This is a genomic window from Vibrio satsumensis (assembly GCF_050337435.1).
GTDB lineage: Bacteria > Pseudomonadota > Gammaproteobacteria > Enterobacterales > Vibrionaceae > Vibrio > Vibrio satsumensis.
The window spans coordinates 1-41,463 of sequence record NZ_JAKJSX010000023.1 but is presented as its reverse complement, the minus strand read 5'-3'; the positions used below and the strand labels follow the sequence as shown (position 1 = coordinate 41,463).

Annotated in this window: 35 protein-coding genes, 2 tRNA genes, 2 rRNA genes and 1 riboswitch; of the genes, 15 read left to right on the top strand and 24 right to left on the bottom strand. The window is 45.6% G+C overall.

Going from position 1 to position 41,463, the window contains the following annotated elements; translation table 11 throughout:
- The 7 genes from L4C44_RS22345 to trxA all read right to left on the bottom strand — a co-directional run.
- A 16S ribosomal RNA gene (locus L4C44_RS22345) occupies positions 1-401 on the bottom strand; the annotation flags it as partial.
- A 581-nt stretch (positions 402-982) separates the two neighbouring features.
- Entirely contained in the window at positions 983-1,696 is a 714-nt protein-coding gene (gene fre, locus L4C44_RS22340) for an NAD(P)H-flavin reductase (RefSeq protein WP_146491413.1), read from the bottom strand.
- Positions 1,697-1,716: 20 nt separating this feature from the next.
- The gene (locus tag L4C44_RS22335) at positions 1,717-1,986 is read right to left on the bottom strand and encodes a 2Fe-2S iron-sulfur cluster-binding protein (RefSeq protein WP_008224727.1); all 270 of its coding nucleotides are present in this window, start codon (positions 1,984-1,986) and stop codon (positions 1,717-1,719) included.
- Complete coding sequence (gene ubiD / locus L4C44_RS22330; protein ID WP_428805729.1) at positions 1,983-3,824, bottom strand: 4-hydroxy-3-polyprenylbenzoate decarboxylase; 1,842 nt, start codon at positions 3,822-3,824, stop codon at positions 1,983-1,985. Before ubiD ends, L4C44_RS22335 begins: the two co-directional genes overlap by 4 nt.
- A gap of 98 nt (positions 3,825-3,922) precedes the next feature.
- Complete coding sequence (locus tag L4C44_RS22325) at positions 3,923-4,918, bottom strand: hypothetical protein (protein WP_146491415.1); 996 nt, start codon at positions 4,916-4,918, stop codon at positions 3,923-3,925.
- A 111-nt stretch (positions 4,919-5,029) separates the two neighbouring features.
- Positions 5,030-6,289, bottom strand: coding sequence for a transcription termination factor Rho (gene rho, locus L4C44_RS22320; protein ID WP_017062978.1), 1,260 nt, complete (start codon positions 6,287-6,289; stop codon positions 5,030-5,032).
- A 200-nt stretch (positions 6,290-6,489) separates the two neighbouring features.
- Positions 6,490-6,816: a thioredoxin TrxA gene (trxA, locus tag L4C44_RS22315; RefSeq protein WP_010440700.1), complete on the bottom strand. Its 327-nt coding sequence runs from the start codon at positions 6,814-6,816 to the stop codon at positions 6,490-6,492.
- A gap of 111 nt (positions 6,817-6,927) precedes the next feature.
- Here trxA and rhlB point away from each other — a divergent pair, with 111 nt between their 5' ends.
- Positions 6,928-8,238 carry an ATP-dependent RNA helicase RhlB gene (gene rhlB, locus L4C44_RS22310; RefSeq protein ID WP_428805728.1) on the top strand — a complete coding sequence of 437 codons (1,311 nt, stop codon included), beginning with the start codon at positions 6,928-6,930 and terminating at the stop codon, positions 8,236-8,238.
- A 6-nt stretch (positions 8,239-8,244) separates the two neighbouring features.
- Positions 8,245-9,738 (top strand): guanosine-5'-triphosphate,3'-diphosphate diphosphatase, encoded by a 1,494-nt coding sequence (gppA, locus tag L4C44_RS22305; RefSeq protein ID WP_428805727.1) that lies wholly within the window; start codon positions 8,245-8,247, stop codon positions 9,736-9,738.
- Positions 9,739-9,834: 96 nt separating this feature from the next.
- Here gppA and L4C44_RS22300 read toward each other — a convergent pair whose 3' ends face one another.
- The 3 genes from L4C44_RS22300 to recQ form a co-directional block, all read right to left on the bottom strand.
- Positions 9,835-10,506, bottom strand: a complete 672-nt coding sequence (locus tag L4C44_RS22300; RefSeq protein ID WP_048613244.1) for a 7-cyano-7-deazaguanine/7-aminomethyl-7-deazaguanine transporter — start codon at positions 10,504-10,506, stop codon at positions 9,835-9,837.
- Between the two features lie 212 nt (positions 10,507-10,718).
- Positions 10,719-11,030, bottom strand: a complete 312-nt coding sequence (locus L4C44_RS22295) for a DUF3630 family protein (RefSeq protein ID WP_428805726.1) — start codon at positions 11,028-11,030, stop codon at positions 10,719-10,721.
- Positions 11,031-11,095: 65 nt separating this feature from the next.
- Positions 11,096-12,934 (bottom strand): ATP-dependent DNA helicase RecQ, encoded by a 1,839-nt coding sequence (gene recQ / locus L4C44_RS22290; protein ID WP_428805725.1) that lies wholly within the window; start codon positions 12,932-12,934, stop codon positions 11,096-11,098.
- 179 nt (positions 12,935-13,113) lie between these two features.
- On the opposite strand from recQ, the gene rarD reads away from it, so the two are divergent.
- The 7 genes from rarD to tpx all read left to right on the top strand — a co-directional run bounded on the left by rarD (position 13,114) and on the right by tpx (position 22,517).
- The gene (gene rarD, locus L4C44_RS22285) at positions 13,114-14,019 is read left to right on the top strand and encodes an EamA family transporter RarD (protein WP_146491417.1); all 906 of its coding nucleotides are present in this window, start codon (positions 13,114-13,116) and stop codon (positions 14,017-14,019) included.
- 366 nt (positions 14,020-14,385) lie between these two features.
- Complete coding sequence (locus tag L4C44_RS22280; protein ID WP_146491418.1) at positions 14,386-15,888, top strand: DUF1800 family protein; 1,503 nt, start codon at positions 14,386-14,388, stop codon at positions 15,886-15,888.
- A gap of 3 nt (positions 15,889-15,891) precedes the next feature.
- Positions 15,892-17,655 (top strand): DUF1501 domain-containing protein, encoded by a 1,764-nt coding sequence (locus L4C44_RS22275; protein WP_428805724.1) that lies wholly within the window; start codon positions 15,892-15,894, stop codon positions 17,653-17,655.
- 175 nt (positions 17,656-17,830) lie between these two features.
- Positions 17,831-18,625: a helix-turn-helix transcriptional regulator gene (locus tag L4C44_RS22270; RefSeq protein ID WP_428805723.1), complete on the top strand. Its 795-nt coding sequence runs from the start codon at positions 17,831-17,833 to the stop codon at positions 18,623-18,625.
- Between the two features lie 98 nt (positions 18,626-18,723).
- Positions 18,724-19,386, top strand: coding sequence for a LysE family translocator (locus L4C44_RS22265; RefSeq protein ID WP_146491421.1), 663 nt, complete (start codon positions 18,724-18,726; stop codon positions 19,384-19,386).
- Positions 19,387-19,477: 91 nt separating this feature from the next.
- On the top strand, positions 19,478-21,235 hold the full coding sequence (gene ggt, locus L4C44_RS22260) for a gamma-glutamyltransferase (protein WP_428805722.1): 1,758 nt from the start codon (positions 19,478-19,480) through the stop codon (positions 21,233-21,235).
- Between the two features lie 784 nt (positions 21,236-22,019).
- On the top strand, positions 22,020-22,517 hold the full coding sequence (tpx, locus tag L4C44_RS22255) for a thiol peroxidase (RefSeq protein WP_050635162.1): 498 nt from the start codon (positions 22,020-22,022) through the stop codon (positions 22,515-22,517).
- A gap of 187 nt (positions 22,518-22,704) precedes the next feature.
- Here the strand turns inward: tpx and uvrD are convergent, their stop codons facing one another.
- The gene (uvrD, locus tag L4C44_RS22250) at positions 22,705-24,879 is read right to left on the bottom strand and encodes a DNA helicase II (RefSeq protein WP_146491423.1); all 2,175 of its coding nucleotides are present in this window, start codon (positions 24,877-24,879) and stop codon (positions 22,705-22,707) included.
- A gap of 264 nt (positions 24,880-25,143) precedes the next feature.
- Here uvrD and L4C44_RS22245 point away from each other — a divergent pair, with 264 nt between their 5' ends.
- The 4 genes from L4C44_RS22245 (at position 25,144) to L4C44_RS22230 (ending at position 27,553) form a co-directional block, all read left to right on the top strand.
- Positions 25,144-25,404 carry a BufA1 family periplasmic bufferin-type metallophore gene (locus L4C44_RS22245; protein ID WP_060983713.1) on the top strand — a complete coding sequence of 87 codons (261 nt, stop codon included), beginning with the start codon at positions 25,144-25,146 and terminating at the stop codon, positions 25,402-25,404.
- 64 nt (positions 25,405-25,468) lie between these two features.
- Positions 25,469-26,329 carry an MNIO family bufferin maturase gene (gene bufB, locus L4C44_RS22240; protein WP_285955200.1) on the top strand — a complete coding sequence of 287 codons (861 nt, stop codon included), beginning with the start codon at positions 25,469-25,471 and terminating at the stop codon, positions 26,327-26,329.
- Positions 26,326-27,093, top strand: a complete 768-nt coding sequence (locus L4C44_RS22235; protein WP_428805721.1) for an HvfC/BufC N-terminal domain-containing protein — start codon at positions 26,326-26,328, stop codon at positions 27,091-27,093. Before bufB ends, L4C44_RS22235 begins: the two co-directional genes overlap by 4 nt.
- Position 27,094: 1 nt before the next feature.
- Positions 27,095-27,553 carry a DoxX family protein gene (locus tag L4C44_RS22230; RefSeq protein ID WP_146491426.1) on the top strand — a complete coding sequence of 153 codons (459 nt, stop codon included), beginning with the start codon at positions 27,095-27,097 and terminating at the stop codon, positions 27,551-27,553.
- A 67-nt stretch (positions 27,554-27,620) separates the two neighbouring features.
- On the opposite strand, the gene tsrA is transcribed toward L4C44_RS22230, so the two are convergent.
- Both tsrA and L4C44_RS22220 read right to left on the bottom strand, forming a co-directional pair.
- Positions 27,621-27,902 (bottom strand): H-NS-like global regulator TsrA, encoded by a 282-nt coding sequence (gene tsrA, locus L4C44_RS22225; protein WP_009848181.1) that lies wholly within the window; start codon positions 27,900-27,902, stop codon positions 27,621-27,623.
- A 102-nt stretch (positions 27,903-28,004) separates the two neighbouring features.
- Positions 28,005-29,204 carry a multidrug effflux MFS transporter gene (locus L4C44_RS22220; RefSeq protein WP_210447893.1) on the bottom strand — a complete coding sequence of 400 codons (1,200 nt, stop codon included), beginning with the start codon at positions 29,202-29,204 and terminating at the stop codon, positions 28,005-28,007.
- A 101-nt stretch (positions 29,205-29,305) separates the two neighbouring features.
- Here L4C44_RS22220 and L4C44_RS22215 point away from each other — a divergent pair, with 101 nt between their 5' ends.
- Both L4C44_RS22215 and L4C44_RS22210 read left to right on the top strand, forming a co-directional pair.
- Positions 29,306-30,247 (top strand): LysR family transcriptional regulator, encoded by a 942-nt coding sequence (locus L4C44_RS22215; protein WP_146491428.1) that lies wholly within the window; start codon positions 29,306-29,308, stop codon positions 30,245-30,247.
- Positions 30,248-30,369: 122 nt separating this feature from the next.
- Positions 30,370-32,160 (top strand): aminopeptidase P family protein, encoded by a 1,791-nt coding sequence (locus L4C44_RS22210; protein WP_210447894.1) that lies wholly within the window; start codon positions 30,370-30,372, stop codon positions 32,158-32,160.
- A gap of 136 nt (positions 32,161-32,296) precedes the next feature.
- On the opposite strand, the gene thiH is transcribed toward L4C44_RS22210, so the two are convergent.
- From thiH to rrf, 11 genes are all read right to left on the bottom strand, one after another.
- A complete protein-coding gene (gene thiH / locus L4C44_RS22205; protein WP_146491430.1) occupies positions 32,297-33,424 on the bottom strand; it encodes a 2-iminoacetate synthase ThiH in 1,128 nt (375 codons plus the stop codon).
- A 7-nt stretch (positions 33,425-33,431) separates the two neighbouring features.
- Positions 33,432-34,196 (bottom strand): thiazole synthase, encoded by a 765-nt coding sequence (locus tag L4C44_RS22200; protein ID WP_428805720.1) that lies wholly within the window; start codon positions 34,194-34,196, stop codon positions 33,432-33,434.
- Positions 34,197-34,198: 2 nt separating this feature from the next.
- On the bottom strand, positions 34,199-34,408 hold the full coding sequence (gene thiS / locus L4C44_RS22195) for a sulfur carrier protein ThiS (protein ID WP_017103333.1): 210 nt from the start codon (positions 34,406-34,408) through the stop codon (positions 34,199-34,201).
- Positions 34,405-35,187: a HesA/MoeB/ThiF family protein gene (locus tag L4C44_RS22190; RefSeq protein WP_428805719.1), complete on the bottom strand. Its 783-nt coding sequence runs from the start codon at positions 35,185-35,187 to the stop codon at positions 34,405-34,407. The genes thiS and L4C44_RS22190 overlap by 4 nt, the downstream gene beginning before the upstream one ends.
- Positions 35,177-36,469, bottom strand: a complete 1,293-nt coding sequence (locus L4C44_RS22185) for a thiamine phosphate synthase (protein ID WP_428805718.1) — start codon at positions 36,467-36,469, stop codon at positions 35,177-35,179. The genes L4C44_RS22190 and L4C44_RS22185 overlap by 11 nt, the downstream gene beginning before the upstream one ends.
- Complete coding sequence (thiC, locus tag L4C44_RS22180) at positions 36,469-38,418, bottom strand: phosphomethylpyrimidine synthase ThiC (protein WP_428805717.1); 1,950 nt, start codon at positions 38,416-38,418, stop codon at positions 36,469-36,471. Before thiC ends, L4C44_RS22185 begins: the two co-directional genes overlap by 1 nt.
- Before the next feature lie 129 nt (positions 38,419-38,547).
- Positions 38,548-38,646, bottom strand: a riboswitch (TPP riboswitch).
- Between the two features lie 62 nt (positions 38,647-38,708).
- Positions 38,709-39,092 (bottom strand): fluoride efflux transporter CrcB, encoded by a 384-nt coding sequence (gene crcB, locus L4C44_RS22175; protein WP_017069597.1) that lies wholly within the window; start codon positions 39,090-39,092, stop codon positions 38,709-38,711.
- Positions 39,093-39,192: 100 nt separating this feature from the next.
- Entirely contained in the window at positions 39,193-40,575 is a 1,383-nt protein-coding gene (locus L4C44_RS22170; RefSeq protein WP_428805716.1) for a multicopper oxidase family protein, read from the bottom strand.
- A 313-nt stretch (positions 40,576-40,888) separates the two neighbouring features.
- A tRNA-Trp gene (locus L4C44_RS22165) sits at positions 40,889-40,965 on the bottom strand.
- A 59-nt stretch (positions 40,966-41,024) separates the two neighbouring features.
- A tRNA-Asp gene (locus L4C44_RS22160) sits at positions 41,025-41,101 on the bottom strand.
- Between the two features lie 67 nt (positions 41,102-41,168).
- A 5S ribosomal RNA gene (gene rrf, locus L4C44_RS22155) occupies positions 41,169-41,284 on the bottom strand.
- Positions 41,285-41,463 lie beyond the last annotated feature (179 nt).

Genomic DNA, 41,463 nt, shown 5'->3' with positions numbered 1-41,463 from the left:
CATCAGGCTTTCGCCCATTGTGCAATATTCCCCACTGCTGCCTCCCGTAGGAGTCTGGACCGTGTCTCAGTTCCAGTGTGGCTGATCATCCTCTCAGACCAGCTAGGGATCGTCGCCTTGGTGAGCCATTACCTCACCAACTAGCTAATCCCACCTAGGCATATCTTGACGCGAGAGGCCCGAAGGTCCCCCTCTTTGGCCCGTAGGCATTATGCGGTATTAGCCATCGTTTCCAATGGTTATCCCCCACATCAAGGCAATTTCCTAGGCATTACTCACCCGTCCGCCGCTCGACGCCCTTAACGTCACCCGAAGGGTCAGTTAAGTCGTTTCCGCTCGACTTGCATGTGTTAGGCCTGCCGCCAGCGTTCAATCTGAGCCATGATCAAACTCTTCAATTTAAGATTTTGTGACTCAACGAATACTGACTTCAAAACTAATATTTACCGCTCTTTCGAAAAAGAACAGAAACATGTAATTCTAAAGCTATTACCATTCCAACAGAATGGTAATGAATTGACTGTGCCAAAATTAAGTAAACTTAACTTTGTATTGGTCACTCAGTTCATTGAAATCAATTTTGATTCCGAAGAATCTGTTTTATCTAATGATAAAACGTTTTGATATTCATCAACGAGTGCCCACACAGATTGATAGGTTTAAATTGTTAAAGAGCTTAACTTCTTGAGCGTTCCTTTTAAATAAGGGACCTCTCGAAGTGGACGGTCATTCTAGCGAATTAACATTCAGTGTCAAACACTTTTTGAAAATTAATTTTTTGTCGCTTTCCGTCTTACTGATTCTTGCTGAAGCCTTGTGGCGTCTGCCGTCTCAGTGGTGTCGCATTATAGGGAACCCTCTCAGCTTAGCAACTACTTTTTCATAAAAAATGAATAAATAGGGGTTAACTGCCTAATAGTTCACCTAAACGTAAAAAAGAGAGCATTTCTGCTCTCTTTTTGCTCAAAACCTAAGGGTATTGTTAGATAAATGCGTAAGCATCTGCGTACATATGGTCACGCTTTGCTTCTTTATTCTGAGTAAATAGGTCTCTTGCAGCGCCCGCCATTTCAAAACGACCTGCAATATAGATATCGAAATCAGCTAATGATTCGAAACTTTCCGTAATAGCCTCAAGCACATTACCAGTTTGACCGTGCCAAACTTCCGGTGCTTCTTCTACTACCGGTACAAAGTGCACATTGCTATGCTTTTCTGCAATGCCAACCAGCTCTTCTTTCGCATATAACTGGCACTCATCTTTTGCGCCCCAGTATAGGTAGATCTCTTTCGAGCTATTTTGCGCGATGCAGTGATCAAGAATAGAGCGCACGTAGCTGAAACCCGTGCCACCAGCAATAAGTAATAAAGGGCGATCGCTTTCTTCTTTGATCCAAGCATCTCCGTGTGGAGCATCAATAGCAATATCGCCATCTTCAGCTTGTGCCTTCTTCATCGCTTCAACCACTTCTAGTGCGTAAGCATTATGCTCGGCAGCACCAATATGTAGCTCAAGCTCACCTTCGTGGCGGCAAGGGCTACTTGCGATAGAGAATGGGCGCTTATCTTTCTCGCCCATTTCAACCATCAGGTACTGGCCCGCTTTAAAAGCGACCGGTGTTTCTGGGTGAAGTAGGATTTGGTAAGTATTACAAGCCAAAGGCTCGATAGACTTCACTTTACATTTAATAGTCATGTTCTTCCTCTTACTAACCCTTAATCGGCAAAGGTTAGAACTAAATTACTTTCTGCAAATGCTTGGCAAGCAAAAATCCAGCCTTGTTGCTGCTCTTTCTCTGTGAGCATGGGTTCAAGGTGGTAACTCACTTGCCCTTCTAATTTTTTGCACATACACATTGCGCATGCGCCAACTTGGCAACGGTTTGGGAAATAGATATCGCTGTTGAGCGCAGCATCCAAGACCGTTTGCCCTTTTTCTACTGTGAAACTGATGTTTTCTGGGTATAAGACTACTTGGTAGCTCATGAAATTCCTAGCTGTTCCCAGATGCTATCAATCTTTTTCACAACATCAGGATCTTTTGTGATTGGTACACCCCACTCACGCAAGCATTCACCTTCCCACTTATTGGTCGCATCGAGGCCCATTTTTGAGTGTCCAGTTTCATTCTGTAGGAATAACGTATCTCTGGCCGGATCCATTCTTGTCGTTACCGCCCAAATGATGTCATTCCAATCACTCACATTGACATCGCCGTCACACACGATAACAAACTTGTTCTCATCAAATTGAGACCAAACCGCTTCCATGATTTTCTTGCCATTACCGGCTGCTTGCTTATCAATACACACCACAACCATGCTGGCATTGTCGTTTTGCAGGTGAATATCAATAATTTCAGGGTGAGCCTTGGTTAGCTCAGCCAAGCTACCCTCTATATATTCACTATTTACAGGTGCTGCTTGGACATCTGGCGATAGCGCTAACTCTGCGTCCCACTTCTTAGTGATATCTAGGCCCATCTTAGAACCTAACCCAACCACGGGTGAGGCAAAATCCAATGAATCGATCGGCGTGTTCTCTATCATCAGGCTATCGCGTGACGGATCCATATGTTCGCACATCGCTGCGGTTACTTGAGACCAATCGCGTGCATTCACATCTTCATCGCACACCAATACAAATTTGGTGTACATGAATTGGCGTAAGAAAGACCATACCCCCATCATCACTCGCTTAGCGTGACCTGGGTATTGCTTCTTCATGGTCACTACTGCCATTCGGTACGAACAACCTTCAGGCGGTAGATAGAAATCTTCAATCTCTGGGAACTGCTTTTGAAGAATAGGAACAAACACTTCATTTAGCGCAACCCCCAATACCGCAGGCTCATCCGGTGGACGGCCAGTATAGGTGCTGTGATAGATCGGGTTCTCGCGCATGGTTACATGAGTAATAGTAAACACATGGTGCTTTTCTTTCTCGTTGTAGTAACCAGTATGGTCTCCGTAAGGCCCTTCATCCGCAAATTCATTCGGGTCGATGTAACCTTCCATCACGATTTCCGCACTTGCAGGAACCTCTAAGTCGTTGCTGATTGATTTAACGACCTCAGTTTTACTACCACGTAGTAAACCTGCAAACGCGTACTCAGATAAAGTATCCGGAACTGGCGTAACCGCACCAAGAATGGTAGCTGGGTCGGCACCAAACGCTACCGATACCGGAAATGGTTTACCAGGGTTGGTTTCCATCCAATCGCGCAAATCCAGCGCTCCACCACGGTGGGCTAACCAACGCATGATGATTTTATTCTTACCGATTTTTTGCTGGCGATAGATGCCTAAGTTTTGGCGTTTCTTGTTTGGACCACGAGTAACCGTTAAACCCCATGTTAGTAATGGTGCGACATCGTCAGCCCAACAGCTCATCACCGGAATTTTATCTAGGTCGACGTCATCGCCTTGCCATACCACTTGTTGGCAAGCCGCTTTGCGAAGGCGTTTAGCCGGCATGTTTAAGACTTGCTTAAACACGGGCAGTTTATCAAGAGCGTCTTTAAAGCCTTTTGGTGGCTCTGGTTCTTTTAGGTAAGCAAGCAACTTGCCCACTTCACGCAGCTCTTTGACTTCCTGACGCCCCATACCAATAGCAACCCGGTTAGGTGTACCAAATAGGTTGGTCAAAACAGGCATGTCATAGCCTACTGGATTTTCAAACAAAAGAGCCGGGCCACCAGCACGTAGAGTACGGTCGCTAATCTCGGTCATTTCGTAGTCTGGATCGACTGGGTGAGAAATGCGTTTCAACTGACCAATACTTTCAAGATGGTCGATAAAATCACGTAAATCTTTAAAACTCATAGGGCTTCTACATGCTGATTATTCTGCGCTCAGTATATCAAAAAGGGTGACGCTGAGATCCCCCTTTTTAGTGTGGTTATTGAAAGGCAAAATCCACTTTACGGTAATGCTTGCTCGATCAAAGAGCTCTTCACCTGAGGGTTATCATTGACGAGATCTTGCAACCATCGCGTATGACCTTGTTTGGCAAGTTCACGCGCGACTAAAGGCGCTTCATCGGCAATCGCCATCCTAGAGACAAGAAACTGCTTCACCTCTTCTGATAACGGGTTAACCTTGGTAAGCAAAGTAATCGCTTCATCTTTCAAACGCGGGTTTTTGGTCGCCGCCATCACCTGTTCAAGTGCAAACGTTTGTTTGGTTCCAGCAAGGCGCACTAGCTCAGCTTGGCTATGATAATCGGCCTTCATTCTCCATAGAATTTTGTAGACCTCTGGGTCTTCGCTCACTTGCGCTAATCGAACCACCACCTCAGTAGAAGGTAACCAACTAACAATAGAAGATGCAGTGAGCTGCTTAGTTAGGTAATCAACCGCTTCAGGAGACAAACTGTCTAACTCTCTGATGAGCAGCGCTTCTCGCGTTTGAACTTGATGTTCAGATCCAGATAACCACTCTTTTAGGTCGAGTTCCTGCTTCTCTGCATCTAGTACAAACACCAGTGTCTTCTGATCTTGACGCCACTGTTTGATGAGACGATTAGCTATTGAAGGATAATTAAAGGCAGGTACCGTAAACTCGTAGCCATCTCCACGCTCTAATACTTGATAAGTGGGCGTGATAGCGAGTTGCTGCTCGACGAAGATGGACATCTTAGGTGTGAGTACGGTTTTTTGCTGTTCGAGCTTCTTCAAGAGTTGGTAACGAGCCACCTCTTGTTGGGGAAATGTCAGGCGCTCAAGTGCAAAACGTAGCGAATTGACTTCGTCACGTACGACAAGCTCGAGTAGTTCAGCAGTTTTCAGTTTTACTTGATCATTCTCAAGCCAAGACTCTACTGTAAATGGAGACATCTCGGTGGCATAGCTCATACCAACCGGTGAAAATAACAGTGAAGTAGACAGGAGTAATGATGACAACAGTCCATGTTGCATTTTAACTTCCTTGTAACACTTTTGATCATTCTGCAAGCTGTCGCTACAAAATGCAAATAAAAAGCGCCACCCGAAGGCAGCGCTTATTAAATAACGATCAGCTAATCAATATTACTGACGACGCATTGCGTCAAAGAACTCATCGTTCGTTTTGGTCATTGCTAGCTTATCGATAAGGAATTCCATTGCGTCGATTTCGCCCATTGGGTGAACAATCTTACGCAGAATCCACATCTTCTGTAGTTCATCGTTCTTCGTAAGAAGCTCTTCACGACGAGTACCAGAGCGGTTGAAATCAATCGCTGGGAATACGCGCTTTTCCGCAATCTTACGGTTAAGGTGCAGTTCCATGTTACCTGTGCCTTTGAATTCTTCGTAGATAACTTCATCCATCTTAGAACCAGTATCAACCAGTGCTGTTGCGATGATCGTTAAGCTACCGCCTTCTTCTACGTTACGTGCCGCACCGAAGAAACGCTTTGGACGATGTAGAGCATTCGCATCAACACCACCAGTAAGAACTTTACCTGATGAAGGAATCACAGTGTTGTAAGCACGAGCTAGACGAGTAATAGAATCCAGCAGGATAACCACGTCTTTCTTGTGTTCAACAAGGCGTTTCGCTTTCTCGATAACCATTTCTGCAACTTGTACGTGGCGAGATGCTGGCTCATCGAATGTTGAAGCAACTACTTCGCCTTTAACTAGACGCTGCATTTCAGTTACTTCTTCTGGACGCTCATCGATAAGTAGAACCATTAGTTCACATTCAGGATGGTTACGAGCAATGCTTTGGGCAATGTTTTGCAGAAGCATTGTCTTACCCGCTTTAGGCGGAGCAACAATCAGACCACGCTGACCTTTACCAATAGGAGATGCAAGGTCAAGAATACGGGCCGTAATATCTTCAGTCGCACCATTACCCGCTTCCATCACCATACGTTCGTTGGCGTGAAGAGGAGTAAGGTTTTCGAAAAGAATCTTGTTACGAGCGTTGTCTGGCTTGTCGTAGTTAACCGTGTTTACTTTAAGCAGTGCAAAGTAACGTTCGCCATCTTTAGGTGGACGGATTTTACCGCCAATAGAGTCACCAGTGCGAAGGTTAAAACGACGAATTTGGCTTGGAGATACGTAGATATCATCTGGGCCAGCCAGGTATGAACTGTCGGCGCTACGTAGGAAACCAAAACCGTCTTGAAGAATTTCTAGAACACCATCACCAAAGATGTCTTCACCACTTTTTGCATGCGCTTTAAGGATGGAGAAGATAATGTCTTGTTTTCTTAGGCGAGCTTGATTTTCAAGACCTAAGCTTTCGCTAAGTTTAACAAGCTCAGACACAGGTCTGTTCTTCAGTTCAGTAAGATTCATAGTGGTGGAAGTTTGTTTAGTCAAAATAGGATCTGTTTTCTTAAGTTAAGAAGGATTTGGTCACAGGATCGACCAAGAAGAGAAATTCGTTCAATTAACGTGCGATAAATTAGCACTAAAACTAAGACTAGTCCATAGCTTAGAAAAAACAAAACCGCGCATTTGTTAACTGCACGGTTTCTTTTCAAATGCTGACCTTATTAAAGGTTAGCGTCTAAGAACTCTTTAAGTTGAGTTTTAGATAGTGCACCAACTTTAGTCGCTGCTACGCCACCATCTTTGAAAAGAAGTAGCGTTGGAATACCGCGAATACCAAATTTTGGTGGAGTACCAGCATTTTGGTCGATATTTAATTTACCGATTGTGAGCTTGCCTTCGTACTCGTCTGCGATTTCGTCAAGAATCGGCGCAATCATTTTACATGGACCACACCATTCTGCCCAAAAATCAACAAGAACAGGGCCTGCAGCGTTGATTACATCGTTATCAAAACCGTCATCAGTTAGCTGCAAAATCTTATCACTCATCTTCCACTCCAATGTATTTTTTAGAACTGGTTGGATGATAACCAGTAAATAGATGCCCTATTGGAATGTATTTACTTTCGTATTGCAAGCTTAAGCTGATATTCTATAGCAATGAAAAAGACGCATATCACAGAGCAAAAGTTCGCCGACTTGGATTTACTTCCGCAAGTCATTGAAGGATTGGAGAAAAAAGGGTTCGATTATTGTACCCCTATCCAAGCCTTGGCGCTCCCGGTACTGCTCACCGGCCAAGACATTGCAGGCCAGGCCCAAACGGGTACTGGTAAAACGCTTGCGTTTCTTACTGCTACTTTTAACCACCTGCTAAAAACACCTGAGCATGAAGGGCGTAAGCCTAACCAGCCACGTGCGATTATTATGGCACCAACGCGTGAACTCGCGATTCAGATCTACAACGATGCTGACTCTCTGGTTGAAAGCACAGGTATCAAGGCAGCACTTGCTTACGGTGGCGAAAGCTACGACAAGCAACTAGGTAAGATCGAAGAAGGCGCAGATATCTTAATTGGTACGACTGGCCGCATCATCGATTTCTACAAGCAAAAGGTATTTAACCTTAACCACATTCAAGCCGTTGTTCTTGACGAAGCTGATCGCATGTTCGATCTTGGTTTCATCAAAGACATCCGCTTCTTATTTCGCCGTATGCCTGAGCCAAAAGATCGTCTGAACATGCTGTTCTCTGCGACATTGTCTTACCGCGTACAGGAGCTAGCGTTCGAACACATGCACAACCCAGAGCATGTTGTTGTTGAGCCAGAGCGTAAAACAGGTCACCGTATTCAGGAAGAGCTGTTCTACCCGTCAAACGAACACAAAATGGCACTTCTGCAGACGCTAGTTGAAGAAGAGTGGCCTGAACGCGCTATCATCTTCGCTAACACTAAGCACAAGTGTGAGTCTGTTTGGGGTCACCTAGCTGCAGATGGTCACCGTGTTGGCCTGCTAACTGGCGATGTTCCTCAAAAGAAACGTGAAAAGATTCTTGAGCAATTCACTAAAGGTGATGTTGACCTGCTTGTCGCAACCGACGTTGCAGCACGTGGCCTACACATTCCTCAAGTAACACACGTATTCAACTTCGATCTACCTGATGACTGTGAAGATTACGTTCACCGTATCGGCCGTACCGGTCGTGCTGGTGCAAGTGGTCACTCAATCAGCTTTGCTTGTGAAGATTACGCAATCAACTTGCCACCAATCGAAGAATACATTGAGCACGCTATCCCTGTGTCTGACTACGATGCTTCTGCACTGCTTGAAGATCTACCAACACCATTGCGTTTACGCACACGTAACCCGCAACAACGCCGCTCAAATAACAATGGCCCACGCAACGGCAACCGTAAACCAAACCAGAACCGTCGCCCACGCCAACCGCGTCATAACAAGGAAGCTTAGTCGCTTATGAGTCAAACAGTGTCACCACCGCTTTACGCTGCAATCGACCTCGGGTCGAACAGTTTTCATATGCTCGTTGTGCGTCATATCGATGGCAGCGTACAAACCATGGCTAAAATTAAGCGCAAAGTGCGTTTAGCTGCAGGCTTAGATGAAAATAATGCGCTTAGTACAGAAGCCATGCAGCGCGGTTGGGACTGTTTGAGTCTCTTTGCAGAGCGACTGCAAGATATTCCAAAAGAAAATATCCGCATTGTCGGTACAGCGACCCTACGTACCGCTATCAATGTGGATATCTTTCTTGAGAAAGCGAACCAGATCCTTGGTTACGACATCAATGTTATCTCCGGTGAAGAAGAAGCTGCGACTATCTATAAAGGCGTAGCACACACTTCTGGTGGCAGTGGCCGCCGGCTGGTTGTTGATATTGGTGGCGCAAGCACCGAGATGATCATTGGTGAAGGCTTCTCAGCGAAAGCACTAACCAGCCTAAAGATGGGCTGTGTTACTTGGCTTGAACGCCACTTTAAAGATCGCCAATTAACCGCAACCAACTTTAACAACGCTGTTGAAGCGGCGAAGTCGACGTTGGCTCCTATCCTCGATAGCTACACTGATATCGGATGGGATGTGTGTGTGGGCGCCAGTGGTACCGTTCAGGCACTACAAGAAATCATGTTGGCGCAAGGCATGGATGAAGTAATTACTCATGCCAAACTTAAGCGCCTACAGAAACAAGCGATGATTACTGAGCGCTTGGAAGAGCTAGAAATTGAAGGACTGACTCTTGAACGCGCATTGGTGTTCCCGAGTGGACTTTCAATTCTTATTGCTATTTTTGAGCTGCTTGAAATTGATTCAATGACACTCGCAGGCGGTGCACTCCGTGAAGGCCTAGCCTACGAGATGGTTGATGAGTTGCGCCAAGAAGACATTCGTGCACGTACCATTAAGAGTGTTCAATCACGCTACCAAATGGACGTAAGCTACGGTGAACAAGTTGCTGTAGTCGCACAAACGCTGCTAGAGCAAGCAGGCGCCGAAACGTGGGTTTCAGAACCTCAAGCTGGTGTGCTACTGCAAACGGCAGCTAAGCTTCATGAGATTGGTTTAACCATCGATTTCAAAAAAGGCGGTGAGCACAGCGCATACCTACTGCAGAACTTAGACCTACCAGGCTTTACTCGAGCGCAAAAGCACTACTTGGGTGAGTTAACTCGTCGCTACCGTGAACAGTTAACCTCATTACCAGAGCAGCACGCTATCTCAGGCACCAGCAGCAAGCGTATTTTACGTATTTTGCGTTTAGCTATTTTGTTGACTCACCGTCGCAATCCAGCACTAGAGCCTAAGTTTAAGCTTGCAACCGATGGTAACAATCTGACCTTGACGCTTTCTAAGCAATGGCTAGCAGACAACCCGCTGACCGCTGCTGAGCTAGAGATCGAGTCGAATAGACAAACCGATATTGGCTGGCCATTGAATATTGAATGCCTCTGATATTAGTACCTGACGCTAGGAATTAAAAAAGCCCGAGTTAGTAGACTAACTTGGGCTTTTTCTTATCTTTGCATTAATGCGTTTCTAATCTGATCCTTAAACGTTCACGCCTGTCGCTTTAAAGTCAGGGTTCACAGCCGTTAGCTTTCTAACAATGTAGTTCAGAAGCACGCCGTACATAGGCACGAATAAACCTAAGCTGATGATAAGTTTGAATCCGTAATCGACTAAGGCAATCTCAGTCCAATGCTCGGCCATGAATGGATCTGGGCTTTGGTAGAAAGCAATCGCAAAGAACGCGATGGTATCAATAGCATTACCGAATAACGTTGAGCATGTTGGGGCAACCCACCATTGTTTAAGCTGACGTAGGCGGTTAAAAACATGCACATCCAAGATCTGACCAAGCAAGTAAGCCATGAAGCTCGCCGCGGCGATACGTGCAACAAACAGGTTGAACTCGCCTAGTTGGCTAAACCCTTGGAATGAACCTTCAAAGAATACCACTGACAAGAAATAAGAAACGGCCAGTGCAGGTAGCATCACTAAGAAAATGATTTTACGAGCAAGCTGCGCGCCAAAAATGCGTACGGTCAGATCGGTCGCTAGGAAGATAAACGGGAAAGTGAAAGCACCCCAAGTGGTGTGCATACCGAAAACGGTAAAAGGTAGCTGAACCAGATAGTTGCTTGATGCAATAATGACTAAATGGAACAAAACTAATAATGCTAGGGCTTTGCGCTGTTGCGCAGGGGTAAAGTTACTCATGCTGTACCTTTTTAGTTTGGTTTGGGGGTGAGGGAACCCAAATCGAGTCATTTCTTCGAATAATCTAAGAAAGCTCTTACCAATAATGTGAATTAAAAAATGTATCAAAAAATTGCTCTACTGAGCGGCGGGCGATTATACATTAATCAATATTGGCTGCAACGGTGAGAACAGACGCAAACGTTTATTCTCACTTTTATTGGTGAGCGAAGTTAAAAACCGCGTTTGAAAAGCATCGCGAGATAATCAAACTCTTCTCGGCTTTCTTCAGCGTTTAGCGACTCAAACCAGATTGATTCACTGTAATGTTCAGACTTTAAAAACATCCGACAATCTTCAAAATCAATCAACCAAGAGTGCATGTCAGCGTCCCATTGTTTTTCAACCACAGAAGCGGACAGTAACGCCACCAGCTTTTCACCTAACACTTCATAAGAATCAAAATCAAAACTTGGAGACGTAATCAATAAACGCCCTTCCTCAGCTAAATACTCTCTTAAGCCAAATTCTGTTTGTGTTGTCATGTCCCTATCAACCTTATTCTTTTTCTATGACCTAGTCGTTTTTAGAAGTTAAATGATTCTGCAAACTAACCGTGTGTCGTGATGTGTTCTTGAATCAAATCTAAGAATGGATCTGCGTACTTATCGAGTTTACGCTGACCAACACCGTTAACCGCCAACATCTCACCGTATGAGGTTGGCAGTACTTCGGCCATATCAATCAGAGTCGCGTCACTGAATACCACATAAGGTGGCAAACCATCTTCATCAGCAATCGACTTACGCAGCTTACGCAGTTTGGAAAACAGCTTCTTATCGTAATTCTTGCTACTCAGTTTATCGGACTTAGCATTGCGCACTGCCGTGTCTAAACGAGGCACTGCCAGCTCCAAAAACATCTCACCACGCAGTAGCGGACGGGCTTCTTCTGTTAACTGTAACGTCGAGTTACGGGTGATATTCTGGAACAACAAGCCCTTGTGAATTAACTGACGGAAGATACTGATCCAGTAGTCGTGGCTGTGATCGCGGCCAATGCCGTAAGTAGACAGCTTGTCATGACCATTATCGCGGACACGGATGTTCTGCATACCGCGCATCACTTCAACCACATAGCCCATACCAAACGACTGATTCACACGGTACACACAAGACAATGCCTTCTGCGCCTCTTGGGTCGCATCAAAATGCTTAGGTGGGTCGAGACAGATATCGCAGTTGCCACATTGCTTCTCACGATATTCACCAAAGTAGTTAAGCAGAACCTGACGACGACAGGTTTGTGCTTCAGCAAAGGCACTCATCGCGTTCAGCTTGTGCATCTCAACTTGTTTTTGCGGGCCTTCTTCTTTCTCATCCAACATACGACGCAGCCAACCCATATCAGCAGGGTCAAACAGCATCATGGCTTCAGCAGGCAAGCCATCACGACCAGCACGGCCAGTCTCTTGATAGTAAGACTCAATGTTGCGTGGAATATCAAAGTGCACCACAAAGCGAACGTTGGGTTTGTTGATACCCATACCAAACGCCACGGTTGCAACAACGATCTGGATATCATCACGTTGGAAGGCTTCTTGAACGTAAGCGCGCTCATCGGTGTCCATGCCTGCGTGATAACCCGCAGCACGAATACCGTTGTTACACAGCTTCTCGGTCACCATTTCTACTTTCTTACGACTACCACAGTAGATGATGCCGCAATTGCCCTTTTGTGTTTCTAAGTAGCGAACCACCTGTGACACGGGCTTATGCTTCTCAACTAGGTTATAGCGAATGTTAGGACGGTCAAAACTACCCAAGTAGGTATGTGGATCCACCAGCTGCAGGCGCGAGATAATATCTTTACGTGTTGCATCGTCAGCGGTTGCCGTCAGCGCCATATAAGGCACATGCGGGAAATACTGTTTAAGTTGACCTAATGATGCGTACTCAGGGCGAAAGTCGTGACCCCATTGAGAGATACAGTGCGCCTCATCCACCGCAATCATCGAAAGCGGTAAACCTTGAAGACGTTCGATAAAGTCGCGCATCAACACACGCTCTGGCGACACATAAACCATCTTCAATTGGCCCGAATTCATGCGATTGAACACACTCATCAGTTGGTCTCGTGGCATTGAAGAGTTAATGCACTCAGCCGCAACACCGTTCGCCTTCAATTGATCGACCTGGTCTTTCATAAGAGAGATCAACGGTGAGATAACCAGAGTGAGCCCTTCACGAACCAAAGCAGGAATCTGGTAACACAGTGATTTACCACCACCGGTTGGCATAATCACCAAGCTGTCTCGGCCTTCAACGGCCAGGTCAATGACCTCTTGCTGACCATCGCGAAAGCTTTGATAACCAAACACATCTTGTAAGATGGTTTGCGCATCATTCGCGGGAGTTGGTATTTGCTCAGCAATCAGAGTGGCGGTCATTGTGGTTCCTAATCGAGGTATGAAATCAGCAAGCATCTTCGGCAAGCAAGTCGCACATTGTAGAGGGGAACGCTGGCGAATTAAACCGCAAATTGTTAGGTGAAAAGGGTTATCGCTCCTATACTGACCAACTCTCTTATAAATCTTATTAATAAGCACTCTGTGCTAGAGAAAGATGCATGACTCCAGAAGAACAACAACGTACGCGCCAAGGTATTTTGCTTGCTATCGGTGCTTACACCATGTGGGGTATCGCCCCTATATATTTCAAATCTTTAAGTGACGTTTCCCCGTTAGAGATCCTTAGCCACCGTGTAGTATGGTCTTTTTTCCTACTCGCTTTTTTACTACACATTGGCCGCAGCTGGCGTAAAGTGCGCGACACCTTGACATCAAAACCAAAAATGCTCTATTTGGTAGCGACCTCTACTTTAGTGGGTGCCAACTGGCTGATCTTTATCTGGGCGGTCAACTCCAATCACATGCTTGATGCCAGTTTGGGGTATTACATCAACCCGCTAATTAACGTGTTGCTCGGTATGCTCTTCCTAGGCGAACGCTTGCGTAAACTACAATGGTTTGCGGTTGGTCTGGCTGCCATTGGTGTATTAGTCCAACTGATTGCATTTGGCTCAGTGCCGATCGTCGCCATTGCCCTAGCCTTCAGCTTTGGTTTTTATGGTTTGCTACGTAAGAAAGTCAGCTTAGAAGCGCAAACGGGGTTGTTCATTGAAACTCTGGTGATGCTACCTCTCGCAGCTACCTACTTACTGTTTATTGCTGATAGCCCAACTTCAGACTTATCGATGAACCCGATGCAACTCAACCTATTACTGGTTGCAGCAGGTGTTATTACAACCATTCCACTACTGTGTTTTACTGGCGCTGCAACTCGCTTGAAGCTATCGACACTCGGTTTCTTCCAGTACATCGGCCCAAGTTTGATGCTACTGCTGGCCGTGCTGATTTATGGAGAAGCATTCACCCAAGATAAAGTAGTCACCTTCGCCTTTATCTGGGGTGCGCTGCTTGTCTTTACCTTTGATGCGTATCGAGCGAATAAAAAGAGTAAAAGGCAGCTCTAACCTCAAGTGTATAATCAACCTAAACATCAACTCAGAGCTTGGGGATCACGCCAAGCTCTCCCCCCTTTAGCTATAAACCCTGCTACAACCCATTCACCACAGATGACTCAAAGTAACTCCAAGTGACATTCATAGAACTGATCTATCCAATAAATTCATACATTTAGATGGCATTCCACTTCAACATTCCAATATGCAACACCGAGCATTTCATCGGAGTTTTTACACAGGTTCACACTCTCGGGAAGCCCTCAACTTCTAACTAGATTCATCTCCTTTTAGCAACTAACTCTTAATACACCCGAAATATAAATGGAAACCAGCTATTCATTTTCTGGGGACCACTATTTGGCTAGAGGAAATCATATGGATAACTTAACTCACCAACAGGCTTCTCGATTCTTAGACTTGGCAACCATGGGTGTTCGTCAATCCGAGCTAAATGCGTTTAAAGAACAAGACAATCGCTCTTATTGGATAGATCAACAAATCGGCACACCACATATGCGCCACCTTGATCGTACTTATCACCAAGCAAATCGTAGAAATCTCAGTAACCCAAATCAAGATTGCCGTGTCGGCGCATGGTTTGATATTGCATTATGGGACGAGGCGCAGCTTCGTCAACGCGTGGCCTTTGCACTAAGCCAAATATTTGTAGTCAGTGAAAAAGACGCCAATCTCGCCACCGATCCAGAAGCGTTAGCAAACTACTATGACTTGCTTGCCGACAATGCCTTTGAATCATTTGCTACGCTACTTAAGCGCATCACTCTCTCTCCTGCTATGGGACAGTATCTCACCATGAATGGTAATAAACCGGAAAGCGTGACCGGACAAGCACCCGATCAGAACTACGCCAGAGAAGTCATGCAACTTTTTACCATTGGGCTTTATGAGTTAAACCAAGATGGAACTCAAGCCACTTACCCGGATGGTAGCGTTATCGAGACGTATGATGATGTCGATGTTGAAGGAGCTGCAAGAGTCTTTACCGGTTGGGATATCACCAATAACAACACGCTTGAGCCCATGACAGCAGACAACTCACTGCATGACATGGATGAAAAATGGGTACTTGGTCAGTATTACCCTCCCGGCCAAACTGCTGAAGAAGATCTTGACCAATTTATTGCCCAAATAACCACCCATGCCAATGTCGCGCCTTTTATTTCAATAATGCTGATTAAACAGTTAACGACCTCCAACCCAACTCAAGCGTACGTTTCTCGCGTATCCGCTGAATTTATTAATTCAGGTGGAAATTTAGGCTCAGTGATCAAAGCAATTTTAACCGATTCAGAGTTACTCAAAACCAGTGATATCAATGTCACCAAAGTCAGAGAGCCTATCCTAGCGATGACTTATCTCTATAGAGCAATGGAAGCGTACGTAGGTGGCAGCGGAGATATTGTTTATGACCCAATGAACTATAAAGAAAGCTTTAATCAGTACCCACTTGGGTCTAATTCGGTATTTAATTTTTATCAGCCGAGTCACAGCCCACAAGGCGCGCTTGCAGATGCAGGCCTAACCGCACCCGAGCTAGAGATTATTGACTGGAATCAACTGATCGACATGAACAACATCTTCTATCGAACCTTACTGGATTTCGGTCAAAATCGAGGCAACAGCAGTAACGGTAAAGAGCTGTATATTGCCCCAACTGACTTAGAGGGTATGGCGAGAGCAGAAAGCAAAGACGAGCTACTACAAGCAATCAACCTGAGAATTTTAAATGGTCAAGCATCCCAAGAAGTCACCGCTCTTCTAACCGCTGTCTATAACGGACACGGCAATAAATATTACGCAGTACCCAAGATGCTGTTCATGGCGTTCATTTCACCCGATTTCATGGTTCAGGAGTAGATTATGTCAATTACACGCAGAAGCTTTCTCAAAGGTGCATCAGGTACAGCCGTATCAGGGATGGTACCACTCTCTTTATCTATTCCAGTCAGCAGTGCCTTTGCGAATGAGCAAGGTGGATATAAAGCGTTGGTCTTCCTTTTCTTACATGGAGGAAATGACTCGTTCAATATGATCGTGCCTACCGACGCTAAAAACAAAAATAACTACCGAGCCGCAAGACCAAATATTCAACTTGCTGACTCTGAAATCTTAGCGATTCCAAGTACTGAATCGGGTCAAGCACTTGGTATCAATTCTCGTATGTCTAATTTAGCTAATATGATGAATTTGGGACAAGCAGCCACCGTAGTAAACGTGGGACCATTGGTTGAGCCCACCAATAAGTCTAATCTCTACGATGTGCGAAAGCCGTCTAACCTTGGGGCTCACAACAAGCAACAAGCCGCTTGGCAGTCGAGTTGGGGCGAAAATGGTTACCATAGCTATGGTTGGGCCGGGATGATGATGGATGTGCTTCGCAGTGAAACAGCAATCATTTCCGACTCCATTTCATTTGCTGGAAATGAACTATTAACTGGCGCAAACTCCAAAGATATCTCAATGTCTTCTGGTGGAGTGAGAGCTATGGATGCTCTTGGGCATTCAAGTGCAATAAACAATAACTTCATCAAATTGGTTAATGCACCTTACGGTTCACCGTTCAAACAAGAGTACACAAAACGGCTGAAAGGCATATTAGATTTTCAGCAGGAGATCCAACTCGTGCTCGATTCATACCCAGGAGACAGCTCCATTCCAAGTAGCTCACTAGGATCACAGCTCAGAATGGTCAGACGCATGATACAAGCATCATCGGATCTCGGTCATAGCCGTCAGGTGTTTTTCGTCAATATTGGTGGGTTTGATAACCACAGCAGTCAGAGAGGACGTCACGATGGTTTGCTTTCAACCATTGACCAAGCCGTTAGCGCTTTCCATACCTCTCTTGCTGAACTTGGTTTGGAAGACAGTGTTGTGACATCGACCATGTCAGATTTTGGACGAACCATAGAAAACAACAGTAAATCAGGCACTGACCATGGTTGGGGAAGTAATCAGCTAGTGGTCGGTAATGCCGTCAATGGAGGTAACAGCTATGGACGATACCCCGAATTTATCAAAGACGGTCAAGATGCTTGGGGCAATAAATTTATCCCGGGCCAATCCTCAGAACAGCTTGCTGCGACCTTATGCCGTTGGATGGGGTTAAGTGAACAAGGTGTGGATGTCATTTTCCCATCGCTTTCGCCAGCCAACAGCAACCCATTTGCTAGTCGATATCTTGGCGTTCTGGGAGACTATCATCAGGAAGGGCAGGAAACCGAACTATCCATTGCTAACGTCAGTGCTACGGAAACTCGCGCCGACCATACACCGCAAATGGCCGTAGACGGAGACAGTACAACCAAGTGGACGGCGAAAGGGCAAGGTATTCAATATCTAATTGAACTTAGCAGCACTGCGAACGTCACTAAGCTCCTCTACTCCCAAGCTAAAGGAGATGTTCGACAATACCTATTTGATCTCGAAGTGAGTAGCGATGGCATTAACTTCGATCTGGTAACCAACGTCTTGACGCCTGGAACCACAACCAGTTTGGTGGAACAAGCCGTGAATAGAGCATCGGTTAAGTTTATTCGCCTCACTTGTAACGGTAATAATGGCGATGTTTCAAGCTTAGTTCTATGGAATAACTTCCAAGAACTCAAAGTGGCCGGTTATTAGTATCACGACACTTCAATAATCAGACAAAGCTTTTATTCTCTTTCCCTTTAAAGGATCGACCCTATAAAAACTCAGTCAGAAACCACTAGCACTGATCGTTTTTTACAAGACAATTTCGAAATACGAAGATAAGCTTGGTTGAATTGATGACTATTTAACCAAGCTTTTTTGTACCATGGATAAAGTCCACTATTACTCCACCCCAACAGATGATATCAGCCTGATCCAAGCTCAATACCAAGAGTTTGCCTTTCAGCGCCACTATCATTTGGACTTTCACATTGGTTTAATTACCCAAGGGCAGCAAAAATTCGCCTATAAAGGGACTAGCCATCATGTTGGCGCAGGCCAAGTTGTCATCATGCCACCCGATGAACTGCATGATGGGCATTCCAAACTCGATTCGGGTTATCAAGTCAGCGTGTTCGCAGTTTCTCCCCAGTGGTTTCAAGATCTTGCCGATCCCAAGCAAAATGGTCACACATTAGGCTTTTCTGAGTTAATCCTCTCCGATCAAGCTGCATTTTCACAATTACGCAACCTACACGGTCTGTTAATCAATCAAAACATCAGCCAACTCGCTCAAGATTGCTTACCATTCGAGGGATTCTCGACGATTGTCGATCGTTATGCGAAATTTGGATCCAAGAGCGACATCAAATTGGGTAATCAATCGATTGATACGCTAAAAGACTATTTGATGGCAAATTTGGATCAGCCAGTGCGATTAGAACAACTGTCTAAGCTGTGCGGCTTAACCACAACTCAATTCCAACGCCACTTTAAAAACAGAATGGGCATCACGCCATACGCATGGCTGAGCCGCTTACGTATGGAGCAGAGCATGCGCCTGATTAAATCTGGGATATGTGGTACCAAAGTCGCGTACCAAGTGGGCTTCTATGATCAAGCACACTTCTCCAAAGCATTCAAAACTACATTCGGCGTCCCGCCCTCACAAATCAACTAAGTGTTGATAATTTACAATTGCTCGATTTCAAATCACGGTAAGCTACGCTCAATACGATTACTTATTTAAAAATAGCGGCAGCGTTATTGAGAACTAACATGAATGAAGTCACCATACTGATCACCCTCGCCTCAATCCACTTCATCGCTTTGATGAGCCCCGGCCCTGACTTTGCGTTAGTCGTGCAAAATGCGACGCGTCACGGCAGACAAACAGGCTTGTACATCGCGCTTGGCCTATCTTGTGGGATTTTACTGCATTCATTGCTGAGCCTGACGGGAATCAGTTATCTAGTCCACCAGCAACCAACCATATTTGCCATTATCCAATTGGCTGGCGGTAGCTACTTGCTGTATTTAGGCTACGGTGCACTAAAAGCAACCTGGCAACTCATTCAGAACCACGACGATGACGCCGATACCGTCAATTCCAAAGATCTGATTCTCACGAATAAGCGTCAGGCATTTTCGAAAGGGTTTGCGACCAATATTCTCAACCCAAAGGCTTTGGTGTTTTTTATCAGCTTGATGTCAAGCTTAGTGCCTGCCGACATGTCACTTTCAGGCAAAGGGTTTGCACTGCTGATCCTGTTCGGCCTATCACTGTTCTGGTTCTCTCTATTAGCGTGGATGCTTTCTACGAAGGCACTACAAAAGAAGCTGAGTGAAGCGACGGTCTACATTGATGGCTTATGTGGCGTGGTATTCAGCCTAATTGGCGTCAGTATTCTTTGGCAGTCGCTGTCTGGTCTAATCGCTTAAATTCGAATCAAGATTACAATTCGTTAACAACGCACTGGCTATCTTATCTTTCCACTGCCAATCTAGCTCTGCATATGAAAAGGAGAAGATCATGCAGTGGAAAACAAAACTAACAACCCTCGCCACTTCTACCCTACTTTTTGCCTCTCACGTCAGTTGGGCAAATCAAGCTGCCGATTCCGTCGCTCCCGAACAAAGTAGTGGTTTAGAAACCAAACAACTCGTAAAAGCTAACGACTGGATGGTCACCGCGGCCAACCCTCTTGCGACCCAAGCAGCTGCCGATGTACTTGCTCGTGGTGGTAACGCGATTGATGCCATGGTTGCCGTGCAACTGATGCTTGGCTTAGTTGAGCCGCAATCGTCAGGTATTGGTGGTGGCGCGTTCCTTGTTTATTTTGATGGCAAGGACAAGCAACTCAAAACCTACGATGGCCGTGAAACTGCACCACTTGATGCCACACCACGTCTATTCCAAGACGAAAACGGACAACCGCTTAAGTTTTACGAAGCTGTGGTTGGTGGTCGCTCTGTTGCTACACCGGGAACAGTCCAATTGCTGTGGGACACTCACCAGAAGTACGGCAAGCTCGAATGGGCATCACTGATTAAGCCTATTGCTCAGCTGGCTGAAGAAGGTTTTACTATTAGTCCACGTTTAGCGACCTTGATTGAACATGACCAAGAGCGACTAAGCCGCTTTGCGACAACTAAAGCCTACTTCTTCAATGCCGATGGCAGCCCGAAAACTGCAGGTACTCTACTTAAGAACCCAGAATACGCTGCAACGTTAAACGCTATCTCAAAGGATGGTGCTAAGGCTTTCTATCAAGGCGAGATTTCTACTGACATCATCAACACTGTGCAAACGGCTAAAGGTAACCCGGGCGTCTTGGCACAAAAAGACTTCGATGCGTATTCAATTAAGCAACGTGAACCGGTTTGTTCCGCTTATGAGAGTTACGATATCTGTGGAATGGGACCACCAAGTTCAGGCGCATTAACGGTTGGACAGATCTTAGCGATGACCGAGCAGTTTGACCTCAAATCCTGGGGGCCTAACGATGCGAGATCTTGGCAAGTGTTAGCGGACGCTTCTCGCCTAGCCTTTGCAGACCGCGGGATGTACATGGCAGACCAAGATTACGTACCAATGCCAACTCAAGGGTTAGTGAATACTGACTATTTGCAGGAACGTGCCCAGTTAATTACCGCAGGTAAGGCACTAGAGAGTGCGCCATCAGGCACCCCGCCGTGGGATCACGCAATGCTGCGCAGCCAAGATGTATCTATTGAACTGCCGTCCACCAGCCACTTCAATATTGTTGATAGCGATGGCAATGTCGTTTCGATGACTACCACCATTGAGAATGCCTTTGGCTCACGCTTGATGGTGAGAGGCTTCCTACTCAACAATGAGCTAACGGACTTCTCATTCAAGACGCACAACGATGGTAAGCCTATCGCCAACCGACTTGAACCGGGCAAGCGTCCACGCTCTTCAATGGCACCCACCATAATCATGCAAGACGATAAGCCTTACATGGCGATTGGTTCTCCGGGCGGCAGTCGAATCATAGGTTACGTGGCACAAGCAATCATTGCCCATACCCAGTGGGACATGGATATTCAGCAAGCGATCAACCAACCACACTTCCTAAACCGTTTCGGAACCTTAGATTTGGAAAAAGGAACATCAGCGGAAAACTTCAAACCTGAGCTAGAAAAGATGGGATTTGAGGTCAACGTTCGCGATCTTAACTCCGGTTTACACGCTATTCGTCTCACAAAAGATGGTCTAGAAGGCGCTGCAGACCCTCGTCGTGAAGGTGCAGCCATTGGTCAGTAGGGAATAATTCTCCCTTTTTACTCGCTGCCTTGTGCGAGATCTCTCACAAGGCAGTGAGTAAATATCGATATTTAACTGCGAAATTAAGCACCCATACACTGTAACCAATTGAAATTAAACAATACGTACGTTTATCATTCAAATAATTATATAGAAATGCGCTTATGCACCATTGCTGATAAATAAGGAATCGGTAATATGAGTGGTGTCGGAAGGATGCTGACACGGAACAGGAAACGCCAAGGACTTGGTTATCTTCAGGATGAAGATTCGATTACTCAGGATGAATAATCGGCATGGATAGCGAAATGGACATTGAATGGACGCAATAGTAACTAGGATGGTTGCTACTAAGGAAAGACAATGGACACCTCTGGACGAGGAAAGGACTGAACATCAGGATGATGTAAAGGACACCGCTCAAGGAACAAGTGACGCGCGCTAACGAGGATTGTTGGCAGATCAGGATAAGATCAAGGACACCGCTAGGAAGGCGACGAAAGGAATACGCTGAAGGATAACAGCACACTATCATGGATTTGATGCATGGAGCACACTTAGTAGCCGGATTGCTGCGAGTAAGACTATAGACCCCGATGAGCGCAAGCTCTCGGGGTTTTTCTTTATCTGTCGTTTCATTTATTCCTCTCTCAAACAAATAAATCAAAGACCTTTGATTGCAATTCTGACATTTAAAGCATTCACTTCTTAACCACTTCCGAGTAACGTAAGTCGAACTAGGCTCAACTAGTTTCATAACCATAATTAAACTAAGGACAAATTCATGTCACACGTTACCTTCAAAGGCGCTGCTGTACCGCTAACGGGCACATTCCCACAAACTGGCGAACAGGCACCAAGTTTTGCACTGACTGCAGGCGATCTTTCTGAACTGACTCTTGCTTCCCTTGAAGGCAAGAAAGTGGTTCTAAACATCTTCCCAAGCATCGACACAGCCACTTGTGCAACGAGCGTACGCACGTTCAACGCAAAAGCGGCAGAGCTTGAGAACACGGTTGTTGTTTGTATTTCTGCTGACCTACCGTTTGCTGCGGGTCGCTTCTGCGAACTAGAAGGCATTGAAGGCGTTCAACACGCCTCAACTTTCCGTTCTCCTGCATTCGCATCAGACTACGGCGTAGCGATCGCTGAAGGCCCACTATCAGGCCTAACAACACGCGCAGTTGTCGTTGTTGATGAAAAAGGTGTGGTAACACACAGCGAGTTGGTTGCAGAGATCACTGAAGAACCAAACTACGAAGCGGCACTTGCAGCACTGTAAGTCCTACTTTATGCAGAAATACCTTAAGCTCGATTCAGCCGATTCAGCCGATTCAGCCGATTCAGCATAGTACCAAGCAATAAAAAAGAGCAGCCATTGGCTGCTCTTTCTGTTTTTTATACGGATTACTTTTCAATGCTGAATAGTTTCAGATATCGAACTATTTTCTACATGCTGAAGTAGCAAATTACAACTGTTCTAAACGAGCATAAGCCGTTACTAACCACTTGATGCCTTCACCGTTAAACGCGACTTGAACTCGGCTCTGCGGGCCACTTCCCTCGAAGTTGATGATAGTGCCTTCACCAAACTTAGGGTGCTTAACGCGAGAACCCAAACTAAACCCTGTTTCGTTAAAGTTCTCTTTCACGGCGGTTTGGCTAAAGCGGCCACTGCTTGCTGGACGGCTCACTTGCGCTTTCATACGAACTTCATCCAAACAGGTTTCTGGCAGCTCACGAATAAAGCGTGATGGTTTGTGGTACTTGTCCTGACCGTACAAGCGACGCATCTCAGCGTAAGTGATATAAAGCTTCTCCATCGCACGGGTCATGCCTACATAGCACAAGCGACGTTCTTCTTCTAAACGCCCCGCTTCTTCTGCAGACATCTGGCTTGGGAACATGCCTTCTTCAACGCCAACCATGAATACTATTGGGAACTCTAGGCCTTTGGCACTGTGCAGGGTCATTAACTGAACCGCATCATCAAACTCATCAGCCTGACCTTCACCCGCTTCCAAAGCTGCATGAGTCAAGAATGCCGTTAGCATGCTCATTTCATCTGCTTCTTCTGGCTTCTCGAACTGACGAGTTGCAGTTACCAATTCTTCCAAGTTCTCAATACGCGCTTTCGATTTCTCGCCTTTCTCTTGCTCGTACATCGCAAATAGACCCGACGACTTAATCACATGGTCGGTTTGTTCATGCAGGCTAAGTTCTAGCGTATCATCTTCAAGCGCATTAATAAGCTCGATAAAGCGACTCAATGCACCCGCAGCACGACCGGGGAGCACTTGTTCTTCTATCAAAGCAACACTTGCTTCCCACATGGTTGCACCACGATCACGAGCTGCAAGACGAATCGTTTCTAACGTTTTATCACCCAAGCCACGCGTTGGCGTATTAACCACACGCTCAAACGCAGCATCATTACTGCGATTACTCATTAGGCGCATGTAGCTCAAAGCATCTCTGATTTCTTGACGCTCGAAGAATCGCATGCCGCCGTAGATTCGGTAAGGCAGACCACCTTGAATCAACGCTTCTTCAAGAACACGCGATTGGGCGTTATTACGATAAAGCATTGCCGTATCTTCTAGCGCGCCGCCTTTCTCCTGCCACTCTTTGATTTTGCTGACCGTGAAACGCGCTTCATCGAGCTCGTTGTATGCTGAGTACACAGAGATTGGCTCGCCATCGTTACCATCGGTCCACAGCTCTTTACCCATACGTTCAGTGTTGTTCGAGATAAGCTCGTTCGACGCCTGTAGAATGGTTTTGGTTGAACGGTAGTTTTGTTCGAGTCGAACCGTCGAAGCTCCTGGGAATTCATCCAAGAACTTCTGAATATTTTCGATCTTCGCACCACGCCAGCCATAGATAGATTGGTCATCATCACCCACGATCATCACACGGCAATCCGGGCCTGCCATCATACGTAACCAAGCGTATTGGATGTTGTTGGTATCTTGAAATTCGTCGACAAGAATGTGCTTGAAACGAGCTTGGTAATGCTCGCGGATGTGTTTCTTATCGCGCAATAGTTCATGCGATCTCAACAAGATCTCAGCAAAGTCGACCAAGCCAGCACGATCACATGCCTCTTGGTAAGCAGAGTAAATCTTTAACCACGTTTGAGTTATTGGATCATGGTAGGCGTCAATGTGACTTGGGCGCAGCCCTTCGTCTTTCTTGCCATTGATCCACCAAGAAGCTTGCTTGGCTGGCCACTGCTTTTCATCAAGGTTTTGCGCCTTGATTAAGCGACGTAGTAAGCGAATCTGATCATCTGAGTCAATGATCTGGAAGTCTTCTGGCAGTTTTGCATCGAGGTAGTGAGCACGAAGAATACGATGACAGATACCGTGGAAGGTGCCGTTCCACATACCTGAAGAGCTGCCCATCATCAACTCTTCAATACGACCACGCATCTCTGCTGCCGCTTTGTTGGTGAAGGTAACCGACATGATAGAGAACGGCGATGCTTGCTCTACGCTTTGCAGCCAAGCGATGCGATGCACCAACACTCGCGTTTTACCACTGCCAGCACCTGCCAGAATAAGTAGGTTTTCTAAAGGTGCTGCGACCGCCTCACGTTGTTTATCGTTTAGGCCATCGAGTAAAAGCGAAGGATCTATCATTGGATATGCTCACTACTGGGTATTTATACATAAAAGCTGATTATAACCTAAACACTAGGCTGCGTTTAGGATAATAAGAAGAAAAAACAATCAAAAAATAACATCATATAATCAGCAACTTAATAGCTAACACATCATTAATATTGATATTTTTTATAATGCAGTGAAATTATTTCCGAGTTCTTCCTATCCTTTTTAGTAAGCAAGTTAACAACTTATTAACCTGCGATATAAAAATACTATTAAGTCCTAGAGGGAAAGACTATGAAAAATTCTAATCTTGCTGTTACAGCTGCAATCACAAGTGTACTAGCGTTCGGCGGTGCAGTTCTTACATCAGCACCTGCGGAAGCAGCAGCGAAAGAAAAATGCTACGGCGTGGCAAAAGCTGGCCAAAATGATTGTGCAACCAAAACAAGCTCATGTGCAGGTACAGCAAAAGAAGACAACCAATCAGATGCATTCGTAGTCGTTCCTAAAGGACTATGTGGCAAGTTATCAGGTGGTAGCACCCAATCATCATAATTGAGCTGCTTAGTATGGTGGGCTGACATTCAGCTCACCTCCACTTCCAATTAGGAGAACCGTTGTGACTCAAACTCTTCACCCCAATGCAGGGGTTGGCCTTAGAACACCGCACTTAGATTTCTTTAGCCAAAATCCATCTCTAGTGAGTTGGTTAGAGGTTCACAGCGAGAACTACTTTTTAGCTCAATCACCGCAACGCCAACAACTCAGAGAAATTCGTAACGCACACAGCATAAGTTGCCACGGTGTTGGGTTGTCTCTCGGTTCTGTTGAGCGCATCAACCCAAATCACTTACTGCAGTTAAAAGATCTGATTGATGATATCGACCCCTTCTTGGTTTCTGATCATCTCAGCTGGAGTCAGACTGGCGGTCATTACTTCAATGACTTGCTGCCGCTGCCTTATACCGAAGAGGCGTTAGAAGTCTTTTGCCGTAATGTCATCGAGGTTCAAGACAGCCTGCAACGCCCGATGCTGATTGAAAATCCATCGAGTTATCTAGCCTTCAAGCATTCAACCATCCCTGAGTGGGAGTTTTTGGCTGAGGTACAAAAGCGCACTGAGTGTCGCCTACTGCTCGATTTCAATAATATTTTCGTCTCATCTTTTAATCATGGCTTTAGTTGTGAAGAGTACTTAAGCGGAATACCTGCAGACAAAGTGGAAGAGATTCACTTGGCAGGTTTTACCAAAAAGAAGCTTGAACAAGGTGAGATCTGGATAGACACACACAGTAAACCTGTCTGTGACGAAGTGTGGAAACTCTACACTGACTGGGTAGCACAACATGGTTTGCGCCATACCTTGATTGAGTGGGATCTCGATATCCCAGAGCCACAAGTTTTATTGGCTGAAGCAACTAAAGCCAGTGACATCTTGTATCAACACGACAAGTTCAACCAAAGGAGTCGCGCATCATGAGCCACTCCCTAGCAGATGTTCAATCAGAGTTTGCGAACGCCCTGCGCTACCGAAATAATGGTGAACATTGCGACATAGTGAGCGACCATTTTACTGATGAGCAACGAATCCAGATTTATCGTAATAACTTTGTGATCAGCTTAAGCGAAGTACTGGCAGCAACCTATCCACTTACTGAAATGCTGGTTGGTGAAGAGTGCTTCCAACAGATGGCTCGTCAACATGTCTTAAGTTATCCATCTACTTCTGGTGATGTGAGTGGTTACGGTGAACATTTTGAACAGACTATCAAAGCCTTTCCTGCCGTTATTGAGGCTGCACCTTATCTCGGTGAAGTGGCTTTGTATGAATGGCAGAAAGACAGTTTGATAAGGTGTACGTCACAAGCACATGTCGACCAGAGACCTCTTTCTTGTCTAGCAGATGTACCACAAGAACGACAAGGCGCTTTGGTCTTTCATCTCAAAGATTCAATAACACTTATTCATTCTAGTTACACGATTATCGCGCTTGAACATGCGATTTATCAGCAACAGCTCGACGGGTTAGACATCAACCAACCTGAATTTGGGGTGTTAATCCGAGCTGAGAATTCACAGGTTGAGAGTCATTGTTTGACAGAAGAATGCCACCAACTATTAACTGAATTGCAATCGGATCAAGCGCTCGCTGAGATTGACCCTTCACTACTACAACATCTGAATACTGTCATGGCGCTTAACGTCATCTCAGGTTTTTCAATCGATGCCGAATTGGAGACATAATATGGATAACAACACAGTCACGAACATGATGGCTCAATACGACAATTTGATTGAGAAATCACAGGCACTTTTTGTTCCTGTCCTACTTCTGTTTTGCCGCCTATGGGTGGCGTGGGTCTTCTTTAACTCTGGGCTCACCAAGATAGCAACCTGGGATAGCACGCTTTACTTGTTTGAGTTGGAATACCAAGTGCCACTGCTACCTTGGGAATTAGCGGCTTACATGGGTACCGCCGCTGAGTTAATTCTGCCGGTGTTCTTAGCGCTCGGTTTATTAACACGACCTATGGCTGCGGTGTTGTTCGTTTTCAATATCATTGCCGTTGTGTCATACCCTGTATTGTGGGCGCAAGGCTTCTACGATCATCAGCTTTGGGGATTAATGATTCTTATCGTTGTCGTGTGGGGACCAGGACCATTTTCATTGGATAGAATCTTAAAAAAGCAATTTAGCAACTAGTCCTCATCACTGGCCCAAAACGCAAAAAACCACTCAATTGAGTGGTTTCTTTTTAACTGGGATAAGATTACTTATTCAGAAAAGCTTGTAGCTCTTCAGCAGAGATACCTTGCTCGGCTAGCTCTTTTGCTAGTAGCTGAACCTGCTCACCCTTACGAGACTCTACCACACGCTGAAATTGGTAAATGATGTCTCGTAAAGTATCGATTGGAACTTGTTTTGCCGCACTGCGAATACGCTCTTCACTTTGGTTGCCTAGCTCTTTAAGCAGTTTACCAAACATGACCTTTTCAGGTGCATCTTCCATTTGTTCTAAGACGCGCGCCATTTCGTAGGTTGTTAATGACATTACAGTATTTTCCGTTGGGGACTAACGTTTCAATGAGTGACAAATATACCATGTTTTAACGTTTCGCAAACCGCCATTTGTATATTTTGTCACCCTTGAGACTTACGCCTTGGCAAACGTCGTGTGCCACGACTTACCTGCTTTGCTCGCAAGCACTAATAATGCCGGAACAATAAGGAACATTTGCAGCGCAATCATCACTTGCGACGTTAAATCAAGACGCTGCATGGTACCAACAAGTAATCCTGAACCGCTCATCTGGAACAAGCCAAGCAACGCAGCTGCGGTACCCGCACGATCACCAAAAGGTTCAAGCGCCTTACCAGCTGCGGCACCGAGAATCCAAGCAAAGCCCACTGAAGATAAGAAGATTGGCAGCATGAATGCGATTGGGCTAGCGTGTTCTGCAAGCACTAACATAATCACGCCCGCTAAACCTAGCGTTGAGATACCAACGACCAGTGCTTTATAGGTACCAAAACGGTCCATAAATTTAGGTGCAGTAAACGCAGCTACGATGTTGATGGCTGCATTAACACCAAACCAGAAAGTAAACTCTTTCATGGTCAAGCCTAGATTCTCCATCAACACAACCGGTGCCGAGGTTACATAAGCTAGGATGACCGCCATCGCCATCAGACACAAGGTTGCGTGGAAAAGGAATGATGGTGTTTTCAATACTGACCAGTATCGCTCAAGCTTGAACACCGCAACCTTTTCTGTCGCAGGGTTGGACTCTTTCATTTGGAAGAATAAGATAGTGCCAACAACGACTGCGAAGCCTGCCATAAAACTAAAGTTCGAACGCCAACCAAATTGATGAGTTAACCAAGCACCCAGAATCGGTGCCAGCGCAGGAATAAAGCAAATTGCACCGTTAAGGTAACTGATCATACGGCCACTTTTCTCCGGGCCAAATAGATCGCGAACCGTCGCAAAGGCTGCTACAGAAGTCGCACAAGCTCCTAAGCCTTGTAGCAGCCGAGCTATTAGCATCATATCAATCGATTGAGCTGCCCACGCCAAGCAAGCACTCAATGCATAGATACTAACACCTCCCAATGCAACGGTTCGACGTCCTAACTTATCAGCCAAAGGGCCTGCAAATAATTGCCCGACACCCATGGCGAATAAAAACCAAGTAATCGTATCTTGTGCTAATGCGTGTTCCACGTGAAACGCTGTTGAAATTTGTGGCAGAGCTGGAAGATAAATATCTATAGCCAAAGGGCTAAATAGAACCAGCATTGCCAATAAAGCAACCTGCAGTTTACTAGGGGTTGGAAGCGCGTTAGAAGGCACAAGATTCTCCGAATGAGTTAATTTAGGTGCATAATAACCAACTAAAGATATGAACAAAAATGGCATATACTCATTAGCATTATTCCAAATAGGAAACTCACATGAATATCGAGAAACTATCACGCCTCGACCTCAATCTATTGGTTTGCTTGCAGGTACTGATGGAAGAGCTGAGTGTCACTCGCACCGCACATCGATTATGCTTGAGCCAGTCAGCGGTGAGTAAGTCGCTAGCCAAGCTTCGTGAACAATTTAATGACCCCCTTTTTACACGAAGTGCTCATGGCCTACGACCAACACCGAAAGCTGTTTTCCTTAAGCCTCGGTTAGAAACGTTGATCAACCAACTTGATCTGATCACTCAGCCTGAGACCTTCATTCCCAACAACAGTGACCACAGTTTTCACATTGCGGCTGTTGAAAGTGTGTACCCGCTGATTCTTCCCCACTTCTTACCGGCTATATTTCGACAAGCCCCTAAAGTGAATATCAACACCCACGCTTGGACTGAGCAAACCTTTAAGAAATTACAGCTAGGTGAGCTCGATATCGGACTCACAGGTAGAGACATCGACATCAACGACGCGCGTTTAACCATGCTGCCGCCAGATGATATTTGCGAACAGGAGATCTACCGTGATGCACAGATGTGTGTATTAAGACGCAACCACCCTGCTCTGAGCGGTAAATGGGATCTGCAAACCTACCTTGCACAACGTCATGTACAAGTAAGATGTGATGGTAATGATCGTTGGTTACTAGACTACAAACTGGCTGATCTTGGCCATCAACGTGATATCGCTATTTCTGTTCCAGATTTCAATAGCGCTGCAAGCCTGTGCACCTACACCGACTTTGTGTTTACGGCACCAAGCCACTTTACTTACCTCGTTGCCAAGCAACTCGACTTGGTGGTTGTTCCTTTACCAATGGAATTCCCGCCAATGGCATACACTCTGTTTTGGCACCGTGACAGAGAAAATGACCCAGCCTTAACTTGGCTGCGAGATATCATCAAAGAAAAAACTCTGCACCTTAGATAAAAATGGCGTACAGCGTTTGCAGCAAACGAACAAAAGCGCTAGCTTATTGACCTAATAAGTCCCCTCATAGGTATATCGACTGTGAGTGTTAACAAGGACCCTAACAATAAGGATAAAGACAGATGCACAATATCACTGCTGAACGCGTTGCTGCGGTTAGAGCTTGGCTTAAAACAAACAACCTAGATGCCGTTATCATTCCACACGAAGACGAATATCTAGGTGAATACGTTCCCACTCATAACGAGCGACTTCACTGGTTAACAGGTTTCACTGGCTCTGCAGGTGCCGCTGTTATTACTCGTGAAACTGCTGCTATTTTTGTTGATGGTCGCTACACCGTTCAGGTTCGTAAGCAAGTACCAGCGGAGTTATTTGAGTATCGCCACCTTATTGAAGAGCCGGCTTTAGATTGGATCATCAATTCATTGCCACAAGGCAGTAAGGTTGCATTCGACCCACGCATGCACACCGCAGCTTGGTTGAAAGGCGCACAAGCAAAACTAGCAGAGAAAGTTGAGCTAACGACACTCTCTTCGAATCCAATTGATGAGCTTTGGTCTGATCGCCCTGAGCCTGTCGTGTCTGATGTGCGCTTAATGGCAACAAATGCCGTTGGTCAATCAAGTGAGAGTAAGCGCTCTGAGATCGCTGGCTTACTAAAAGCAAAAGGTGCGGACGCCGCTATCCTGACCGAGCTTGACTCAATATGTTGGTTGCTTAACATTCGTGGCTTGGACGTATCTCGCCTACCTGTTGTGTTATCCAACGCGATCATCCACGCCGATGAAAGCGTCGACTTCTTCCTAGACCCAGCACGCATCCCGGCAGGCTTTGAAGCTCACGTTGGTAATGGTATTCGCGTTTCTCACCCATCAGAACTTGAAGCACGTCTTCAGTCTCTAGAAGGAAATAATGTGTCTGTCGATTCAGGCACGAGCAATGCTTGGTACACACTGGTTCTACAAAACGCTGGCGCTCATATCATTGAAGCAGCAGACCCATGTCTAATGCCAAAAGCCGCTAAGAACGCAACTGAAATCGCGGGCATGAAAGCGTGTCATATTCGTGATGGCGTTGCTATGGCGAAATTCCTATCTTGGATTGATGCCGAAGTCGCGCAAGGTAACCTGCACAACGAAGCGGTATTGGCTGACAAAGTACAATCATTCCGTGAGCAAGACCCGACGCTGATGGACCTAAGTTTTGATACGATTTCTGCAGCAGGCGGAAATGCAGCTATGTGTCACTACAACCACGAGAACCAACCTGAACCAGGTCAGTTAGAACTGAATACTTTGTACCTAGTCGATTCAGGCGGCCAGTATCTAGATGGTACGACCGACATCACTCGTACTATCGCGATTGGCCAACCAAGCGACGAAATGATTCAGCAGTTCACTCTCGCACTGAAAGGTCATATCGGTATCGCACGAGCTCGTTTCCCACAAGGCACTCGTGGTTTCCAACTGGATATCCTAGCGCGCCAGCACCTTTGGGCAGAAGGCTTCGATTACGACCACGGTACTGGCCATGGTGTTGGTCACTTCCTAAGTGTTCATGAAGGTCCGCAAAGCATCTCTAAGAAGCTTATCGACGTACCTCTTGTTGAAGGCATGGTGTTATCAAACGAGCCGGGCTACTACCGTGCTGATGAGTTTGGTATTCGTATCGAGAACCTAGAATTGGTTGTTGAGCTACCAACTCAAGGTGACTTCTCCGTATTAACGTTTGAATCGCTAACACGTTGCCCTATCGATAAGCGCAACATCAACGTCGATTTACTGACACGACCTGAACTTGCGTGGCTGAACGATTACCACCAGAAAGTATGGAACGATGTCAGTCCATTAGTTGAAGGTGATACGTTGGAATGGTTACGCCAATCAACAACACCACTTGCTCACGCTTAATGCCGCGCTAGACAGGTAACTGAGCCAAAACTAGTTGGCTCAGTTAGATATTAAAACGGCTACCCTTAGGTAGCCGTTTCTGTTTGTCGATTTCACATCATTGATGTTTCACGTGGAACATCAGCCAAGATGTTAATTAGCCTGAGTAAGCGCTATGCCAATCGCGCCACACTGGATCAAACCCGCGTTGACGAATCATAGCCTCAACATCAGCCGCACTTCGCTCATCACTTATCTCAAACTGTTCAAGCTCTTCCTCACCCGAAGCATAACCGCCCGGTTGAGTTTTTGACGCAGCAGACATGCTAGTGATACCTAGCGGCAACACGTTATCGCGGAAGGTTGCCGACTCACGAGTAGATAGAGATAACTCGACCTCAGGATTCAAGAGTCGATATGCGCAGATAAGCTGAACCAACTGTTTATCGTTCATGACCGACTTAGGCTGTAAGCCTCCACTAGACTCCCCACCTTCACACGGGCGAAGACGTGGGAATGAAATCGAGTAACGTGTCTGCCAATAAGTACGCTCCAGGTAATCTAAATGAGCAGCAACAAAGAAGCAGTCGGTTCGCCAATCTTCCAAACCAATCAAAGCACCAATACCTATCTTATCAATACCCGCCTTTGCCAAGCGATCAGGGGTTTCAAGACGATATTCAAAATCCATTTTATTGCCACGTAGATGATGCTCAGCGTAGGTCCTTGGTTGATAGGTCTCTTGATAAACCATCACCGCATCTAAACCGAGAGTTTTAAGTTCAGCGTAATCTTGTTGACCAAGTGGCTGCACTTCCATCGCAAGGTAGTTAAATTGCTTTTTGATATTCGGCAACACCTGTCGAAAGTAATTCATCCCAACCTTGGTTTCATGTTCACCGGTGACCAACAAAACACTATCGAACTTCATCTTTTTGATAGCCGCACTTTCAGCATCAATTTCATCCAAAGTAAGCGTGCGGCGCTTGATACGGTTTTCCATTGAAAAACCACAATACGTGCACGCGTTAGCGCACAGATTAGAAAGGTACAAAGGAATATAAAGCGACATCGTATTACCGAACCGCTTACGTGTTAGCGCCAACGATTGTTGTGCCATCTGCTCTAAATAAGGTTCTGCTGCCGGAGAAATTAAAGCCTTAAAATCTTCTAAGTCACGTTTGGGTTTACTCAGAGCACGTTCAACATCTGCCGCCGTTTTACTAAAGATGGACATACCAATGTCATCCCAGTTGAGTTGTTTAAATCGATCAACAAACGTCATAGCAATACTACTCGTCTAGGAATGAAGTTAACGGGCTTGAAGCAACCGCATGAGACACTTTTCCTGCAAGTCCAGCGAGGTAAGCCATACGCCCCGCTTCAACTGCCAACTTAAAAGCAATCGCCATTTCAACAGGCTGTTGAGAAGCAGCAATCGCGGTATTCACTAACACTGCGTCTGCGCCCATTTCCATTGCACGTGCTGCATGTGACGGAGCACCAATGCCCGCATCAACAATCACAGGGACATTCGCTTGGTCGATAATGATCTCTAAGAAGTCTGCAGACGCAATACCCTTATTGGAACCAATCGGTGCACCGAGTGGCATCACAGCAGCACAACCAACCTCTTCTAAGCGCTTACACAATACAGGGTCGGCGTGGCAATAAGGCAACACAACAAAGCCATCTTTAACCAGTTGCTCAGCGGCTTTAAGCGTTTCAATAGGGTCTGGCATCAAGTACTTTGGATCTGGGTGAATTTCCAGTTTGAGCCAGTTTGTGCCCAACGCTTCACGAGCCAAATGCCCAGCAAAGATGGCGTCTTTTGCATTCTTCGCACCAGAGGTATTCGGAAGTAGATTAACGCCAGCATCAATAATTGGCTGTAAAATATCATCTTGCTCAGAACGAATATCGACTCTCTTTAGTGCCATGGTTGCCAGTTGAGAACCGGAAGCTTCGATAGCACTCGCCATCAAATGCTTGTTTGCGAACTTGCCGGTTCCAGTGAACAGACGTGATTGAAACGTCTTATCAGCGATAGTTAACATGGTTAGCCTCCTGCAATGGCTTGGAAAAGAGATATAGCGTCGCCTTCATTAACGACTGTTTGTTGCCACTGGCTACGCGGGACAACCGCATTATTGATTGCAAACACACAACCTAGATCAGGTAATGATAGAGCTTGGATAATGTCCGCTAGAGACGACGAGTGTGCTACTTGTTCTGATTGTTCGTTTATCGAGATCGTTATATGGCTCATTGGATTTCTTCTTCTAAATGCTTAACTACGGACGCACTGCACACAGTACATTCACTATCTTGAGTGACTATTAGGTTTTGCCAGTTCATCGTCTGGCCATCGAACAGTTTGAGTTGATGTGTTGCGACCTGAAACTCACCACGAGTTAGACGTTGAATGGCAGCCAAAGCTTGAAGGTTACCTATGGTGCCAACAACTGGGCCTATGATTCCGCTATCACTACAACGAGTCGTTTGTGGATTATGTCTGAACGGGAACAAGCAGTGATAGCACCCTTTCTGATTCTGATAATCAAATACAATAAACTGGCCTTTCCAGCCAATTGCAGAACCAGAAATCAAAGGGGTCTTCGAGCTGAAACATGCTTGGTTAACCTGCTGGCGTGACTCGAAGTTGTCAGTACAGTCCAACACTAAGTCAGCTAGCATCACTTCAAGCTCAAGCTGACTTTCACTCATTCGTTGATTGATGGTTCTTACTTGGCTGCGACCATTGAGCTCACTCAATTGTTGCTTCAACGCTTCAACCTTAGGCGAACCTAACTGATTTTCCCTGAACGCGACCTGTCGTTGCAGGTTCGATGAATCTACACAATCATCATCGACCAGCACGATCTTCCCAACACCAGAAGCAGTAAGGTAAAGAGCCGCGGTATTACCTAAGCCACCACAACCAATCAACAACACATGACTATTTAGTAGGTTGCGTTGCCCTTGCTCACCCACTTCAGGTAACGCAATTTGTCGTTGATAACGAATGAATTCAAAGTCACTCAGCATAGCTAGGCTCCTGCATAACCTCTTCCTTAAGAGTTGGAGATTTAGATGCCATCAGTTTTTCAAAAAATTCGATCACTTTCTGTGGGTCTTCCGCCAATGTAATAGCACGTACCACCGCCAAGCTCGAGACCCCACACTCCCACACTTGCTCGGCTGTTGATTGGTCAATACCGCCAATAGCAACCGTCGGATAACCGATGAATTGTTCTGTGTATGGGATAGTATCAATCAGCTGTTGATACAGAGATAAACGAACTAAACCCTGAGGCTTCGATGGCATCTGTTTAGTTGTTGTTGGGAAGATGTGTCCCAGCGCAATATAGCTTGGGTTGATTTGAACAATGCGGAGCAACTCGTAATAGCCATGAGTTGAGAGACCGACCTTAATACCTGCTTGGCTCAACTGTGAGAGGTTTGATTCTTCAATATCCTCTTGCCCTAAATGAACACCAAACGCGTCATGCTTGAGTGCAAGCTGCCAATAATCATTGATAAAAACCTGAGCGTTGTGCTCTCGACCAAGCTCGATTGATCGCGCAACTTGTTGTTCTAAGTCCGCTTGCAGAGGGTTTTTAATACGTAGTTGAACAGTGTTGATGCCAAGCTTGAGCAACCTTTCGATCCACTCAACATCATCAACCACAGGGTATAAACCGAGGCTACTCTTACTCAGCTCAGGAAAAGAAAGCACTGTCCCTTGATTAGCCCAACCAACGCTTATATCCAATCGTTGATCTTCAAGAACTGGAATTGGAAAGTTTTGGTAATGTGCTGGCCATGTTCCACGTGAAACATTGGATGCTGCGCGAGCTAAAACCAGTGCATCTTCTAATGGGAATTCCAGCGCCAACAAAGAAAGTAACCAAGCGAAGTGACCACGACTATCTAAATCGTGATGAGTTGTAGTTTCACTCTTGATAGCACGATTAGCATATAAGTGTGACCAGATATCTAACACAGCTGAATCATCTGAGGCACCGATGTAGATGGTATTCGGAGTTTGTGTAAAGGCATCACAAACGTCAGTTAGCGCGACTGAATTACTGTAATCAACAACATGGTTCAGTTCCGCCAACTGACACTTCGCCAATGAATCAACATCATGAGCGAAGCCAATAGATAACGCATGCTGAGTGTCAACGATAGAGAAGTATTGAGTTGGGCTTACACCCAACTCAACTGCATCGGTTGCCAAGCCTTGTCGCTTAGCAACCAATAGACAGTTCTGCACCTCTCCCGTTAACTCAATATTTTGAGATGGGATGAGTATCTTCACTGTCATTATTCCTCTAATTGAGCATCTTTTGCACCTACTGCAGGGTGGTAAAGTTCAGACCCAGTATCACGGAACTCTTGTGATTTCTGACGCATCCCTTCCAACGGGTTATCTAGCATCTTAATCTCGATAGCCTGATCCGCGGCTACTTGTTCGGTATCTTTCGCATACTCTCGGACTTCCTGAGAGATCTTCATCGAGCAGAATTTAGGTCCACACATTGAGCAGAAGTGAGCAACCTTACCGGATTCTTGTGGCAGAGTTTCATCATGGAAAGAACGTGCCGTTTCAGGGTCTAAAGCTAGATTAAATTGGTCTTCCCAACGGAATTCAAAACGTGCTTTAGATAATGCATTATCTCGAATTTGTGCGCCCGGGTGCCCTTTCGCAAGGTCAGCAGCATGTGCAGCAAGCTTGTATGTAATCAGGCCGGTCTTCACATCTTCTTTATTTGGTAAGCCTAAATGCTCTTTAGGCGTTACATAACAAAGCATCGCACAGCCGTACCAACCGATCATGGCCGCACCAATACCAGAGGTAATATGGTCGTAACCAGGGGCAATATCTGTCGTCAATGGACCTAAAGTATAGAAAGGCGCTTCATGGCAGTGTTCTAACTGCTCGTCCATGTTCTCTTTGATTAGGTGCATTGGTACATGTCCTGGGCCTTCAATGATCACCTGCACGTCGTATTCCCAAGCGACTTTAGTCAACTCACCTAAAGTACGTAACTCCGAGAATTGAGCCTCATCATTGGCATCTGCAATAGAACCCGGGCGTAGACCATCACCCAATGACAGGGCAACATCGTACTTCGCACAGATCTCACAGATCTCGCGGAAGTGTGTGTATAGGAAGCTTTCTTGGTGATGTGCAAGACACCATTTCGCGATAATAGAGCCCCCACGAGAGACAATGCCAGTCACACGTTTAGCCGTCATAGGTACGTAACGAAGCAGCAAACCTGCGTGGATAGTGAAGTAATCAACACCCTGCTCAGCTTGTTCAATCAAGGTATCGCGCATCACTTCCCAGTTAAGGTCTTCTGCAACGCCATTCACTTTTTCAAGCGCTTGGTACATAGGTACCGTACCAATCGGCACTGGGCTGTTACGTAGGATCCATTCACGAGTCTCGTGGATATTACGGCCAGTGGAAAGGTCCATTACGGTATCGCCGCCCCAGCGAGTCGACCATACTAGCTTCTCAACTTCTTCTTCAATCGAAGAGCTAACTGAAGAGTTACCGATATTGGCGTTCACTTTCACTAAGAAGTTGCGGCCAATAATCATAGGTTCTGATTCTGGGTGGTTGATGTTCGAAGGGATGATAGCTCGGCCTTCAGCGACCTCTTTACGCACGAACTCAGGGGTAATTTCTTTAGGTAGGTTGGCGCCAAAGTTATGGCCAGGGTGTTGGTGATTAAGTTGTTCGTCAGCAAACTTCTGACGTCCCATGTTCTCGCGTATCGCAATATACTCCATCTCAGGAGTGATAATACCCTGACGAGCATAATGCAGTTGAGTTACACATTGGTCGCCAGTAGCACGACGAATTCTAGGCAGGTTTCCGTAACGAAGGTCGTCTAGGGTTTCATCTTCTAAACGTTCTTTGGTGTAAACAGAGCTTACATCATCGAGCAATTCCGTATCGCCACGCTCTTCAATCCATTGCTCTCGCAACTTAGGAAGGCCGCTATAAAGGTCTATTTCATGCGTAGGATCGGTATAAACACCGGAGGTATCGTAGACATGAATAGGCTCATTAGATTCGAATACAGGCTCTTTTTTGGTGCCACCGACAAGGCTATCTGCGAGTGATATTTCTCGCACAGGGACTTGGATATCTTCTCGAGATCCTTGGATGTAAGCTTTTTTTGAATTTGGATAGGGTTGTACGGATAAAGAATCAATGAAATTCTTCGCTTCCAGTCTTGCTTGTTTACGACTCGACATAGCATTTTTCCTTGGCTTTTAGCCATTATTTATTGGGATAAAAATGCTTGACGGATTAGATGCTACAAGAGGGATCACGGTAAGAAATACAGTTGTGATCTGGAGATAGATCTCTAGAAGGATTCTAGTTAGATATCTACTCTTGTTCCCTTCGCAGGTATTAGCCTGATCAGGTTCAACGGATCCCGAGTTAACGGTCTCAGCCATATGGCACTCCGACAAGTTCGATCGAGTATATAAAAACGGCTTGGATAAACCAAGCCGAGTTGTTAACAAATCGTAAGAAAGTTTTAAGACTTTATCAAAAGTTGGAAGCCGATCCATGCTGCTGAAATACTGAGAACCACGTTGAGCAACACATTAAGCCCCATCTTAAAGAAAGCGCCCTGCTGCATAAGAAGCACGTTATCCATCGAAAATGTAGAGAACGTAGTCAGTGCTCCAAGGAAACCGAGGCCAATGATCTGTCTCCATGGTTCAGTCGCAATCATCTCATTTTCGAATGCGGCGATGAGCAAGCCCATAATCAAAGAGCCGATCACGTTAACGGTCAACGTACCGTAAGGAAAGCCACGCCCTAACATTACTACACATAACTCTGAAATCAAATAGCGCGAACAAGCACCAAATGCGCCACCAATGGCAATAAAACCTAAAATAGATAGCTGACCCATGAATCCTCCCAAATAACAGTCCCTATATTCTAGCTTTACCGCCGATAAAAGCGAGGGTAGAAACTAAGAATGCATGCGCAAAAATTAAACGTTACAGGTGTCACTTAACTTCAATATATCCCATTAGTCCCGTTTTCATGTGCTCAATGACATGACAGTGGTACATCCAACGTCCAGAGTTGTCTGCAACAAACGCAGCTTTCGCTCGACCATTTTTCCCAAGTAACACAGTGTCGGTATGGAAGGGTTCTTCAATTTTTTTACCATCAAGTTCCAATACAGTAAATGTATGACCATGAATATGAATCGGGTGATGATATTGAGTGACGTTCTTAAGATCGAATATGTAAGTCTTACCTAACTCTAAAGTCGCCAACGGCTCTGGAATATTGTCTTTGCTCATTCCCTCCCATGCTCGCTTATTAGTAAGCCAAAACTTAGGCATGGACTTACCATCTTTAGATACTGGTGATACCGCCCCTTCCCACTCAAACACAAAATCGATTTCTTCTGCGTTGGCGAGATCTAAGTTAGGCACGGGATTCAGAGGCAATGAAGGAAGTGTTTGGCCTTCTATTAACGTTGAATCTACAACCTCAAACTCACACAAGGAGAACGGAAAACGCCCCTTCATTTGAAGGACACTCACTTGCTCGCCCACCTTAGGAGCAATCAGCCCAAGGTCGACACGCATACCTGGGCCAATTTTATGTTGAGTCAGCTTATAAGGTGTCTTTACAGGGTTACCATCAATGGCAATGACCCATGCTTCTGCCCCTTCAATAGCAATCGGATAGGTAATCGTGTTATCAACATTAGCGATACGGAGCCTAGTCGTTGCATGCTGCTTCAATTGATAGATAGGTTCATGTACTCCATTAACGCTACTCCACTCTCCTGGCGTGCCCATACGAGCGCTGAGGCGGGGAATCATTAAGTCTTTCCACTGACCTTGTTTGTCGATATGCCAATGTTTAAGCATCAGAGCATGCTCTTCATCGAACTGAACTGGCGCGCTCTCTTCAACAATAATAAGGCCGACTAAGCCCATACCCAGTTGTTTAACGCTGTTCATGTGTGGGTGATACCAAAAAGTACCCGCATCTGGTGGGGTAAACTCATAGACAAACGTTTCACCGGGCATAATAGGAGGCTGACTTAAGAAAGGAACCCCGTCCATTTCGATTGGAATTCTCAGTCCATGCCAATGAATTGTCGTCGGTTCTGAAAGCTTGTTGGTAAATCGGATCGTTACCTTTTCGCCTTGTCGACAGCGAATAATCGGCGCTGGAATCTGTCCATTAAAGGCTAAAACATTAGTATTAAACCCCTTTACCAACTCAGCAATTGAGGGCTCAGCAGTTAAGTCATAAACGAACTTTCCTTGCTCATCAACAGACTGCTTCATTGAACAAGCCGGCAGGACGGTTAGTGCAGATATAGCGAGAGATGATTGAATAAACTTACGACGGGAAATATCCATATTTGTTGCCTTTTAGTAATAACGACCAAAATGTAACAAAATATTGAGAATAATTCTCATAAAGAAGTTTGGTTTGTGCTATCGATTGTTTATAAAAGAAGCTGAGATAAGTAAGCACTTACACTTTTAAGGCTAAGTTCTGTTAAAGATAGGAATTATCGAATAAATAGAAAGCAAAAAGATTCCAAGTTTTCTGCGGGGACGCGTAGTCTGGAGCCTTAAATATGCCAGGGGCGCCTAGCTATCCCAACATTACTTTTCAGAAGCAACAGACGTAAAAAAGCCCCAGCATTTCTGCTGAGGCTTTAGTATATGGCAGGGGTGGAGAGATTCGAACTCCCAACACGCGGATTTGGAATCCGCTGCTCTGCCAATTGGAGCTACACCCCTAAAACTTTCATTACTTCAGATTCGAAAAAACCTCGCACTAGGCGAGGTTATCGAATAAGTGGCGGAGTGGACGGGACTCGAACCCGCGACCCCCGGCGTGACAGGCCGGTATTCTAACCAACTGAACTACCACTCCGCAGTGGTCAACTCACTAAGTGAGCGTCCATATCTCCAGGTTGGTCAACCTAAAGATTTAATTTAAAGCCTGGCGATGTCCTACTCTCACATGGGGAAGCCCCACACTACCATCGGCGCTATTGTGTTTCACTTCTGAGTTCGGCATGGAATCAGGTGGGTCCACAATGCTATGGTCGCCAAGCAAATTTTAAAATTCGGAAAGCTGCTTCTCTATTTAATAGAGCTATAAAAGTTTCTCTTCAAACTCATTCAAGGTCTGTCTTTGAGTCCACAAAACCCCTTGGGTGTTGTATGGTTAAGCCTCACGGGCAATTAGTACAGGTTAGCTCAATGCCTCGCAGCACTTACACACCCTGCCTA

What these genes read in the sequence shown, in the direction of transcription:
- fre (WP_146491413.1), bottom strand. Translation starts at nt 1,696, where the DNA reads ATGACTATTAAATGTAAAGTGAAGTCTATCGAGCCTTTGGCTTGTAAT.
- L4C44_RS22335 (WP_008224727.1), bottom strand. Translation starts at nt 1,986, where the DNA reads ATGAGCTACCAAGTAGTCTTATACCCAGAAAACATCAGTTTCACAGTA.
- ubiD (WP_428805729.1), bottom strand. Translation starts at nt 3,824, where the DNA reads ATGAGTTTTAAAGATTTACGTGATTTTATCGACCATCTTGAAAGTATT.
- L4C44_RS22325 (WP_146491415.1), bottom strand. Translation starts at nt 4,918, where the DNA reads ATGCAACATGGACTGTTGTCATCATTACTCCTGTCTACTTCACTGTTA.
- rho (WP_017062978.1), bottom strand. Translation starts at nt 6,289, where the DNA reads ATGAATCTTACTGAACTGAAGAACAGACCTGTGTCTGAGCTTGTTAAA.
- trxA (WP_010440700.1), bottom strand. Translation starts at nt 6,816, where the DNA reads ATGAGTGATAAGATTTTGCAGCTAACTGATGACGGTTTTGATAACGAT.
- rhlB (WP_428805728.1), top strand. Translation starts at nt 6,928, where the DNA reads ATGAAAAAGACGCATATCACAGAGCAAAAGTTCGCCGACTTGGATTTA.
- gppA (WP_428805727.1), top strand. Translation starts at nt 8,245, where the DNA reads ATGAGTCAAACAGTGTCACCACCGCTTTACGCTGCAATCGACCTCGGG.
- L4C44_RS22300 (WP_048613244.1), bottom strand. Translation starts at nt 10,506, where the DNA reads ATGAGTAACTTTACCCCTGCGCAACAGCGCAAAGCCCTAGCATTATTA.
- L4C44_RS22295 (WP_428805726.1), bottom strand. Translation starts at nt 11,030, where the DNA reads ATGACAACACAAACAGAATTTGGCTTAAGAGAGTATTTAGCTGAGGAA.
- recQ (WP_428805725.1), bottom strand. Translation starts at nt 12,934, where the DNA reads ATGACCGCCACTCTGATTGCTGAGCAAATACCAACTCCCGCGAATGAT.
- rarD (WP_146491417.1), top strand. Translation starts at nt 13,114, where the DNA reads ATGACTCCAGAAGAACAACAACGTACGCGCCAAGGTATTTTGCTTGCT.
- L4C44_RS22280 (WP_146491418.1), top strand. Translation starts at nt 14,386, where the DNA reads ATGGATAACTTAACTCACCAACAGGCTTCTCGATTCTTAGACTTGGCA.
- L4C44_RS22275 (WP_428805724.1), top strand. Translation starts at nt 15,892, where the DNA reads ATGTCAATTACACGCAGAAGCTTTCTCAAAGGTGCATCAGGTACAGCC.
- L4C44_RS22270 (WP_428805723.1), top strand. Translation starts at nt 17,831, where the DNA reads ATGGATAAAGTCCACTATTACTCCACCCCAACAGATGATATCAGCCTG.
- L4C44_RS22265 (WP_146491421.1), top strand. Translation starts at nt 18,724, where the DNA reads ATGAATGAAGTCACCATACTGATCACCCTCGCCTCAATCCACTTCATC.
- ggt (WP_428805722.1), top strand. Translation starts at nt 19,478, where the DNA reads ATGCAGTGGAAAACAAAACTAACAACCCTCGCCACTTCTACCCTACTT.
- tpx (WP_050635162.1), top strand. Translation starts at nt 22,020, where the DNA reads ATGTCACACGTTACCTTCAAAGGCGCTGCTGTACCGCTAACGGGCACA.
- uvrD (WP_146491423.1), bottom strand. Translation starts at nt 24,879, where the DNA reads ATGATAGATCCTTCGCTTTTACTCGATGGCCTAAACGATAAACAACGT.
- L4C44_RS22245 (WP_060983713.1), top strand. Translation starts at nt 25,144, where the DNA reads ATGAAAAATTCTAATCTTGCTGTTACAGCTGCAATCACAAGTGTACTA.
- L4C44_RS22235 (WP_428805721.1), top strand. Translation starts at nt 26,326, where the DNA reads ATGAGCCACTCCCTAGCAGATGTTCAATCAGAGTTTGCGAACGCCCTG.
- L4C44_RS22230 (WP_146491426.1), top strand. Translation starts at nt 27,095, where the DNA reads ATGGATAACAACACAGTCACGAACATGATGGCTCAATACGACAATTTG.
- tsrA (WP_009848181.1), bottom strand. Translation starts at nt 27,902, where the DNA reads ATGTCATTAACAACCTACGAAATGGCGCGCGTCTTAGAACAAATGGAA.
- L4C44_RS22215 (WP_146491428.1), top strand. Translation starts at nt 29,306, where the DNA reads ATGAATATCGAGAAACTATCACGCCTCGACCTCAATCTATTGGTTTGC.
- L4C44_RS22210 (WP_210447894.1), top strand. Translation starts at nt 30,370, where the DNA reads ATGCACAATATCACTGCTGAACGCGTTGCTGCGGTTAGAGCTTGGCTT.
- thiH (WP_146491430.1), bottom strand. Translation starts at nt 33,424, where the DNA reads ATGACGTTTGTTGATCGATTTAAACAACTCAACTGGGATGACATTGGT.
- L4C44_RS22200 (WP_428805720.1), bottom strand. Translation starts at nt 34,196, where the DNA reads ATGTTAACTATCGCTGATAAGACGTTTCAATCACGTCTGTTCACTGGA.
- thiS (WP_017103333.1), bottom strand. Translation starts at nt 34,408, where the DNA reads ATGAGCCATATAACGATCTCGATAAACGAACAATCAGAACAAGTAGCA.
- L4C44_RS22190 (WP_428805719.1), bottom strand. Translation starts at nt 35,187, where the DNA reads ATGCTGAGTGACTTTGAATTCATTCGTTATCAACGACAAATTGCGTTA.
- L4C44_RS22185 (WP_428805718.1), bottom strand. Translation starts at nt 36,469, where the DNA reads ATGACAGTGAAGATACTCATCCCATCTCAAAATATTGAGTTAACGGGA.
- thiC (WP_428805717.1), bottom strand. Translation starts at nt 38,418, where the DNA reads ATGTCGAGTCGTAAACAAGCAAGACTGGAAGCGAAGAATTTCATTGAT.
- crcB (WP_017069597.1), bottom strand. Translation starts at nt 39,092, where the DNA reads ATGGGTCAGCTATCTATTTTAGGTTTTATTGCCATTGGTGGCGCATTT.
- L4C44_RS22170 (WP_428805716.1), bottom strand. Translation starts at nt 40,575, where the DNA reads ATGGATATTTCCCGTCGTAAGTTTATTCAATCATCTCTCGCTATATCT.